Raw genomic sequence first — 57671 nt, forward strand, 5'->3', positions numbered from 1 at the left:
CCCCAAAAACCCAAGCTACTGATTTTATTTCCATTTTTAATGTGTATTCTCGTTATGTAATTTTATTCATTCTCGATTAAGTAAATTCTCGGGTATGGGGTAGTCTAAACAATTGTAATTCCTTGTAGCTATGTGTAAGTTGTTAATAATTAGATTATTAAAAATCGTATTTTGATAATTCTGGCAATTGACATATTGAGTGTTAACAGGAATTCTCGATAATACGCTGTTAGGCGACTATTCAAATATTCACTCAAGGAGTTGTGAAATGAGTTCTGTAGAAAATGCAGTAGCACAAAAAAGAAATACCCTAAAGACAGATAGATTAGACATGTCTTTTGGTGAATTAATGAATATGTTTGAAGATGAAGAGCTATACATTACTCCTGAATATCAAAGGGTTTTTCGATGGTCTGAATTTCAACAATCAAGGTTTATTGAATCAGTTTTATTGGGTATTCCTATCCCACCAATATTTGTTGCTGAAGACGACGATGGTAAATGGGAAGTGGTTGACGGTCTTCAAAGAATTTCGACAATATTCGCATTTTTTGGCTTGCTAGAAAGTATGCCCGACAAAAACAACTCTACATTAACCGAAGGTGAAATGGTAAAAGAGTTAGAAGGGTTAACTATCCAAACCCTTCCTATAAAACTTAAAACAACAATAAAGCGTTCAGTTTGTAGAGTTGAAATTGTGAAATGGGATAGCCAGGAAGATATAAGGTATGAGCTCTTTAATAGATTGAATACAGGTGCAAGTCCATTATCTGATCAAGAAATTCGTAATTGTATCTTCAGAGCTTACTCTGTTGATTTAAACCAAGTATTACGTGATATCGCTGAACTTGAAGTCTTTCAAGAGTTTATTAGTCCAACAGGAAATAAAAAAGAGCAAATGTTCCTTGAAGAGTTAGCTCTTAGATTCTTTGCATTTAAACATTTAAATGCAGAGTTTAGAACTACAGTTCCGCAATTTTTAACTGAATTCATGCGGGATGTATCTAAAGGTGATATTGCGTTTGATCTTGATGGTGAAAAAGAGTCATTTATCGAGCTTGTAACAATACTGCATGGGCAATATGGTAAAAAACTATTTAGACCTAAAGGTAATTTCGCATTACATATCTTTGATTCTATAGCATATGCTCTACCCAAAGTTATAAATGATTATACTGGCGAAGCAGACAAAATGTTTGCGCTAATTGACGCCTTATTAGCAGATCCAGACTATAACAGCATTGGTACTAGTACTTTCTCAAATAAGCGCATAAAAAACCGTATGAATAGAGCGCTGGAGATTTTTACTGGTGCATAAAGTAATAGAAGAAATTGTAGAAAGCAATTCATGGAGAGATGGGGAGTTTGCTAAATTAAAAGTGAACTCCCACGAAATAAGTAGTGAGCTTTGGAATCGCATGTGCGTGCCTATGATTTATGCGCATTGGGAAGGTTACATTGTTAGCTCACTAAAAATAATGATTGAATTTTTAAATACCTTGAATTTAAAACCTGACGATGTACCAACTAAATTAGTTGTAATTGGTCTGGGTGATTCGTATAAATCTCTTAGTGGCAAACAAAATTTTCAACAACGAATTGAATTTACAGATAAATTTTCGTCGCTTTTTGGTAAAGCTATTAAGTTCAAGAAGAAAATTGATACGAAATCAAACCTTAGAGCTGAAGTCTTAGAAGAGCTTTGCATTATGTTTGATTTTGATTTTAATAAATTCAAAGATTGTTCAAGCTCCATTGATAGATTGGTTAATGTGCGTAACAGTATTGCGCATGGCGAGAATTCTTTTGTCATCACAAAAGAAAATATTCAGAATTTTATAGAGCAAGTTAATATTGCTATGGATATATTTTTAAACGAAATTAACGAATTTTTAAATGAAGAAAGATACCTTCTGCCTAAAGTCGCCTAACAAATCGTTTAAAAGGACAAAAAACAGTTGGCTTTTGCTCCTTCGTCGCTAATTTTAGCCAACAATTTTTTGCCTCTTAACGAGGCGTTATATACCTCGAAGAGTAAACTTCTTCGCAAATCTAATAAAAACATAAATAGGGAAATTAAATGAAAGTCATTCAATATATATACTTAGCCTGCATACTAATATTTTCCTTCGATAGCTTGGCGATAGTCGTTCGCCATGATGTTCAAGCTAGCAAGTATGAATTAGAAAAAACACCATCGTTTTTCGTCGATATGCCAGATGGCGGGCATGGTGCTTTGATAGCTCCTAATTGGGTCGTGACGGTAGCACACCTTTTACCACCAAATATTATTGATAAAACACTACAAATCGGCGAATACGAAGTTGAAGTTGAAAAGGTAATCATCCATCCCGGTATAACGGATATTCCTGAGAGCATGCTAAGTGGGGACGCTTCTGATTTAATGGACTTTATGATGACTGCCCACGATATTGCTTTAGTAAAGTTAAGTTCTGACTTACCAGATAGCGCCCCCATTGAAATATATTCTGAAAACAAAGAGCTCAACCAAGTAATAACAGGGTATGGCAGAGGGACAACGGGAAATGGTATAACTGGTTCTATTCAAGGAACTCAGGGGAAATTTAGATTTCTGCAAAATAGAATTGAAGAAACCCATACTAATTGGTTATCAATCACTTTTGACTCCGATGAAAAAGCCCTTGACCTTGAAGGGATTGACGGTTCCGGTGATAGCGGTGGCCCTTTGATTATGGCCGTTGAAGGAAAAAACTATTTAGTTGCCTTGTTTAGCTGGGACTATATTGAGGGAAATTTAGAAGAGTTTGTGGCTGGTCATTACGGAAACAAGTCTTATCAGGTCAGAATTTCTACTTATAGTGATTGGATCAGAAAAACCATGTCCGAAAACTAAATAACGGTATATAACCAACCGCTTAAATTCGTTCCGGCCACAAAAAGAGTGGTCTCCACCGGACTCGCTAACGCTCTCCGTTTAGCGGGGCGTTAGATGACCTACGAAGAATTTTATTACAGCATTGATTGCAAGTTTCCTTATCATCAAGAATGCGAGTGGAAGCGAATCATTGATCAATCAATTGAAATAGGTGAAGACGCGCCTTTCCTCGTACTTCAAATTAAGTGGACACCCACCCTAACTTTAAAGCGTTACTTAACTTTACATTTTTTAAATTGAATTGTGTTTAACCTTTTCGAACAATGACTTACATCAGGTGCTAGCATCCAATGCAGCGTTATAAAGCCAATCAAGCTAATTAAGTGGACACCCACCTTAACTTCAATGTTAGTGTTTATCAACGTCGGATGGCGTGGCTTCGCTACTTATCCGACCCACGGCAATATAACTGTAGGGTGGATAAGCGCAGCGCCATCCAACAATCTGGCAAACCACTCATACATCAATAACAGCAATTAAGTGGCCCCCCTAACTTCAACACTTCCCTCCACTTTACATTTTTTAAATTGAATTGTATTTAATCTTTGCGCACAATAACTTACATCAGGTGCTGGCATCCAATGCGGCGTTATAAAACCAGTGGAGTGAGTCAATTGAAAGTAGATATATTTGTTGTTGATGCGTTTACCAGTCAACAATTTAAAGGCAATTCAGCGGCTGTTGTGCCGGTAAAAAACTGGCTATCTGATGAGTTAATGCAAAATATCGCCGCTGAGAACAACCTCTCAGAAACCGCCTTTATCAAGGAGATTGATGCTAACAAATACGAGATCCGCTGGTTCTCGCCAATGACCGAAATAGATTTTTGCGGCCACGCCACCTTAGCGTCTGCTTTCGTGCTATTCAATGAGTTCGGTGTTGAGGCCCAAATCGAGTTTATCACCAAAGCAGTTGGTAGCTTGACCGTTCTCCTAAACGCAAGCAACGAAATTGAAATGACCTTTCCTAATCAAAAGCCACAGAGCGTTTCATCCATACCGAAACAACTACTTGAAGGGCTATCAAAAAAGCCAACTGAGGTACTCATCAATAGACAAGCTTATTTTGCTGTCTTTGCTAACGAACAAGATGTTTTCGACTTAACTTACTCATCCGAACAATTACGGCAGCTCGCGCCATTAGATGTTGTCGTCACAGCGCCATCCAGTGAATATGACTTTGTTTCTCGTTACTTCTGGCCTGCTAATGGTGGTGATGAAGACCCCGTTACAGGCTCAATTCATGCGGGGCTTGTCCCCTATTGGGCTGAGAAGTTGAACAGATCTGACTTAATTGCTTATCAAGCTTCAAAACGCGGTGGCGTACTCAAATGCAGCGTGTCAGATACGTCTATCGTGGTATCAGGTAATGGGGTGTTATACCTCAAGGGTAAAATCAACGTTTAGATTTATGACGTACTAGTGTTTGGAAGATCAACATACAAAGGAAATGTGATGATGTTTGAAAGTATTGCAGTTTATTGTGGATTCATAGCCACTGTTTGGATTTTCATTGGTGTTTATGTCGCAAGTCGATACTACCCCGGCTACAGTCACACTAAACAATTTTGTAGCGAATTAGGGGCAACTGGTAGCCCTACTGAGAAATTATCTCCCTTAATTAATAATTACCCACTAGGTTTGCTATTTTGCTTCTTTGGCTGGTATTTAACACAGCTTTCCAACGTTTCTGTGCTCGTTAATATTAGCGGCTGGCTTGTCATAGCGCATGGTATTGCTACTTGGGTCACAGGTTATTTCCCGATGGATGCAGACCCTTATACCAAAAAACCAACGCTAAGTTGTCAGCTACACTCTTGGGCGGGCATGATTATGTTGCTTTCGCTGCTTGTCGCGCCAATTTTAATTGCGATTAGCCCAACCACTGAACTTATCCCACTGACTTTTAGAATTTTTTCAGTTTTAGTGGTGATTGGCGCTAGTTATTTTCTATTTACCATGGCTCAAGCCATTAACAATCAAACCAATCCAGGTATTCATCAACGCATGTCTTACGGGTTGCAATTAATTTGGTTAAGTGTGTTGTCATTTATATTGGTGTGAAGGTAAGGCACAAGGATTCTATTCGATGAGTGAGCCACCCGCCCGCTCGGCGATGCTGATGGACATTTCCATCACACAAAATTATTAAGCGAAGGCTTTTGAAGGCCTTCGCTCAATGGATGTTATTGGGCTTGTATTGAGACGTTATCAATAACAATGGCCGTTATCTTTTCCAACGCATCAAACACTGCCCCATTACTTGCGTCATTACACATTAATGTAAATGACAGTTTTAGCTGTGGATAGCGTGAAAAGTAGGTCAGCGTTCCCAGCCAACCACCCGAATGTGCATACTCTGTGTAGCCTTTATGCTGGCTAACAAACTGACCATTGGCATAACGCACATTAGCATTGGGCGTAATATGCGTGTTCTCGGTGTTCATCATGTTGATAAGCGCAGCGGGGTCTTTGCCCACTTTCGGTTGGTCAAATTGGTTGTTCCAAATCAGCATATCATCTAAGTTTGTGTGCAATCCGCCATCCCCCACCCAAAATAGGTTGGTCATATCGATAACATACCTACCGTTGTCATCTTGTTTATAACCTGATGCCCTGTTTTTAACTATCTCAACAGGGTCGTCACTAAAGAAGGTATGCTTCATTCCCAGAGGTTTAAACATGTGTTCATCACTAAATTGACGCAGTGATTTACCAGACACTTCTTCAACCAGCATCGACAGAAGAAAATAAGCTAAATTAGAATATTGGAATTGGGTATTTGGCTGGCGGGCCAAAGGCACCGTTTTTACTACATCATAAATTCACTAATCGTCAGGTAGTCTTCATTACCGAGTCTAAACTCACCACCTGCCGCCGATTTTAAAGTGATTGCATGCTCGCTTTTCTCGCCTTCAAATGAAGAGGAGATAAGGTCGTAATCGCCCATACCCGCAACATGATCTAACATTTGCCGTGTCGTCACCTTTGCCTTGTAATCAGGCAGCGTTGGCAAATAGGTGTGAATATCTTTATCTAAATCAATCTTTCCTTGCTGGGCCAATATCAACACAGCCATTGCAGTAAATTGTTTAGATACTGACGCCATGCGGTGTACTTGATTTCCATCCAAGGGTACATTGAGTTCAAGATTAGCCAGCCCATAACCCGCTTTATGAATAAACTGGCCATCATGGCTTATCCCTAAGTTACAACCTGGCGTGTCATTAGCAATAATCTCATTCATTACTGCGTCAATCTGTGAGCTCAATGACGGTGACGCTGCGTAGGTGTTAAATGCGAGGAGCATACTTACAACAAGCGCGGTGTTTTTCATAATATCCCTTTGCAATTCAGTCGTTATCTTTTAGTAGATTTTTTAGGAACTCTACGCGCTAGGCACAAAAAAAGGAAGCACTATGTGCTTCCTTTTTAGCGACTGAGACAGCGGTTAAATTACAGATTGAGACGTCATGCCCGAGTGGCTGCTTTGCTTGGCTGAGCCCGCACGCCGAATAACCTTTGCAATGGGTCGCTCAAACAGTCGAAATGACAAGTAAGCAACGAGCACACTGAATATCAGCGACAGCGCCAGTTTTAATTCAATTGTGATAGGTAACTGGTTGACTACATGAATAATTGGCATATGTAGCAAATACAATGAATATGAGATTTGCCCCATAAAGTCTCCCACTCTATTAGCTAGTAACACATTGTTGTCTGGTACTAAAAACACCACGCAAAAGAACACCGTTCCCATTAATAGCAATACCTCGTAGCTCAGCCACATTCTATGTTTTGCATCGGATTTAATCGGTGAAAACTCTGGATATAGTAGTGGAATTAAACACAGCGCCAAAATAAACCAATGGCTTTTGAGATAATGGGGGATCACCATTGATTTATAATGCATGCCAAATAGCATCCCAACGAAAAAGAAGGGAAGTGATCTAAGCACATTAAACTCGTTGTATGGCACCCCTTTAATATCGCCGAATATTTTTGGAAAGTTAGTCAAAAATAAGCCAATCAATACCGTGACGACCAACAAATAGATATACCCTGCGCAATGTTTTGCTAGCGACCAAAATACGATAAAGAGAAAATAAAACTGTATTTCGGGGGGAATAGACCAAAGTACGCTTTCACCGTACAAAAACAACAAATGGCCCAGTAAAGTACTTATATCAGGGATGTGATACAAACTATCGTTGCCAAACTGAGTTAACAAATACGACCCCATAACAACCAGCAGATAAAGTGGTAATACTCTGCCCGCTCTAGCAGAAAAGTAACGAGTGATGTTAGCTTTAGTAAAGTCGCGATCGAAATAGAGATGTGACATTAAGAATCCGCTCAACATGAAGAACAGCATAACGCCATATGCTCCAGCTCCACCGCCTAATACTCCCCCGAGCCAATGAGTAATATCGCTAAAATGGGTGAAAAAAACGATGAGCGCAGCAAGCCCGCGAAGCGTATTGAGTTTTCTTATTTGCATGATACTTCTATATATTTATTATTTTTAGCCCATCGGCTTATTGTTTGATGCTGCTTTGCGCGGCATTTAGCGGATTTGTTGGCGCAAAAACCAACGCATAAAAGCGAGTTACTTCATGAGTTCAGATGGATTTTTCCAAGCGTATATAAATTCCTTTGCGTTATTGCCACAAGGTGTATGCCAATGGCCTTCTGTGCGTTTTTCTCCACCTAGAGCTTCATAAAAACCAATCGCTTTTGGATTACATTCCAGCACTTCAAGGTATACGCCAAGATTTTTGTAGTGAGTGTTTAACCACTTAGCCGCCGACGAGAGTAACTGAGTACCAATCCCTTTGCCTTTGGCGTCTGATGTGACATGCAGGTTATCTATGATACTACCAAGCTGTGGATGTTTATCACCAAAAATGCAGATAAAGCCACAAAACTGACCATTTATCTCAGCAACTAATACTAACTGATTATCGCTAGGCGTTGTCAGCCGTTCAGTCCATATTTGGGTACGTTCTTGCACAACACGGTGCGCTAAATAATCGGCGGATAACACCGGCGCATAATTTTCCTGCCAACTTTTAGCATGTAGCTGTGCGATATCGTGAAGATCATTTGGTGTAGCTGTTCTGATAAACATAACTAGGCATCCTTTATTGAATTTTGTCTCAGCCTAGCGCTTTTTTTACAGAAAACCAAAACGTTGCGTTTATCTGCTGATCGCGATGTGACAAATTATGTTAATGCTCACCACAGCATGCGCTGCAAGATTTTTTTCCCTGCACGTTGATGCAATATCACGGCTAAAACATGAAGTATAATCAAAACCGTAAGCGCATAACTCACATAACGGTGTACCCGAGAGAAAAACATTGAAGCCTGAGTATGCTCAATCAATGGCGGGATTGTTATCAGCCCAAACACTTGAAATTCGCTGCGCATCATTAGCAGGCCAGATATAAATAAAAGCATAGCTAACAAATACATAGTCATATGTACATAGCGTACACACAAGATCTGTGCTGCGCTCAGCTTCCCCTGATAACAAGGCCTAACAGTGCGCACTGCATGAACAATCCGTACACAAAATATGGGAATAAACGCCGTTGTAAGGGAGACATTAAACTCACTAATAAGCAATTTCCACTCCCCCTCTCCTTTGACTGCAACAAGGAACAGCCCTGAAAAGGTGGCCCAAAGGATCACAACCGCTGATAACCAATGTAATACCTTGGATAGTGTGTCAAATTTAGTCACTGAAACTTCCATATCTATGCACCATTTATGCACTAAAACTAGCTTTAGATTACAGTCTAAGGGCATCATGGTTAATTTTTAGTTAAATATGTAATAATCTTGAATATTAGCTATTTTAGGAAAATTTCAAGGGGGATATTTCAGTCACTATTGCGCTCTGCTCATACTGCCGTCCATCTACATACACTTATTATGTTCAAATCAATAGCCTCAGTTATGAGCCTTTAGATGCAACGACATTTAAAGGCGTTGCTTGGCAATAATCCGTTCGGTATCTATATTTGAAAAGTTATATTGATAACCCTTTCGAAGGAGTTGAAGATGGTTAAGAAAATAACTGACATGATCATTAAATGGATTGGCGTAAGCGGGCTCATTGCCGCTTTAGTGATAGCTGTTTCTATTTGGACTTTCTACGATATTTCAGATAACCACGCGAGACTTGACGCTTCAGAAACCACAGGCATGATGCTGTTTGTCCTATTGTTAATCAGTGTATTGAGGGCGTTGTACATCTTTATCAAGAAGTCAAAAGTAAGTGGAGACGAAGATGCCTAAGTTATTTAAAGCTCTTTTACTTCTGATAGTGGCAACGGCGCTTTCGTCGTGTAAATTGCCTCAAGATGGTGAAGTGGTCGCACACCAGACATCTAATAACACAGCCCAAACCGGTTCAGTGGATGGAAAAGTACAGCTGATGCTAAGGGGCTTCTTTGAAGCAGACTATGGCGTTGATAGTTCCTATGCGTACTATTCCTACTTAATCATCACCGAGAAAAGCCCTGATAACTTCGATAAAAGGCTGGCTGCTGCAACAGCATTTATGTGTGAATTTAGCGATGTCTCTAAAGCCTCTGACATGGAGCTTCATCCTCACGAGCTTGCCATATTTTTAGCGCCAATTAACTCAGGCACGAACACATCTAAACTGAAACTATCAAGATCTGGAGAGGAGCTTTTGTATGTGTACAATTATGATCATTCAAGAGCAGTAGCCAAAGCAATTAAACGCGTTGAGCCAGATAGTAAGCTGAATATCGCTATCGTATCTTATCCTAAACCGTTGCATTATCCTGACACACCGTTTGATCTCATAAACCGTGAAGCTTTACATGTTGTTGAGTTGTCTGACACGCCTCCAGCACAGATAAGAAAAGTGATTGAAAAGTTCAGAAGATCAGTTACAGGCCCCAAAGCTAAACAGGTCTCAATTGTCACTGAATGGGACGCGAACACAGGCAACGCACTTGCATCAGAAACTGCCAACGTGCCGAATATAGACTCAGTCGTCCATGAAAGCTGGGCTGATAAAATGAGGGTCGTGTTTGCCTCTTTAGGTGCTTTTATGAACTCGGTAGTGCCTACAGCACACGCATCTACTGTAGAGTGTAAGAGTATGAAGGCAAGACAAAACCCTACATACTGAGCAAACTAAAGCGGCCACGCTGATTATATGAATAAACTTTGAACTTGGTCTGTCAGATCGTTAAACAAAACTTTATCAAATTTGATTGTCGTATATGTACCAATAACCGCCATTCGACTACTAATCACCAATGCTTCATACTTTGATAAAGCAGACACTCGACAACGCCGTGTTAAACAGCTTAGTAATGCTTGCTAAAATTGTGAGCGCTGCGAAACGTAGCCAACTGTTACGTGTCCTTGTTTATTTTCTTGTTAGCTACCGATACAACTTGATAGGCAGCTAGCCCGTACCACACAAGAGTAATTGCAACCCAAACTCGCTGCGTAACTCCTTTGTACTCGATAGGCATGAATCCATAACTAAAGAACCAGAAGAACACAATATGAATTAATGTTATTAAAACACAGAAATTTTGGAAGTTCTTTGAGGAATAATAATCATTCATTTCTAAGGCGAATAAAACAGGAACTACTATTAATATCGTTGTTAGACCATACAGATCATGCAATGGACTACCTAAAATAAATATACCAGCAAAAATCCATGTTATGCCAAATGAAAACATGGTTAAAAAAGTAAATTTGGCTCTAGCAATCGAAAGACAAGCTATTGCGAATAGGCACATAGACAAGCCAATTAGCACATCAGCAAGTCTATGAGAGTAAGCAAAAAACTGCGCTTCCAAAGCTAGTTCACTAATATGTTGAGTTACAACACTATAGCCTGATACCAATAGCCCTACGAATATATTATAAAAAGCGAATACAGGAATAAGCATGGCTTGTTTGATTGCTAATAAGTTATTTTTATTCAATGAGTACTCCAAATTTCAAAAGTTAACTAACAATTTAATAGTGCGAAAATCGCGCACTTTCTGAATGATTTAGTTTTAACAAAATTGATAACTAGTTGCCAACGTTATCAAAAATATATGTTGTTAATTTTTCGAGCGAGATAAAAGTGCACGGCAAACACAGCGCGAAACACAATGATAGTACCGAGTATCTGACAAAATGATTTTCCGTTTCCTTGCTAATCCCATTAACTGCCGATAACGCCTCTTTGGTCTTAATGCTTATATTTCTCGTTTCATTCTCAGCAAGCACAACCATAAGCTGCACAGTGACATTGTTAGCGTCCGGAATATCACAACAGACAAATTCGACGCCAGAACGCTGAAAACGAGTTAAGAAATGAACGTTGCGCGACAGCCTATCCAGCTTTGCATCTGGAACCAGTCAACTTGCATTCTCTGATGGCACTTTCAAGTATACAAATGGTGCAGGTCTTACATTCTGTATGCTGATGAAGGTTTTATCAACGACCGTTCCTCGCTCAAAGCCGCCTGTCAGGTGAAGTCAAAACCTGTTCTTTTAAACTGTCAGATCAGATATGAGCGCATTATTTACCGCTATCAATCACCGTAAAGGTTCTTTCAATAAAGCGTTTAAAGGCATTTTCTGGAATAAAGTCCTGTTTATTAGCGATATTGAAATTGTGCAACAGCGTTTTAATGCTGTCTTCGTTCGTGATCTCTTCGACGCTCATACCCTTGCCTTTTAGGACTTTTATTTTATCTACCCAAGCAATGGTGTTTTTTCTAAACTGACGTAATTCAACTTTGCTCGTGGGCTTGCCGTGCCCCGGAATGATCAGGCTATCCTCATCCCCTATACTGAGGATTTTCTCAATGGCTTGATTAAATCCTGATAGACCACCGGCGTAAAATGTTGGGTGCCAACTGGTGTCATAAATATCACCAACAAACACACTATTACTTTCACGGTGGTAGAAAACTTTATCTTTTGAAGTATGTGATTTTAATTCAAACTCTATGATTTCAGGTAAATCACTAACAGTTGCAACAACCTTGCTGCCTCGTTCAACAAAATAGGCGTTTCCACCGATATGATCGCCATGTTGATGGGTGTTTAACACATAGCGTACTGGCGCTTTACTGTGCTGTTGTATAACTTGGTAAAGTTTGTCTAAATTCTTCTCACCTGGCATTGGGTCTATCGCCACAACGCCCGCTTTGGTTTTGATCAGCCCAATGTTGGTGCCGTAATCTTTTTCGGTGATGATAAAAGCGCTGTTCGATACGCTAGTGACTTGAAAGTTTGCTGTACCACACAGCGCACACGCCGAGTAAAACACCGCAACCAAAAGCAATTTGACTCGCATAACATTCCCTTTTTTATAATTCTTCTGTGAGAACAATAAAGTAGCAGTTATTACAGATAAAAATCAAAATTTCGCTATGGACGTATTGGGTAAGCGTTTTAGTTCATTGTCACTAAACATAATGTGCTTTAGGTGTTCAATGGCTTGAGTTTCTGCATCTGGGGACAACTTAAGCGCGAGTATTTGTGCACGCTCCATCTCAAACTGAACCAACTTTTGTTGCCAGTTGGCCTGTTCAACTTGCAACGCAATAATACGCTCAGCGGCTTCATCACCAAAACGCGCACTGAGTTGATTGTAATCTTGCTGTTGCCAAGTGTCGGCGAGTTCGTGTAACTGTGTACTGTTTCTAATCAATCGTTGCTCGCGCTCGGGCAGCTGACTGATGTGTTGCTCAATGAGCTGTTGCTTTTGTGTATGACTGAGTTGTTTATCAGAGAGGATCCGCCAGCGCCGGATTGTTTGTTCATTCCAAGCATTTTCCTCACCAAACCACAGTGCAATGAGGTGCGAGGAAAAAAAGCGTTGCTGTATAGATTGCAAAAGCGCATGGCGCTCAAAAATATTGAGGTTTTCATCGACCTCCATCAACGCTTGCTTGTAGGCCATGTAGTTTTCAACATAATCATGTAAACAGCTATCAAGCAGTTCAAGATGAAGCTGCCATTGCTCATGTTGGTTGTTTTTTTGTAGCGCCAACAACCAATCATCTAGTGTATTTTTGTCGGCTTTCGAGATGGCGTCACATTGTTGATGGCTTTGCTTCTGCGTCTTTATTGAGCTAATAGGTGGAGCCTTACCAGCTTGATTGAGTTCAGCCTCATGCAAAATAATTGTGTGTTTGTGCTCAGATAATAAAGTCTCATTATCGAAAAAACAGACATAACTAAAGATCAAACACAGACCAATCACAACAGTGGCAAGACTCCACTTACTCATAGATTTAACCCTTTAAGACGACGAATATGTTGACGGTAAAGTGTTAGCGGATCGGTTTCAAACAAATGATGCACACCGATTGTTTGGTTGACTTGGTCGAGGTGATTCATTTTATACTGATTGCCAATCACTTGACCTAAGTTGCTTGAGCAAGCAGAGACCAGTCCGTCGTTTGGCTCATCAAACACTTGTGAAAATAGTGCCAACGCGTTGTCAGCTGGGTCAAATACGTTGGTCCACGCTTTACTGCCACTCCATGAAAAGTAATACACGCCATTGCTCGCCAAAGCATCTGTTTGTCCACAATAATTACTTGGCACACCCTCTGGATATTTTTGGTTAAACGCTACCGAGCCTTCGGTTGTCAGCGCTGACAAAGCTTCTAACGCATCTTTAGGAGCGGTTGCTTTACCGGATAACAGATCAATCAAGCCTGCTAATCCGTTAGCAAGTGAGGCCAAGAATTGCTCTGAGAATGAACCTGTATCGACACTGCCTCTTACCACATCAGCAAATCTACTTCCCCAGTTGACCCCGCCAATACTGGTAGCTGAAGCCACCCATTCAGGTCTAACCGAAGCCACATAACGAATGGTTTGTGCGCCTTGGCTGTGACCGATTAGATTTACCTTGTCTTTACCGGTAATCGCTCTGATAAGTGCCACTTGTTCGAGTAATTGCTCGCCACGTAATTCAGAGTTATGAGCCGATGAGACCTCAGCAACGTAAACATCCGCCCCCTCATCTTCAATTACCGAGGGTACTCGGTAGAAATAATCGACTCCCAATAGGTTATCAAAGCCAAACAGGCCATGTACCAGTACCACGGGATATTCAAGTCGCTCACTACTGTGTGCTACCTGAGTAAAAAAAGTGAATAGACCAATCATGGCCGCCCAAACATGTTGTTTCATATACTTGCTCCAATTATTACATTTTAATAACAAATTAAAATTAGAGCACAATGGTCAGAGGTCAAGCCAGAATGTTAAAAAAGTTCATTTTTTGTAAAATTATTTTCAACACGCTCATTTATTACGTTAAGGTCGAAAAACCAGAACAATGTGTGAAACATGGCTTTGACAAAATTAACCAATTGATTTTTATTGATATAAATAAACTAGTGCAAAAATTATGAGGGATGGCAAATGGATTGATACACAACTGCCACAAATTGAGCCGATGGTGATTGAGTTTGAGCAACAACCGACTAAAGGCTGTTATTTGCGCTCGCTATCTATTGAGTGAATTAAAAGCGCACAGATAATCCCATGCGCTATTGTCTGTTAATTAGAAATACTTGGTGTAAAGCGGGCATTTAGAGTCTTTATACTCCTCATTGCCTTTACTTAACTGAGCTAAATCAAGCCAAGGGATCTGTTTTGCCGCGACGAATGCACATTCAACATCAATGGTATGTATGTCCACAGGTCGCTTGCCAGCTTTGTCAGTGTTGAAATCAAGTGGGTTGCTGTCCAGCACTATGAAGTCAGCCAGTTTACCTGCTTCAATAGAGCCTAGCTTATCCGCGATATTATGCTGCTTAGCTGGCACTATCGTCAGGGCTCTAATCGCTTCCATGATCTCTACGGCTTGATCGGCATTGAGCGGTGTACCGTTCCCCTCTAAGTTCGGGTAATACCAAGTATTACGGGTAACTGCCTGTTCAACAAACCATATTGGAAACAAAGGGCTGATACTTAAATCGCTATGAATTGAAAACGGAATACCTGACTTAAATTCTGCGTACATCGGATTGATCATTTGGGCCCTCTGTTCACCCAGCTCATTCTCCATTGAACGTCCCCAATAGGCAATGTGTCCGATCAGGTGGCTCGGCATCAGGTTTGGCAGTATCTTACGTGCTTCTTCATATTCTGTGACTACTTTTGGAATTTTCTCTACCGACACATCATCCGCGCGATTAACCGTTGAATGGATAATGGTATGTGCCAAACAAGCGTAGCTGCTTAAATCATCCGCTTCGCCACACTGTGACTCAGTTGAGCCATTCATATCTAGCAACGCTCCGATTGAATCTGCAATCCCTTTATCTCCATTGGCATGAAGATTAAAATACCAGCCAGAATCGGCAAACTGTTGTAAGTTGTGGGCTATTTGCTCTCGATTAAAGTCAACATGCCCTGAACCAAACATCTCACACAGGCCTTCAACATCATAATCATGGCTTAAATTAGCGCTACACCCCTGAGTTGAACCATCGGACCATAGCTTCACACCTTCTACCGACAACATGCCTTTGTACGTTGCGCTATCGAAAGCGATTTTGTACTTGTCACTGAGGTCTTTATCTTTAAGGTTATCTTTTTCCTCCTTTCTATCTTCCTCTAGCTTCTCACTCAAGTCATGCCAGTCATATAAGGATCGAATACGGGTCGCCGCTTTACCAGACTCTACAATACACTTATAACTTTTAACCATATCTATCGTTGATCCGCCCTCAACAAAGGTGGTCACCCCTTGCTGTGATGAGGTATTCAATATATTTTCCATCACTTTTATCACTGGATCTTGTGATTCTACATTACATACAATTGGGTCGGATGCCACGTTTACATCAGCGTGTTTGAGCATTCCCGCAACATTGAGGCGCTTTGAGTCAAAGCTTTTAGCGATTGCCTCTACAAAAGGCACATAGGAGCTTTGCTCCTTTAACAACCCTGAATATTGCCACATCCCTTTGTTTTCAACGATGCTCCAATCTCCGTCCGGAAAATATTTAGCTTGTACAATGCGTTGATAGGATTTCATAGCGCTTTCGCTGTTCGCTTCACAGCGAAGGGTGACACTTCCATCGCGATTAATCACACTGGGGTCGATATTGTGGTTGAGATCAAGCGCAGCAATCTCAGATTTTGACAGCGTTTTATCACACAACCCCGTTTGCTTGAACGCAACCATATTGGCGTAACCCAAATGCCCAGATTGGTCTAACACCAAAACTGGATGAGTCGCTAACACGTTCCCTTGATTCTTAGTGGCACCTTGGCCAAATGCCTGTGCATCTTCAATAAAGTACATGGGAAAACGTAAGAATGCTTTATTGTCATTAAGTGCTTTTGCGAACGCAGCTTTATTTTTGGCGTCAATGGTTACATCATTGTTTGGATTGGGTAAAAATGGGTAGTTATTGCTTTGCGACAACAACATACGTGATGGGTCAAGTCCATTGCCAACCAGCCATTGCTCAGCCTTGTTAACTTTACTCGCTCTCAGCGCATCTAACGCTTCTTCAATATAAAGATAGCAATTTGCTCGTACACCCCCTTGCTCTGTCGGTATGTCCTTACCTCGATAATATAACCAGCCATAGTCTTGATTGAGCTGTTGTTGGTATTTATCTGGCAAACATGGCATTAGGTTAGGAACAAATGAGGTTTGCGCGGTAAGCTGTAAGTGTGCATGAGGTTCGATAAAACCTGGCATCAAGGTTCTGCCTGCCAAGTCCATATAGCGTACTGGTGATTTAATATGGGCATACTTGCTTTTCAAGTGCTTATCTATTGATTCCAGCGTATCTACCGCCACAATAGTATCATCAACAATCAAAAGGCCTGCGTTATCTCGTTGATGCCTGAATACCCGGTTTGCATTATCTGCCGTGATAATATCGCCACCATACACCACCAATATGCGCGGTAGACTCTCCACACCATCCCGTAGGGCCGTATTGACTGAATTACTGTGGCTCGCATCATCACCGATTAATGAGCAGCCAGCCAAAAGCAACGGTACGCACAAAGATGACGCCCATACTAACTTTTTCATCATTTTCCCTTCCTATTTCAATGTCTTGAATGAAAGACAACCGCCCTATCGAGCGGTGTACTAAGAGTAAGCAAACACTAATGTCTGAGAATCATATACATTAGCTTTGTTAGGAAAAATGTCGATTACGGCGCATTACGCGTTACGTAATGTGCTCTATTCAATACCCGTAACACAACCCACCTGAAAACGGCTAGGTAAAAACACAGAGTCGCGATTCTCAATCAAGTTAGATGGCTAGATATCTGCACATTAATTGCGCCAGACTTTGTCAATTAAACAAAAAATTCATTCAAATATCATAAAATACCAACATATTTACATTCATTTACATTGCTTTTGTAAATAAATCAATACGTATAAGTCACTAATTTAGGTGAATTTATTACTTCAATTGGCTAAAAAACAACTGGTCATACCATGACCAAGTTTTAATCTTGCTATTGATCCAAAACGTATCTCAGATTATTCCTAGATTACTCATTCACGAGTAACAACAAGGATACAACATGAACAACATAAAAATGACAACAATAACATTAGCTGTTTTGGGAACACTTTCTTCACCTTTGTTGATAGCCAAAGAATCAACACAACCAGACGTAAGTATAAATATTGTTGGTGGCGTTGAAACTCAACCACAATCAAGACCTTACCAAGTTGCATTGTTAATGAACGGCCGCCAAGGCTGTGGCGGTACATTGATTAGTCAAGACTGGGTATTAACTGCTGCACACTGTGTAGACAACGCGACCACAAGCGGTTTAACAGTGCGTGTTGGCGCACATTCTATCAGTCGTAATGATGGTCAAACATTACGTGTATCTCAGATTATCAGCCATGAACAATGGCGTGGCGCTAACAGTATTCGTTCAGGTTACGATATTGCGGTACTACGTTTAGCATCGCCAGCTAGCAGCCAGTACACTCCTGCAAAACTTGCAACACGCGAAATTGAACAACAATACGCATCCGTTGGCGATGACGTGACCGTATCAGGCTGGGGGTTAACGTCGAACCGAGGCCGCCCAAGCGATGTGCTTCGTGAAGTAGATTTACCGGTTATCAGCAACTCTACTTGTAGCAGCCAGCTCAACTATAGCATTCCTAGCTCTGTGATCTGTGGTGGCGGTCAAGGTGGTGTTTCAGCATGTAACGGCGACAGTGGTGGCCCATACGCAGTACGCGTTGGCAATGAATTCTACAGCATCGGTACTGTAAGCTGGGGTATCGCGTGTCAGGGCGCATCAGCATTTACCAGAACAACCAGCTATCTAGACTGGATCAAAGCAAAAACAGGTATTGGTAACACAGACCCAGATGATGGCGCACCAGTAGCAGACTTTGACTTCTCTGTTGACCAACTATCTGTCAGCTTTACTGACCGTTCACGCGACGATAATGGCATTCGCAGCCATAGCTGGAAATTCGGTGACAACCGCGGTGGTACGTCGACACAAGCGAACCCTACTTACCAGTTCAGCGAAGCGGGTACTTATAATGTTCAACTGACCGTAACCGATACAAAAGGCCAGACGAACACCACATCTAAACAGGTTCGCGTAACCAATGGTGATGATCCAGGCAGCTGTAGCGGTGTTGAAGCATGGAGTGCGTTAAAATCTTATGCACTTAACGACAAAGTTAGCTTTAACGGCTATGAGTACAAAGCAATCTGGTGGTCACAAGGTGCTCAACCTGATATGTATCCAAGCGTATGGCAAAAAGGTGAAGCTTGTGGTGACGCATCAACACCTGTCGCTGACTTCAGTGCATCAGTGTCAGGCTTGAATGTAAACTTTAGCAACAATAGCAGCGGCAACATTGTTGCAGTACAGTGGAACTTTGGTGATGGAAACCGCAGTTCAGCGTTTGCGCCTAGCCACACTTACGCACAGGCTGGCAGCTATCAAGTAACCTTGTCAGTAACAGACAGCAATAACCAAACAACTTCGGTGACAAAATCAGTTTCAGTAACGGATGGCGGCACTGGTGATTGTAATGGCATCAATGCTTGGTCTTCACAAACAGTGTATCAATCAGGTGAACTAGTTCACGTAAACGACAGTGTGTATCGTGCAAACTGGTGGGTACAGGGTGAACATCCAGAGTCTTCAGGTCCTTGGGGTCCTTGGACACGTGTTGGCTCTTGTAGCAGCATGTAAGTAATTTTTAATTTCTCGACCGGACTTTAAAAAAACCTAAGTCCCATGTAATCTAACTTTTATATAAAAATAACGACTTGATATCATGGGACTTAATCAGCAAACCGCCAGTGAACTTACCAGATTAGGTGAGCGAATTAAAAAAACCCTCAATGCGGTTTTTGCAGAACTCCCCTTACAAGCTCATACAATCAATGGCTTAACTCAGTTTCTAGACTATCACAGGTCAAATAGTCAGCGCGTTTTCAATGCAAAAAAAGCAGCAACGGGCGATTTGGTACTATTGCAATTACCTGGAATTAAGGCGTTAGAAGAGTTTACCAGCAAATTACAAGCCCACATTAGCGTCACGCATTATCAGCAGCTTCAACAAGTATGTCACTTGTTTGCTCAAAGTATAAAAATGTATGCCAGTAGCCACGCAGATCTGAAACGCCAGCTACAGAGCTTACACCAACCTGATGTTGATGAAATTCCTCACCAGCAAGATAAACGTGCGCAACTGTATTACGCAGCTAAGTCACTGCTAGGGTTTAGCGTTGAACATATATTCTGTACCTATATATTAACTCGTCAGAGCCCCTCGGCTGATTTTTTGCAGGAAATCGCTCTGATCAGTAAAACGGGTATTAAACGCCAGCGCGGCGCACCTCCTTTTGTACAGTTTTACACGCATCCACACCCAAGTGATTTCACTCGGCCACAACTATTAACCCAAGCAAGCCGTATCCATTCGAATAAATTTACCATAGGTATTGCTAGTGAGTTTTCCACCACAGGGCTGGATCAGGCTTATAGTAGCTACTCCCCCAGTAATTCCGGGATCGTATTCGATGAGCTCCCCGATGCTCCTCGCTTTGATGCCACTTTCATTTTCAATAATCCAGATGAACTGGTTAACCCGCTGACACATCAAAGTCAGTGCAGCTCAACCAGCATCTCAATCAAAAACCCAACCAAGCGATTAACCTTGCTGGTACTGGTAGACAAAGCCATAGATAGAAGCAGCAACGTAAATGTCGGTTGCTATCATGGCAATCAAAAAATAGAGGAAGGTAAATTAAACGCCAGCGATATGTGGACAGAGCGTCTTCCAGACTTTCCTGAATTACGGGTGGTCAGCCTACAAAACCCACATAACTTATTGAATCAAGACATGAAAATGCAGGCTAAAGTCGAGTACCTGCTAAATTATGCCAACCTTAGCGCCGATCATTTTGTATGCTATCTCATGGATGTTGATTTCCCGATTTGGTCAGCGACCTATCGTATCTATTTCGAACACACTTAAGTTTCTATTCAACATACTGATTATGCTGCTTATTTTTCTAACAAAATGTCACATTTTTAAGCTTGCATTAAGCCATGAAGGTTTATAAGGTACGCACAAAATGAAGGAGCCTAATTAGCCCTTCGGTTTATTTACCTAACCATGTAAGGAACACTATGCGTTACTTGTTACCTCTTTGTACTTTGCTGTTACCACTTGGTACATTGGCAGCAACACAAAACTCTACTGATAAACAATGGTTTAATACCGCTGAATATAATCATGTCGAGCAAAACAGCATCGACTCTATGGTCCTGTCAACAAGTTACTATTTTGCCCCACAGCAAAATACTGGGGTGTGGGATGACTTTGGATATTTAGATACAGACTCAAAAGTCTCCGCGAGTTACACAGACTCCGACTTAGATAACTATTTTGGTCTGTCGGGTGAAGCCTTTTACAACAACTGGTTTGTACATGCAGAGGTTCAAGACCTAGGAGAAGAAGACAATCACGGCTACGGGTTTGGCTATCTTTACAATGATGCACTTAAAGTATCAATCACCCACTATGTGCGTAACGACGACTCTGACTCGATTTGGCTGCAAGCTCAATACAACCATCAAATCAATGAACACGACTATTTGGGTGTTACCGTACGTGCGGAAGATGACTTAGACAATTGGTCAGTTGCAACTCGCTATTTTAAAAAGCTAGAAAACGGCGCGTTTTTTACGCTAGATGCGAGTCATGCTGATGGTAATCACAGTAATTCTGTCACCGCTTTTATGGCGAATTATTACTTCAACACGAATTTTGCAGTGGGTGCGGGCCTCAACGATTCAGACCTACAATTAGAAGCGAAATACTTCTTATCTGATAAATACTTTTACCGAGCATACTATTCAGACAGCGAGCAAGGTGATTTGATTTCAGTGTCATTCAACGCTTATTTCTGATCTGCTCAGTTTATCTATGTGCGGTGCTGCATGCATCGCACATTAATTCCATCATTTCGGACCAAATGTTAACCAATATATCTCATTAGTTGCCAATTCATCACTAAACTCATTCCTAGACTTGCCCCATAACCCTTTAAAAGAAACAGAAAAATTCACATTCATCCGCCGTCAATGTACTGGATATGAAAATATTTAAACACAAATGCAATAAAAATAGAGTAGAATATCCAAATCTAGTGAACACGCTAGATTAGTGCTAAACACGGGAACTATAATAAAATGTTAAAAAAAACAATTCTAGCAACCCTGATCTCAGCGGCTTGCATTCCAGCTCATGCAGAGCTAATAATTTCAGAATATGTCGAAGGTAGCAGCTACAACAAAGCAGTAGAAGTTTACAACACTAGTGAACAAGCTATTGATTTAGCTGACTATGCACTTTCTTTTTACTTCAATGGCAGCGCTGATGCAGGCCGTACCATTGCATTAGAAGGAAGCCTAGCGGGTAAATCAACCTATGTTGTTGCACACTCAAGTGCCAACGAAACACTTACAGCAAAGGCACAGCTGCTATCAGGTGGCAGTTGGTTTAACGGTGACGATGCGGTTGTACTTGCCAAAGCGGGTAATATCATCGATAGCTTAGGTCAAATCGGTGTTGACCCTGGCTCAAGCTGGTCAGATGGCGACGCGAGTACTCAAGATAAAAGCCTTGTTCGTAAACCTGAATTCATGACAGGTGACTCGAATGCCAGCGACGTATTCTTACCTTCTACACAGTGGCTTGCTAACGCAAAAGACGATTTTTCAAATATTGGTGTGCATTCAAATGAATTGCCACCAGAACCTGAAGATCTGATCTGTGATCAAAACAATGTACTGATCAGCCAAGTTCAAGGAACGGCTGATGCAAGCCCATTGGCTGGTGAAGTAGTTGAAATACAAGGTGTAGTTACCTCAGCATTACAGGGTGACGAACAGCTGAAGGGCTTCTTCTTGCAAGAAGAAGTAAGCGACCAAGATAATGACGTATTAACCTCTGAAGGTATTTTCGTTTATTACGCTGGCACTGCTGTGAACAACGGCGACATCGTAAAAGTACTTGGTAAAGTTGAAGAAAAGTACGGCCAAACACAACTTACTGCGGTTACAACTTTGAAAGTATGCGGTTCAGCGGCGTCAGTACCTGCAACACTTATTACCTTACCACTAGAAACAGGCCTTGAATCAGTTGAAGGTATGTTGGTTGAAGTAAGCAATGAGTTAGTTGTAAATGATACTTACGGCTTAAAGCGTTACGGTGAAGTACGTCTGGGTACTGAGCGTTTGTATCAATCTACACAGATAGCTTTGCCTGGTGAAGCGGCAAACGCAGTTGAAGAGTTAAACAAACAAAAAGAAATTTTGTTAGATGATAGCTCATCGGCACAAAACCCTGAGGTTATCCCTTACCCAGCTCCTGAACTAGATGCGTACAATACCTTACGCCTAGGTGATAAAGTAACCAACGTGCAAGGTGTGCTGGGTTATGGTTACGGTCAATATCGTATTCAACCGACGGCACAACCAAACTTCATCTCTGCAAACCCGCGTACTGAGGCACCAGAGGTAACGACTCGTGGTGATTTGCGTATCGCAAGCTTTAACGTACTTAACTACTTCAATGGCGATGGTCAAGGTGCTGGGTTCCCGACTCCACGTGGTGCGGACAATGCAGAAGAGTTTGAACGTCAAAAAGCCAAAACCGTTGCCGCTATGCTACAACTAGATGCTGATGTATTCGGTATTCTAGAAATGGAAAACGATGGCTTTAGCGAGCTAAGCGCACTGGCTGATTTAACGGCTGCGTTAAACGCACAAGATAGCGAAAACAGCTATGCTTACGTCAACCTTGGCACTGAAAAAGTCGGTGGCGATGCTATCATGTCAGCCATTATTTACCGTAGCAACAAAGTGAAAGAAGTTGGTACGGCTGCATTTACAGAAGTTGTACCATTTGACTATGGTAACCGTCCACCGGTGATGCAAACCTTCACTGATTTGCAAAGCAATGAAACATTCAACCTTGTTGTTGCTCACTTACGCTCAAAAGGTAGTTGCTCAAAAGCACAAGGGCTAGATCAAGATCAGAATGATGGTCAAGGTTGTTGGAACCAAACTCGTGTTGATGCAGTTAAAGCGCTTGCTAGTTGGTTAGCAACAGCACCAACTGGTCAAGACGATCCAGATACCATTATTCTTGGCGACATGAACGCATATGGTCAGGAAGACCCTATCCGCACTTATGTTGAGCAAGGCTATCAAGATATCAAAAAGCAGCTACACCAAACCACAACTGATTACTCATACGTGTATCAAGGTCGTATTGGTAGCTTAGACCACGCCTTTGCGAGTGAGTCTATGATGGAAAAAGTGGTAGACATCGCTGATTGGCATATCAATGCCGATGAACCTGTTGCACTTGACTACAACACAGAGTACAAATCTGACAAACACAAAGCGAGCTTGTACGCTGAACACGCTTATCGTGCATCTGATCACGATCCAATCGTGATTGAGCTTAAAACCCAATCTAAGCAAGATATCATTGAAGGTGAATTCAGCGCTTTGTCTGGTTGGTTCTGGTGGCAGCGTTTTTCTATCGAATTACCAGAAGGGTATAAAAACCTTGAAGTAAGTATCAGCGGTGAAGGTGAAGCGGACTTATACGTTCGCCACACTAAGAAAACACACTTCTTCAAGTATGACTGCCGCCCGTATTTGTGGGGAAGCAATGAGAAGTGTAGTTTAGACAACCCACAAGCAGGTGTTTGGCACTTTGGCTTACGTGGAATTCTTCCTTATGCTAACGTCACGCTTAAATATAAAGCGAGCAAGTAATACAGCATAATGCCAAACCGCCAGCCTAAGTGCTGGCGGTTTTATTTATCCACAGGTGATTTCACCTTTCATATAATCTATCGCACTACCAATTAAAGTAACGCGCTCTCCTTTGACTTCACATAAAATGCTGCCACCACGCGTTGAAGCTTGTATCGCACAGAGCTTACTTTTACCTAGCTTTTGCGCCCAAAACGGTGCTAATTCACAATGCGCCGAGCCAGTCACAGGGTCCTCGTCCACACTCAAATTGGGGAAGAAACAGCGGCTAACAAAATCAACCTGATCGCCAGGTGCTGTCACCACAATCCCCCGTAAATCTAAATCACGCCAAGTATTATAATCTGGTTCTAACGCTCTAACTTGTGCCTCATTTTCAAGTAACACAATATAGTCAAATGCGGTAAAAACTTGTTTCGGCTCGACATTTCTCAGGCCACCAACAAGCGACAAAGGCGCCGTGATCTCTTCAAGCGCAGCAGCAGGAAAATCCATGCTGTACCCTTGCGCCGTTTTACACACTTCCAAAGTACCACTTCGCGTATGAAACAATATCGACTCATGCTCATAGCCTAGATGTTCGTATAGCACATGGGCGCTGGCCAAAGTAGCGTGACCACACAAATCGACTTCATCTTTGGGTGTAAACCAGCGTAACTCATAACCCGACTGCGCTTTCACAAAAAATGCGGTTTCTGACAAATTATTTTCTTGCGCGATTTGCTGTAACAATTTGTCTTCTAACCATTCATCCAATGGAATTACCGCCGCAGGGTTGCCCTGAAACAATTGATTAGTAAAAGCATCGACTTGATAAATAGGTAATTTCATTGCACTTCCAAACTGTTAGCTAGTAGCTATAACTTTAGCGGCTAACCATCAATAACATCAACACAATTTGTGAATATAAGTTAAGCAACCTCAGTATTGATAAACGGCAAACTCACCATCTTGTACGATCATTGAAACCTCACAATGGTCAATTTAATATGAAATTTCACATCCATTTTCTGCCAAACAATAGTGTCTCGTTAGGCATTCTATCAATGCACCCTCCGCATAATGTGAATAAAACATCAAAAATATGAATATCATAATGCATTGATTTATATCATTAAAAGTTCACAATCACACATTGTCAGCGCTGTCATTTAGTTCTATGATCATCTCGCTTAAGCAAGGAAGGGCCCAGTTCCGCAGTCGCTAGTCAACTTTTATTAAAAGCAAAAGGATTAATTTGTATGAAAAAGTTAAGTTTATTCGCTGCAGCGTTAGCTGCCTCTACAGGCGTATTGGCATTACCAGAGCAAGCGTTTGATACCGATGGGTTTGAACGAGTCACAGAATATAGTTATGGGCCTATCGCCTCGGCTATCATCACCAGTGAATTTGCACATCAACTGAATGTATATCTGCATCCACGTAATGCGGGTGATTCGTGCCAGTATGGAAACATTTATGCTCAATCAACTGGTGAACATATAGCACACGCCGATGTGTCAAATGTTCCAGCACAAGTACTCATGCAACAAGCCACCGCCGAGATCCCTGATCAATATTTGATGGAAAATAAACGACTGCGCGTCTCTTGCACCAATTCAGAAGGCCAAGACTATGATGTGCTGGTCAATATTCCCGGCGCTCCTGTGGTTGATTGGCAGATCAGCGTAGAACCCAAAGGAGAGTTTATTCACCGCCCAAATACATATGGCTATCACAGCGTCTTTGAAGTAACTAGCAAACTCAATGTAAACAATCAAAATAACGGTAGTCGCTGCACCACTTTATCAAACCGTGGCGTAGAGCTTGGATTGTTTCATGGCGAGGGCCGCGTTGGGCCTTTCCATTCAGATGTATTCACAACCAATATTGAAGTGGACAACTCACAAGCTGGCCAACCTGTCTTATATCAAATCATAGAATGTGAAAATGCAGTAGGAAAAACCATGGCAGTGAAAGTATTTACATTGACTAACCCTGATAGCATTTATTTGCTTGAAGAAGATGTGATTGTTAAATAACTTACTGTTAGACAGGTTTAAGCAACTCTTTGCTGTGTAAACATGTTTGACTAAGGGCCTCATTCGAGGCCTTTTCAACATTTGCCGCACATAGATGCCAGATGAGTAAAAGTTTTAGACAAATTGCCACATTGATTGTCGGTACATCACTGCCGTTCAGCGAATCAAGCAGTTATAATCGAAAACCAATTCTGTATTGGTGGACCCTACCCTAACAAGGTCAAAGCATAAACAAACCGCCTAAATACGCAAACGAGGGGTAAGCAACGGTTATGGGTTTGGCTTGAATTTCTTGGTCATACCCTGGCTAGATGGAGAAACTAGTTTGTACCCTAACTTTTCGTAAAATACGGGTTCATCTGCGATCATCGAAACATAAGAGCCTTCTAAAGCAACAGACGATAGATAACCATCAATGTATTCCATAACTTTTCGGCCAAGTCCTTGACCTTGATAGGCGGGGTCAACAGCAACATCTACCACCTCAAAGTTACATGCACCATCACCAACCACACGTCCCATCGCAATTAATGTATCACCGTCTCGCACTGAAATAGCATATAGACTATTTGGCAAAGCAATTGTGGCAGCCTTTAATGACTTTGGAGATAAGCCTGCTTTCACACGCATATCGCAGAACTCACTTGGGCTAGGCACCTTTGCCTGATAGGTTATTGTCATTGTTTACCACTCCTCTATTGTATTTGGAGCATACATAAAACAACTGTATAAATAAACACGTATTTACTTGGAGTATATGGAAATTAGCATGAATATCTACGGTTCACGCACGCGATTCACGATGCCTCAGCAAAGAAAAGTAATCTCACCAACACAAAGGCTACTTTGCTGGCCGCTCAGTAGTACTTTTACTGGCTTCGCACACTAGCCAATTAAAAATATTGCGGTGGGCTTGCATATAAAACAAATACTCTGGATGCCATTGCACCCCTAAAATCCTATCGCTCTTAGCGCTTTCAGTAACCTGATTGATACCGGATTGCTCTTTGCCTGTCACTTGCATATCCTTGCCCGGCTGCGCCACGGCTTGAGAGTGCAGAGCGTTAACTTTTAGCGGATCATCTCCAGCAATTTTTGAGATCAGCGAGTCATCCTGAGTGTAAATAACCTTTTTACGAGGAAAGAAACTGCGAATTCGCATTTCACGACGCAGTAGTGGCAGCGTCGAGGTGTACATCTTGCCACCTAGTCGCGCGTTCAGAAGTTGGTAGCCCCGACATATCGCTAAAATCGGTTTATCTTGTTGCAAGGCATGATCAATAAACGTAATTTCCATGTCATCTCTGGGTTTATCATACCCGCCCTTAGAAAACCGATGCAAAAACTCCAATGGATAAGCTAACCACTCTTTTAACTTCAGTGACAGTGGCCTTTTTACTTTGGGTAAATTTTGCTTTTGATAGTTGTCGGGATGAATATCTGAGCCGCCACCAATAATGAAACCATCATAATCGGTATTACCATCAAATTGCTTAGGCGTAACTCGATAGGCTTTTCCACCCGATAGCCAGATGTTAAAAGCACTAAATAGCCATGCTGTAGTACCAGCATTATCCGGTCCGGTAACGGCTATTTTAGGTTTATCAATGGATGACATATCGACCTGATAGTTTTGAATTATTGAGAAAAAAGCGAGATAAATAAAGTCTATCTACAAGTGTATACGCTATGTCTAAGGTTACAAACTGAATATTGCTCTGCGATTAGAGCCCGTACTTTGACTCGCTGTGCGACTTCCAGCCAGACGGTAAGTTCGGTTGTGTTGGCAGCCAGTGCTCAGCAAGACCTTTTGTTGATATCTGCGTGTGGATAACGCTAAAAAGCCAAGACAAAATAAACAGCATCTATGCTAAGTAAGGGAATTTAGGAAGTCTGACTTCACCCGCGTTTTATAAGACCACTTTAATTCAAAGATGCCACTGTTTGCGCTGTTTTCCTTAACATTAACTGTTCACGAATGGTATTTCGTATCTGTGTATGTAGTTCAAGAACACGGTTTATATCATTTAAATTCAAGGAGATGTTTTCTAGCATCACGAGGTCAATATTAAATTGCGGATAGTGGAGTGACATAGACATATACCCAGGTAAATAGCCCGTATGGCTATATTCTGAAATGCCCTCTTCTGTATTAATTCTAAGCCCATAGCCATAGCTCATGTTCGGCCAAAAAAACTTCATTTGAGTATGTGCCTTCGTCATCAGGCGATAACTCTTAGCGCTGATTAACTTGCCAGAATGAAGCCGGTGTTGAAAAGACGCAAACGCCCGAGCTGACGCTATCAAACCACCTGCTGGCAGTAACATTTCATCTATTTCTAGATTTGTAGGCTGCAAACTCTCTGACTCTTCTAACCCTCTGATAAGCGACGTCACTTTTTGCTGAATGACTCCAATATTTCCTACCGCACTGTAGAGTTGGCCAAGCTGATTTTCGTGTGCAAATTCCATGACCTGCTCTGAAAATGGTTGTTTATTTACTTTTTCAAGCACCTGCCCCAAAAGAGCGTAGCCTAAATTGGAATATGCAAATTTGCTCCCTGGCTCAAAGTGATTTTCCTGACCTAGAGGCGCAATACCTGATGTATTGCTCAGAAGGTGGTGAAGCGTGATTCGATGGTCAAATCGCTCAGGCTCTAGTATGGATGCTTCTTGCCTGCCAAATAGGTAACTGTTCAGTGGGCGCGCTAAGTCTAGCTTACCCTCATCAACTGCTTGCATGACCAAAGTTGCGGTAATTTGTTTAGACAGAGACGCAACCACAAAGCTGGTTTCATAAGTCACCCCTTCGCCTATTTGAAGTTCAAATTGAGTCGTGCCGTGTTCAAGTAGCAAAATACTGCCACTAAAGGGCTGCAAAGAATTTTTTATCGTTGTCTCAATTATATGCCCAATGTCTTGTGTATTTGATGTAACTTTCTCGGGTTGATGTCTCGGCGTTGTAGCATTGGCACTAAAACTCAACAGAAATAAAAAATAGCCCAATAGATTGGGAAAGTGCCGAGTGAGCATAGGTTATCCTTAAGGTTTTGAGTGAAAATAGCGCGAATGTCAGTCTTGAGATAGTCAATTACTGATGCTTAAATTTTAACTTTACTACATGAATTGTATATATTTTTTAATATATAACTGGACAGCCACTTAAATTTGAGTCGCTGCCCAGAATGAACTTGCCGTCGTTATCGCGTTGTTCTTACACCAGCATACGGCGTGTGAGATCAGTTGCCAATGCTCACTCTTACCACTGCCCATGGTGAAACTTCACCCGCAGGGTTGATCACTCGAAATGGGATCATATCAGAGCGGTTAATACCTTGCGTATCGTCTGCCATATACAGCAATTTGCCTTTGAATTTGAGCCAGCGTCTATCTAACGTGTTATATGCAACTGCCTGACCATAAGCGGTTTCAGCTTTATCATAAAAGCTGATTTGCTCATACGACTTACTTGAGTCCAATTGAATACGCAATTCGCTGTTTGGATATTCTGGGTCGAATACGTAGCCATCTGCGAACAGGTTAAACTCTTCTTGAACATACATTTGTGCATCATACTCAAATGTTGTCTGACTGAGTTGCGGTGCTGCACTTGCCAAAGATGTTACAAATACCGAGCTTGCGAAAATTGCCTTTAACCAATGTGAGTTTAATTTCATTTCAATATTTCCTTATTACTATATGTTAACTACACCCTGTCAAAACTAACAAAATCAATATCTTAATGCAATTTACTTGAACGCTAATTTGGCATTTTTTCATCGTTTAAAATGAAGTGAACAGGCATTCTGACCCAGTTATTTTCTTGAATGACTACTTTATTATTTACCTAATTACATGAATATAAGTGGGCACTCTTAGAGTGAATAAGGCGTAAAACACTGTCATCCGACAACAATTGAAACGACAGTATGTTAGAAGACACTGTATTTCCAACCTACCATTCATTTTGTCATGCTCATGTAAGCAAATTTTTTATTCTAAAAACTTCTTTTTTATCAAAACATAAGCTCATCGCTGTTAGAAAAATACGATTTGTAATCGTCTGTAACATACTTTTATTTACATACCTGCTACATTTATTTAGGTCTACAAGGATGGCTATGTTGACATTGTCGCATGAAGGACCATGCGTGCTGTACATGCTCAGTAGTAATCCATTAACAAGCAAAACGACTTACACCGCCAATCATGCAGGGAAAGCATCTATTGTTACCATGCTTTATCACTGTCCTGCTTGATATGTAACGCGGATACAATATCAAGGAACTATCATGACCCATTACAAGTTTGGCAATGAGATTAAGAACAAAGTAATCCCTAAAAACGTCAAAGTCGCCATAGTTGGTGCTGGTATGTCAGGCCTTTACAGCGCTTGGCGTTTAGAAAATGAAAGTAGTATCGACGATTTTGCTATTTTTGAGCGCTCCGATCGCACAGGTGGTCGCCTAGATTCAGATTTAATCAACTTCAAAAACCAAAAATCAGGTCCAAATCAACCAAGCACCATCACTGTAAAAGAAGAACAAGGTGGCATGCGCTTCTTATTCGATGGTATGGATGATTTAATGGCGCTGTTCTTAAAACTGGATTTACAGGATCAAATCGTTCCTTTCCCGATGAACAGCGGAGGTAACAACCGCCTTTATTTCCGAGGTGCTGGATTCTCAGTTAGTGAGGCCGCAGATGACGACTATTCCATTTGGTCGGCGCTTTACAATCTAGACCCAGCAGAGCGCGGCATGAACCCCACTGAGATTGTGAATGTAGTATTCAATCGTATCCTGCAAGCCAATCCACAATTTAGTGAACGTCCAAAGGTCAAAGGACCTGAGTTTTGGCAAAAGTTCCGCTTAGACTGTCAGTGGAATGGTAAGCCTCTAAATGAATGGACTCTGTGGGATTTATATTCAGACATGGGTTACTCCCAAGAATGTATCACAATGCTGTATCGTGCATTGGGCTTCAATGGCACATTCTTATCAAAGATGAACGCAGGGGTAGCCTATCAACTGCTTGAAGACTTTCCTGCTGACGCAAAATTCCGTACGTTCAAAGATGGCTTTAGTACACTTCCCAACGCATTGGTTGACAAAATAGGAACAGAACGTATTCACCTGCAAACCGAAGTAGAAGCGATTGATTATGACGAAGAATGTAAAGAATACATTTTACGCTATACCCATATTGACGAACACAACCAAGAGCATCGCGGCCATATTCGTGCTGAAAAAGTAATTTTAGGGCTACCAAGACTTGCCTTAGAGCGCTTATTCATTGGTTCGAATGCCTTCCATCGCTTACCTAAACCTGAATCAGAGAAGATTTGGAATACTCTACAAACCGCAACCAATCAGCCTTTGCTCAAAATCAATTTATATTATGATACTGCTTGGTGGGCGACAGGTATTACGGGTAGACCTTCCGTTGAATTTGGCCCTAACTTTGCGGATTTACCGACAGGTTCCGTGTATCCATTTTATGCGGTAAATGATCCGCTCGCTGCCGCATTAATGTATGAAGAACGTCGCACTAATCCAAGCAAAGAAACGCAAGCGAAACTGGATGAAATCAACGCTGAGAAATACGAGCGCCCAGCAGCTCTGACTATTTATTGTGACTACTTGAATATCAACTTCTGGAGCACTTTACAAGATAAAGGTGAGCTGTACCACAACCCACATCAAGAACGTTATGTTGAGAGCGTGCCATCAGACATCTACCCAGCATCAGTGGCTGTGGTTGAACAAGCGACCGCGTTTTTCAAGAAAATTTTCGACACGCATTATGTGCCACAACCTGTACTGACCAGCGCGCGCATTTGGGAAGGCAGTGTAGACTTTGATTTACCTCAGAGTAGACAGTTTGGCTATGGGGTACACCAATGGGCTGTCGGCGCTGATGATAGAGCCGTGATGAAAGAACTAACTGAACCACTGCCAAACCTTTATACCTGTGGTGAAGCCTTCTCTGACTATCAAGGCTGGGTTGAAGGTGCACTACGTTCAACCGATTTAGTGCTTCAACAAGGCTTTGGTTTGGCACCACTTAACGAAGTGTATCAGCAGCAGACTGGCGTTCCTCCTTCGATAGCTATTACGGCAGTCTATGAAGAAAACGCGTCAAAACTTATCAACGAGTACATTGACCCACAACTGAGTTTGAGTGATGCACCAATTGACCATACTTGCGATAGACGCAGCGTATTGGGTGTTAACCTGACTTACTTCGACAAAGTCTAAGACCGTTTGTAGGGGGTGGCTCACACCTCCTACTCAACACACATTCACAGAGAAATATTATGAACAATGTAATCAACGACTACTGTGTTGCTGACTATCTTAAAGCACGTCTAGAAGAAATTGGTGTCGAGCAGATGTTTGGCGTTGCCGGCAACTATACCGCGGCTTTACTCGACACGATACTGGCGGACGATAACTCGCCAATCAAAATATCTGGTAACGCCAATGAGATTTGTGCAGGCTTTGCGGCTGACGCCTATGCACGACTAAAAGGTGTAAGCGCGCTGTATGTAACTTATAGCGTCGGTGCATTTAGCCTACTTAACACCATCGCAGGCTCATTTGTAGAGCAAGTGCCTGTTATTTTGATTAACGGCGCACCTACCAATAAAGAAGACCAAATTTCTAAGCAGGCCGGCCTGCTGTATTCGCACACAACGGGCTATGACTTTGTGGACATTCACATGTTCAAGCCTATTACAGTTGCCGCTGAACGCATCACCAACGCCCAACAAGCGCCATTCCAAATTGATTCCGCCATCACCGCCATGCTGACGCAAAAACGGCCGATTTACTTTGAAGTGGCAGAAGATGTTTGGCGCACACCATGCGTTAAGCCAAGCGGAAAACTGAGCTCAGGGGCTAATGCGACCATCACAGTCAGTGAAGCAAGCAATGCGGCGCAGGCAACTGTTGAATTGATGCTTAGCAAGCCAAACAGCATATTCTGGGCAGGTATCGAATTACAACGCTATGGCTTACAGGACAAGTTTTTATCACTGTTAGATATCCTTAACCGCTCACATACTTTGCCAAATCAGCATATTCACTTTGTTACCACCGCACTGAGTAAATCCGTTATCGAAGAAACTCACCCTTGGTTTGAAGGCTGTGTAACCCTCAAGAATGAAGAAATAACCGAGCTTGTGGGTGAAGACGGCGCATTAATCGGTATTGGTGCTTGGACCACAGGTAAAGACACTGGCAATGAAGATATTCGCAGCAGCAAAACCGTACTCGCCGCACACGGTGGCGTGTTTGTTGGCGCAAACTTCTACCCATCGGTTCAATTGGACCAATACCTTGATGCTCTCATTGAGAAGTTTACCGAACTGGCCGCCATTGAAACTACCAAGTTGTCAGGTTTGAGACTGACCAAGCAATTGATGAAAACAGCAAGCTTAGCGCCAAACAGTGACAGCACTTTAGGCTACGACAACTTCTTTCATGCTATGAGTCAGTGGATCAGTGAAGATGACGTGATGGTGGTCGATGCAGGCTTTCCGTTAATCGGCGCGCAAGGAGTCAAGATCCCCAGCAGAAATGGTTTTGTGGCACAAGCTGCTTGGCTATCTATCGGCTACTCAGTACCTGCGGGTACGGGCGTAAAATGTGCTTTTCCGGATAAGCGTTCTATTGTCGTGGTAGGCGATGGTGCATTTCACGAAACCTGCCAAGCCGTTGCTGACCAACATGCTTACGGACAAAACACCGTAGTCTTTGTTATCGCCAATGGGATTTACGGCATCGAGCAATACTTGGTGAACCCTAACCCATTTAGAACGCCACCAGTTGATTACAACGACAAGTTGTTGGACGATGTTTACGCATATAACGAATTGCCAAGTTGGAATATCTCCAAGCTAACGGATGCGTTTGGTGGAGTCGGTAGAAAAGTCAGTCATATGAGCGAACTCATGGCCGTGATGGAAGAGATCCGCTGCAACCCAGAGAGTAACTTCTTAGTGGAAGTGGTGATCCCAAAAGAGAACGTGCCGCTTTCCATCGCTCAAGAAGCCGGTACTGCCGTCGGTGAAGATGAAATTGAAAACCCGAATTGGCCACCCGCGGGTAAATTCTAGCCAGTTATATTAATTATTTTGCTTGTTAACCCCACACATTATTCGTGGGGTTTCTTTGCCCTGCCCGAGCTGTTTTAAGCCTTTACAGAACCACACCTACTTTCATCTATAACTATAACCACTGTACAAAGCCACAACTTTTCATCACTCTAGATTTGATATACATTAATCACCAACTTTGAAAACACACCGTAAATCAACAATTTCTCAACACATTTAGTTTGAACTCGCATGTATATAAGGAAGCACAATGCAATTCATCATCACAGCCTATGATCACACCGATAGTGACGCGCTTAATCGCCGTTTAGCTTGCCGAGAAGCCCACCTTGAAGGTATTAAACGCATGATCAAACAAGGTATCTTCTTAAGTGGCGGTGCAATGTTGGATGATCAAGGGAAAATGATAGGATCGTCTGTCCACGTGGAATTTCCAAACCGAGAAGCATTAGATAGTTGGCTTACTCAAGACCCCTACGTAAGCGAAAAAGTATGGGATCGAATTGAGATTTGCGAGGCGCGTTTGGTGCCCGTAGAGCAATTTAAATAACTCCTAGTTAGCCTTGTTCGCCATCAAACCTTGTACTCGTTTGCTAAAAGTATTTGTTGTATCCACGCGCAGGACAAAATATGAAAGCCCTCATAACCTTATTAATTTTAATTACCAGCGTTTGCCACGCGAGTGAAGAACGTTTTTCGATCACCTCTAAGCTTATTGATGAAACCACTGCTGTGCGCGTTACGCTGCCAGATACCTATGCCCACTCCGACACATTTAATTATCCACTGTTGATCGTGCTCGACGGTGCAACCCAGTTTCCGCACGTTGCAGCCAGCACCCAGTTTTTGAGTACATACGCCATTTTGCCAGAAATGATCGTGGTAGGTGTAAGCACCCACAAACGTCTACAGTACTTCACCCCTACAGAGCATGAAAAATTTGTAGGTCGTTCTGGTCAAGCCAATGCTTTTAAAGCATATCTACACAAAGAGCTTATTCCAACCTTAAAATCCAAGTATCGAATAGCGCCTTATTATGTGATCTCCGGACACTCAATGGGCGGGTTATTCACCAGTTACTTAGCACTGCAAAGTGACAGTGAGTTTAATGCTCACATCGCCATTAGTCCTAGCTTCTGGTGGGATGACAACATGCTGGTGGATACATACCAAGCTTTACCAAATCAACATCTTTCCACCGCAAAGCGCTGGTTTTTAAGCATGGCCAACGAACCAGGCGAAATGAATGACTCATATGTTGCGATGCTAAGCGCCCTTAATGCAAAAACAATTAAAAACTTACATTGGTTTAGCCAACGCTTTGCCGATGAGACCCACGACAGCACTCCATTAATTGGTAATGCCCAGGCGCTCAAGTCACTCTTTCACAATTGGAATGCCGTCCCCGAAATTACCGTGATGTCGCTTGCTCAGTTACAAGCTTTTTATCAGCGTAAAAGTGAGGAATACGGCTACAATTTCCCGCTATCTGCACATCAATACAATGTATATGGTCTAAAAGCAGCTTATGAAGGAAAAACCACTTGGGGTGTGGAGATTTTGGAGCAAGGTGTTAAACACTTCGCACAATCAGAAATTCTGTGGGATAGCTTAGCGACCGCCTACACTCTAGACAACCAACCGGCTAAAGCGTTAACGGCTTCTAAAAAGGCGCTGCGACTCGCCAAAGCAAATCACTCTATTTATTTACATGAGATCACCAGTCAAAACAAACAACTGATGTCTAAGGTAAAATCTAATGACGACTCGGTCTCTTTATAGTAATTACCGATAAAAACTGTATATGCCAAGTGGTGTCCCTACTTAGAGTAGAGAAATCACTTGGCTTGTTAAGCCACAATTTAATAAAAAATTAATCCAATCTTGCTGTGAGAGCCTGACCTTTGTGGCACATCTCTCTATCTAGGGTAAAAGTGGAGTGCATTCAACTAACTGTCTGTAATGAATGCCGCCACGGGTATTTCAACCTCTGCACAAAACTTCAACACTGAGCTCAAAAATATATAAAAGAGTAAACATAATTGGCCAAATTGCCTGATTACCTCGAACAGTACAGGCCCTCTCCCGCGCCAAGTTAAGCTCGTTTGACCATACTTAGCGCGACGCTTTGTGTACAAGTTCTCTGTACGGACTCAGCTTCGCACAGTGATAAGCACACTGCGCCGAAAAGGACTCCATCTAGGAGATTCATTAACAGGAATTAAGGAGAGAACCGTTATGAAACGCTTATTAGCACTTTGCTTAGCTGCATGTGCCATGTCAAGCACAGCAGCACAAGCACAACTTTACAAGCCAACGTTAACTCAAGAGGGTAATCAGTGGATGATCACATTTCACGATGACCGCTCGTCTATCCATGCCCGCTGGGCCACGCAAGGTATCTGTTTTTACTTTGTTGGTGTCAATGGTACTCATGAAGTCTATCGTTGGGTTTCAAACACTTATCCCAACTGGAATGGCGTAGCCGAAAAGGAGGGTGACCAAGTATTTATGTATGGTGACTTCTGGAGCGAGCGCGGCCATGATGGTATGGAATGGGAGCTAGTGACCCAAGTTAAAGACTCACGCCCTGAAATCGGCGCTGGTCATTGGCATGAATGGGTAGAAAACACCGCGTTTGGTAGCTTCTGGTTCTTTGGCAACGCGCACTTTGAACGAAAAGGCTATTGCAGTATCAATCGTCAAGGCGCGACTGTAAAAAGTATCAGCGGCGAATCTTATGATGACGATGTTGGTTTACAGTTGTCAGAGCAAGCGATGGAGAGATATAACACGCTAGAACCACCAAAAGATGAAAAAGGCAGATTGCTTTCACCTATGGGGACAACTGAGCAGTAATAGCTCGACTAGCGAGACGAAAGTTATACGATAAGCCAATCAGGCAGCCTACCGGCTGCCTTTTTGACTCTGTATTTTAAATTAACACACGCCCGGTGATGTATAACAGACAGGGTAGCTATGCTGACACATCCATGGGGCTGTATAGCCTCCACCAACCTGTTGTGTTTGCTGCTGGTTGAGTTGTTTATGGGTGCTTAAGTCTTTGATTGATTTTTTATTCAGTTTTATTTTCATTATTATGCTCCTTTGTTGACTACTAATTAGCCTAATGAATTAAGAAAACATCATAAAGTGAATAAAATTCAAACAACAAATAATCATTAAGTGAGCGCACTTAAACTTAAAGAATTTTAATATTTGCAAGGCGATTATTGAAATGTTAACTAAAAAAATATTAAATAGACTAGCTTATTATTAATTTTATTTGTGATTGTTAGATAAAAGCATCAATACCAATTAGAACAACTAATAGGACTTTTAAAGCAATTCACATATCAAGCTTAGAAACGGCTGATTATAAAAACAATTATTCAGCAAAGTGCAATTTCCTAATGATTGCCATTATAACCTAGTAAGACCATCCTATTTTTTATGTTTTAGCAACCAGATGCGTACAGCATATTAACTAGCAAGTATTTTGGCAAAATCTTTTTGACCTAAAACCTAGTCAGCATAAAAAGAGTTTATTCACATGTTTACTTAATTGGAAATTGAATAAACTCTCATCAATTTAGGGTTATTTACTAGGTTGCTTTTCTAGAGTGTTAATACTCACATGAGGCCATTTAATAAGGCCAGGCCCCGTTGGGCTTTCAAAGAACTCCAACAACACGGTTTGAGTATATTGCAGCAACATTTTGGGTTCACCATTAGGGTGCTTTTCTTTCAGTTCATAAATCCAAAAAATAGCGCTTACTTCCGCTGCATTTGCTTGTCTGGTAATAAACGGAATATTATTCACACCGCCACTGGCTAAAGCAGAGTCCACTTTCAACTGCGTCACACTGGCTACTTTATCCTGCTGAAAGAAGGGCAGAATGGCCTGATTAAGTAATTCATTTGGTTTTGTAGGATCGAATACCCCCTGAAATAACTGCTCGTGGAAATGTAAATAAGGCTTAAGATACGGGTTGTGCAAGTCCTGATTAACGCCAATGGGTAAACCACTAATGCTTGGAATATCAAAGCCAGTGTGGCTTTTTTGACTTTTCCGAGCGCCATCACGGCATCCCCGTGCGGAATGCTAGAGAGTCGAGCAATATCTAACTCCCCTGTAGTGTGATTTTTCATGTGCAACCACAGGCCAGGTTCATGGTGGATAGCAAGCCCTGCTTCTCCTGCTAATCCCGACTCGGGGAAGTCCGCCGCCGCAATTTGATCAATTGCTTGCACATAATCAACCGTGAATACTTCCTGATCACCATTCATACCTCTGTTCGGCACATTCTTGTCAACTAGTTGAAAAGTCAGTGTTTCATTGTATTGGTTATTGAGTAAACGATAGTCGTGATCTCCCGATGGGAAAGGCAGTGCGATCATATTCCAGCCGTGACCGTGAAACTGTCCTGAGTTCTTCCATACGCCGGGCAACTGACTCAATGGCCCGAGTGCAGGCTCTGTGGTACATGGGGTGGTAAGTGAACGTTTTGATACTTGTTGTTTTTCGTGACCTGAATTAGACATATTCCCTCCTACTTTTTCAGTGCCGTTGCTACGATTAGCCACTTAGGTGTAGTCTAAATATGTCTGAATAGCTATTACGCCCCCTTACAAATAAAGGCGCTTTAACGCGCCTTTATGATATGTAACTGTTTTTGCCTACCATTAAGATAGTGAACCCCATCAACATTAAAAAAAGCATCTTCTTCGAGCATGATGCGAATTTGCTTTTGCCACTGCTGCAAATAAACATCATTGCTCAGCTCTATGGAGTAAGCCGTGTTTAAATGCAGCGGATAATCACCATCTCCGGGTTTGCCTTGTTGCGCATCCCACATACCGATTGTAGTACCTGCAGCATGACCATGCAGACCCAAAGGGTGAGTATAAATTGTTGGCTGTAAACCTCTGGCAATAGCCGCTTCTCTTGCCATTTTAAGCACTTCATTGCCGGTTCTACCCACTTTAAATTGCTCTAACAACGCATCTTGCACCTGATTCCCCGAACGCAGCGCCGCTTGAAGATACTCAGGTGGAGAAGTTTCGTCTTCTTTGAGTACATACGCGTGCTGTTGCGTGTCGGTGTTCAAACGCAAATACACAATACCAAAATCAACATGCAACAGATCTCCGGGCTGGATCACGTTATCACCATCAACATTGGTAAAGCTGGACTCATGATCAAATTGGCGCTTGTCGGCACGCTGAATTGACACACTCGGGTGAAACCATGTTTGTAGCTTTAGCTCTCTCACTCGTTCACGCAACCACCAAACCAAGTCATCAGTGGTGGTTTTACCTGGTGTGATCACTTCGTTGGAAAAGCCCTGCGCGATAATGGCCTGCGCAATTGCAACTGCTTGCTTAAAGTAAGGAATTTCTTCATCGATTCGTTGCTCAAGCCAACCGACCGCCAAACGCTCTGCCGATGTGAGACGCTGCTGGTATTTTGTGGGTAACTTAGCCAACAGTTTTTTCTGATCCGTCACCACCAATCCATCTGCATGGGCCCAATGGTCCGAGGTATTCACACCAATGCGTTTTGGCTGATATTTATCCATCAAATCCACCAGCGCCTGCCATTGATCCGGTTGTGTTTTTTTATCCCATGCACTTTTAAACACATTACCAATTTTATAAGGCGCAACGGCGTATGCGTTTACATCACCTTTTTTATCTAATGCGAAAACTAAAATGGTGGTACGTCGCGCCGAGAGCCAAGTAGCTGGTAGCATGGTTTTTAAAACTGGGTCTTCGTTGTATTCGCGACTGATCAACACCCACATATCCAACCCAGTGTTTTTCATCAGATTTGGGAGTAAAGTCTTAACCCGTTTGGCGGTCAGTTCATCAATCACCGCCGCACGTTCTTTCATGGCAAGAATAGCAGAAAACGGACTCTCACTGGCCATGTTCAGACCACTGAAAGTCAACAAGACCAAAAACTTGATCGGTAATACGCGCCTCAGAATGAACGCGAAAGATATATTGGCAAACATATTCTCACTCCGAAAATGTAACGAGGACAGTCTTCAGCCTATGCAAATTAGCCAATGGTCACAATCGCAATGAGATAAAACCCCTTTATCGACAGTTTATTGTATGCCCGCTTGCTATATCCATACTTTAATATGAGATGTTTGAAAGACATGTAAATGGCGAAAATGTTAGTCAACTAAACTTATCCAAGCACATGATTCAACAACTAATATGCAAACGGCACAACACATTAGACAGCATTGTGCCGACGCGGATTAGGAGGTAAGTTCTGCTCTTAGACTTTTTCTTTATCGAATAGCCAAGCTTTAGCCTGTGCGTATTCGCTAAACTGCTCAACTTTTGCGCCTACAAACCAGCCTGCTATTTTAGCCAAGGCGTCTTGCCACGGTTGTGCACCAATCAACGCCACTTTTTCAAAGTGAGAGCCATATTTTAATCCCAGTTTAAAATCATCCCACGCGGCCTGCAATTCCCAGCCTTCTAGATGAGTCATATCAGCCAGCACTTTGACGTGCGGATGCTCAACCTGTTTAAAGGCTCCTTCCAACATCGGGGTAATGGTTTTATAGTCCTCATGAGTGAGTGTACCAAACGCCTTCATATGAATGACAAATTCGTCATTTATTCGCCCAATGCCAATTGAAAATCCGTGTTGCTGTGACATCTGTGTGCTCCAAGTTGTTCGTTCATTCCTAATAAACTTAGTGCGACTTGTTCGTTGATACAAGTCACAGCCTCACTAGATTTGATTTGACGCAAAAAATTCGCTTGTCTGGCGTGTTATTGCTGTGTCTGTGTTGTTTTTAGTTCAGCTACCCAAATGCCCCATCGGTTTGGTCCTTAGCGCGTACCCCTTTTGACGCAGACGTCGCCAAGCCTAATCCACCTGTTAATACATTGGTAGAACTCCCTCCTGCCATCGTGGTGAATCCTGTGAATACTCCAGCGTGTACTTCAATCCAATGTGCAACTGCTGATGCTTTTTTCATTGTTGAGAGTATCTTAGGATGTCTCGCTTTTCTGGCCGGATCACTGGCCACAAAGTCACCAACTGCGGTGCAAACACTACGTATGGCCTTGGCAATACCAAACAAGTACGCTGCTGGACTGCCGGAAAATACTGCACTCGTAATCGCAGCCGCGGCTTCCAACGTGCGCAGGGCATCCGATAGGATCAGGAAGAACTTACCCCACTTCCCGTCTTTAGTGGCAAACATGCTGATCAGGCCGCGTATGATTTTTGAGCCGCCTACGCAAACAGAGATAATGCCAGGTACTGACAACACGCCATGACTAGCCCCTATCACCAAAAAGCCCGCAGCCATGGTTAACCCACCTTCCAGAATGAGTAACATGCCTTTGGATTTTGCGCTCAGGCCAACCTGCTGTTGTACACCTAACGATTTATCCTGATACTGGGTCACAACAACGTTGTTGCCATCAACACATTTACCATGTAACTGCGCGGTGCCCTGCTTAGATTTTTGCCACAACTGATAACTATCTTGGCTCATGACCGCATAGTTAATACCGTCCATTCCCTCCATAGGTTGGAACTGAGCTGTGTTATTTTTACGCAAAGATTGAGCTTGAACAGTCGCTGATTGCGGGCTTTGACTCGTGCCAATGGAAGCTCGCTGCAATGCTTTATTTCCCATCATGGTCGCTTCATGCTCTAGTGAAGGGCTATCATTCACATTCATGCCATTGACTTGTGTGGTGGGCTTCACCCGCCCTTGCGCCTGTTGTACAACATGTCCCAATTCATGAGGTAAATGATGCGACTGTCCTGGCGCTAGGTGAATTTCACTGCCCTGCGCATAGGCATGAGCTTGTACCATCGCAGGCTTGCTAGAGTTATAATGTACTTTGACATGATCTAGGCTCATACCCGATAACGATTCCATACCCGATTTCAAATTATCAGGTAATCCCGTGCTATTGCGCTTTTGTTGTTGTACTGATGCGGGACGATTATCGGCTAATGCATTTGCCCCTTTTAGCTGCGCAGCTTGTTGTGTGCTTGCTTGTTCTTTTCGTTGATACTGCTGCTTGCTATCGCTCATGTCGCTATCCTTATCTTGGCACCAAACTATCGGTATTTCTTTTTACTGCTACCTTGACCAAACTGGCCTCCTGGGTAGCTACTCTTATTAGATGCCCACCACTTGTTGGCTTCTGCATGGTTTTTAAACGCCCCTACATATTGCCAACTCCCCCCATCAGGCCTTACCCAGTAGTACCTATCACCACCTAGTTGTAGCGTTTGCTGTTGCGCAGTGCGATTGTCTGCTAATGGTTTAGAGTTACGGCGCACCGCGCGTTGTTTGGTGTTTACCGCAAACGTGTTTGTATTGATCTGTTTCATCGCATGTGTTCCATGCCAGTAATGTTGATTGTTTTGTTATCTTTTTGAAATTCTTGGCGAATACTTTCAAGTAAGTCCGCTTGATAGACAACTCGTTCATCACGACGAATGGCCTGCAAAGCACATTGACGTAAGATATTAATGATCTGACCGCCAGCCAGTTCAAAGTCATGGGCAATGCGCTGTAAATTCACATCATCAGCCAAATCACACACCTTATCGAAGGCGTTTTGCCAGAGCTTTAAACGCTCTTGTGGGCCTGGAATGGTAAATTGCACCATGTTTTGAAAGCGTCGGGTAAAAGCCTCATCCATATTGGCACGTAAGTTAGTGGCTAAAATCACCGTGCCCGGAAAATCTTCAATGCGTTGTAATAAGTAACCTGTTAACTGGTTTGCATGACGATCGTTGGAGGAGCTAGTCGCGGTTCGTTTTCCAAATAATGAGTCGGCTTCGTCAAAAAACAAAATCCAGTCTTTGTAGCTGGCTACATCAAATACCCGCGAAAGGTTTTTCTCTGTTTCACCAATATATTTTGACACGACCATTGATAAGTCTACTCGGTAGATTTCTCGTCCGGTGACTTTGGCAAGCAGCGCAGCGGTCATGGTTTTACCCGTCCCCGGAGGACCAAAAAATACCGCTCGATATCCCGGCTTGACCTTTGCGTCAAGCTGCCAGTCGGTCATTAATACCTGTCCATATGACAACCAGGCGCGAATTTCATCAACGCGCTTCATAACCGAATAGTCCAGTACCAAGTCGTGCCATTGGTGGGGAGTTTCTAGCGCATGGGCCGGAAAACTGGTGCTTAACTCAGGTTGTACATGATTGCCCGTGAGCAAATAACTCAGCCAATGCTCGGTGATTTTATACACCCCAGCCCAGTGAGGAAGTGCGGGGTCAGCCTGCATTAACTCTGTCACTTGTTCTGCCATAAAGCGATGACGGGTCGATAGCAGCCTATCAACATACACGCGCCATGGTGGATCGTTGCCAGCAATTAAAAAGTTAAGTGTTTGTCCAGTTGGCAAAAAGCCACCAAACGCTTTATCACTCACGCCACCGAACTCACTAAAGCCACGGTCAATAAGTTGGTTGACCCCAAACAGAATATCCAACGCCTCTGGCCTGATGGCTGGGGCCATTGCCAAAGCTAAAGCCAGACGCTCAAAGCTGTCCAACTCCCATTCGATCACTAAGTCTTCGTAGGCACTTTGGCCTTGTTCAACTGCGGGTGGAGCCAATTCAAACCAATGGTTTTCGTGGCCCTCATGCTTTAAGTAATTACAGATAACTTGATTAACAACCGAATGTAACCAATCCATCTCACGATACAGCGCCGATAAATTCTGCTCCAGAGGATTATCCATCATGCTTCCCCCCTAACGCGGCGCTTGTGTGAGCAACAAAACATCGTCAAGTGTGGCATCCTGCCACTGGAAAAAATCCTGACAGGTATTGATATTCAATTGTTCTGTGGTGGATAGGCTTAACAGGTTAGAGTGCAACCAGTTGTCGATAGGTAATTGCGGTTGGTACGTGCCTCTTTTATATAGCTCGTGTAAATATTCATCAAATTTACGGTCACTGATGGTCAGTTTTTTCGCTTTGAAGAAGTGCATTGCGCGTTCATTGTTGTGCTCAAAAAATGCCAAGCCACTGCTGTTAGTGATGTTACAACGCTGCTGTTCAAACAAGCATAAACTATGCTCACGCTCACCCTCTAACATCAGCTCCGCTCCCTCTGTCGCGGCTACTGCTAACCCCCAGCGGGACATCCTCGCCACAGCGGTGACCACATAAACTTCTCTAAAGGTGTATTTGCTTTGTGTGAGTTTCACGATCAACTCAGGGGCTACCTGCGACCAATTTCGCATATATGTGCCCATCGGGTTATCGCCATAAAACAAATAAGCGCCGGCTTTATCAAAGCGAAAGGTTTGCTGGCGCTTTACTCGCTGCTCTTCAAACTGTTGTTCAACCACGAGACTGTCATCGACTTTTAAACAGTTGCGAGCGTGACGCCAGTCGTCATGTCGCAAAGCAAAAGGTTCGTGGGCATGAATGTGGTTCACTAAATCAAGGTCACACCCGGCATTGAGTAATGTCAGCATGCGCCCTTGATGAATTTGCAATACATCGCCCAGCTCTGCCTGCACACCGAAAGGGTGCACGGGGATCCAGCCACTATCGTTGTAGCTGTCGAAGAAAAAATCTTTGTATATCATTGCTGACTCCTTGCCAAACCTAGGCTTGGGACTTGTTGCTCAAGCACCTCAACAAGCCCCTGCCCAGCGCTCATGTTAAGCGGCAAATGCTGCGGCTTTAGCCGCTTCTAGACCCGCATTAAGTGACGCAAGGTTCGCTTGTGCTTCAGCAAGCTGTGCTTGTGCATCTTCAAGCTGCTGATTCGCCATGTTGCTTGCGACCAGTGCATTTTGATAGCTGGTTTCAGATGTTTTGTAGGAGTCACCCAACGCTTGCGTCAACGTCGCCGTCAGTGCTAATAAGCTCACCATCTGTTTGACTTCTAACTCAGAGATCTCTTCAATTTCTTGCACTGGCGTTATGCTCGCATAACAGCTCTCTAGTGCCGTCAATGTCAACGATACTGCATTGTTTGATTCTGTCACTGCATTGTTCAAATAGGTGATTAAATCGTCAGGGATCACCTGATTCACCGCTTTTCGACGATTAACAAAGTCCAACAGCTTCTCAATAATATCAACAGAGAATATAAGCTTATCAACCACACCCGCCATGTACTGCGCTGTTTCGTTGAGCTTGCCACTTAACGAATCGGTGTTGCTCTCAGTACCAATCTGTTTCTCTACTATCTTGACGTAGTTACTGGTTTCTTTAAGATCCGCCATCAGGGTTTTTGACTGACTAAAGTGTTGTAAAGCTGATGCTTGTTTACTGCTCGCAAGCGTCAGCAAGTTGGCGAAATAAGCCTGCTTGCTGGTTAACGACGTTACGACGTTAGTTAACTCATTCACAGTATATTGCGCATCCGTGACTTGAGTTGTTAATGCCTGAATATCAGCGTTCTTGTTCTGAGCAACGCCTCTTGAATTCGTATATCCTTGACCTGGAGTTTGATTAGTCATAATTTAATCTCCTTATTTCTTCTCTTTAGGGGACTTCTTCGCACTTGCAGCGTCGTCAGCATCGCTTGCAGCATCTGTCGTGTTGTTGTCTGTTTTAGCAGCTACAGGTTCCGCACTGCCTTTTTCTAGCTGTTCAATACTTGAAATCAATGCAGGGCTGTCTGTTGACATTAAACTGCTTTGTGATGTTTTACCGATATTGTTTAAATGCGTGACATTGTGTGGTCTTATAATCAATGGGAAAGTTGACCCCCCAAAAGTAAACGACTCATCTGATATGTATAATGTTGGCAGATACTGTGACAAATACTGAGCCTCTGACGGCTGGCATAGCACCCCGACATAATAGTCAATGTCTTCCACTAATGGACAACCGAAGTTATCGGTTGTATCCGCTTCAATGGTGACCTCAGTGGAATCAGCTACATTGGAGCACTCCAAAGTCCCTTTCATGTAGTTCGCACTAGAGACTTGCTGAGCAATCGACACGTTAAAGTAAAATGGCAACACCGACGATTTTGAACTGGTCATTAGATTCGTTTCGTCAGGCTTGTTCTTTGGTAGCAACATAACGTGCAAATCAACCTTCACGTCCGTATGTTCCGAATTAGGTTCTAAAGTCACTGTAATCGTTTTATTAGTTACTTCTGTACTTGATACACTCGGCAGTGCCAATGTTGGTGTGAAAGCGGCTGAAGCACTGCTGATAATGTTGTCAAAGACACCAATATAACGTTGGTAAGCCAGTGTTAGTTCTACATAGACAAACACGACATACTCTTGACCTGGGCTCAATACATCACCGTCAATGTCTTTTGCAGCATTGTTATCACCAGGTTGGTAGGAACAATGGGTACCTATAAAACCATCTAACGTAACGTGCGGTACTATTTGGGAGCCCATTAAGTAGAATCGGTTAAGGTTATTTGTGTTATTCGCCGTGTAATACTCCCCAAACAGGGTTTCCACTTGCTCTAGCGTAACACTCGATTGACTGCTGGCTTTGGCAAAAAACACATACTGATTTTCAACTGTCTGTACTGGCGTATTCCCAGCACCACTGGTTAAGGAGAAAGGCGCTTCATAGCTTTCACTGATCACATAAACAGCCGCTTGTGAGGGGCTCAGTCCCCAGTTTATATTCAAGTTTAACTGAGAGTTTGCTGCGTCGACTGACTCATTCACACCATTGAGTTGTGAGTCTGCATCTTTGAGAACCCCTTCAGCTTTACGCTCTGATTTTTTATCCGTATTAAACGCCTGAAAGTCGGTGGCTGATTGCGTACTCAAATTAGTCACATCCGTACTCAGCTCCGTCAATAATTGCTCAAGCGCAGTTTTTGAAGCCGTGACATTTGACAACACATCTGCACTCATCAACTCGGAACATTGGCTAGATGCCTCCATTGACAATTGCGTAGCGTACTCCGCCTCGTTAGCCGTCACAGAGATATAATTATTTGCCTGTAATGTCTTTTTATAGATGTCTGTGTCGTAACATGACGCCAGCGCAATATTCAAAGCACTACCAATATTTGCGGCCACGGTAGAAATCGAGTTGGAAGCGGTTTTTATGTTAGCAGCCGCCGCCGACACATTGCTGACTGCGGTGGTGGTGTTAGACTGCAATACTTTGGCTGTATCTAATAGATTGACCGCAGCATTGTCACACAACACACCCTGTTCATTGAGCGTTTGTGCTTCTGCCAGTTGCAGGTTTGTTTGCGCTAAATGATCGCCAGAACTGATCTGTGCGCCCTGTGCATAGTACAAGTTATACTCAGCGCTGCGCTGTCCTGATTCTATTTTTTGTTGGTCTGCATATAAACTACTCAGTGTGGTACTGACCGTTTTTTGCAGGTTTTCACTGTATGAATTCATACCTTCACCTTATCCTTCTTTTGTATCAATCAATGTGAATTACATCCTTGGGTTACATCACCAACTAGGTTGGCCAAGTTACGTAAATCGGTTTTTCCATCCAAGGCAACTTAACTATCGAATACGACAACGGCGAACGGCTGATCAAAATGTCATACACGCGTTTTTCGACTATCAAATCCCAATGATCTGGCGCTTCGGTTAGGGTGCCACTGCGCACTAACCAGTTTCCTCTAAATCCATCTACTGACGTTTTGCCTATCGCTGGCCAGTAGTTACACACCGCTTCAATTAAGCTATGTATGGTGTCTATTTCACTTTGAGAGAGCGTAATGCCTGCTTCAACCGGATGTGTCACACCATGGCCACACAACAGCTTGTTTAAAATTAAATGATGCTCTTCGGTGGTACTTTGCCCTGTTACCAAAAACTGTAAGTAGTGAACCGCAGCTCGCTGTTTTTCCGTGCTTACAAATTGCTCATCACTGACCAAACCCAAGCGTTCAAATAAATGCGGGATAAAACTTTGGATCAGTACTAGCCCTGCGTTGGGTACGCTCATAGGAAATTCGGTTGGCTGTTCAGGCGCTTCGCTGGCCTTTTCACGTAACACACGCTCTAGTGTTTCGTGTTGTAGCGACAGGTTATCCGCTTGCTTTTGGGTGCTTTGACGGTAGCGCCCTAACTGTTTACGTAACTCGTCCACAGCATTCATCAGATGCGCAAAACTAGGCAGGTCATCATGACTTAGTACTCTGAGGAGCTCATCAGTACTGCACACCTGACGCTGTACCAGTAGCCAACATATCGATTGTAATAATGATTCGGCGCTCAGCTGTGCCATGTCATCTTTCGCTAATCTATTGAGCAAACTCAACAACATATATTGCTCACTTTCTTGCTCAGTAAGCGCCACACCAAGGCGAGTAAACATGTTGAGTAAACGCAATACATCATTGAACATACGGCTCTGAGATTGCGGTAACTTATCTGCTCTATTGAGCACATCCAGCAGCACCGTTAAGGTGACGTGGTTGGCAATACGGGCAAGAACAACTTCGTTATTGAGATGAGGGAGTACCAACTCACACCACTGTTTGGGCTTATGCAATTGCATATCATCAAGCAGTCTCGCACCACTGAAGGTGCCTTGTTGAGCAATAAAATTTGGTCGGCTACCGTGCTGTAACCAGTGTGACATGATGGCTTTAATATCGGTGCGATTGAGGTATACCCCGCTAAGGTCTTGTATCCATTTACTGACACTTTCCCTCTCAAAGAGAGACTCAGACATTGCTGCATGAGCGCGCTCTACATGTTCAGCTTGTGCTTGTTTTTGTTGTTTTAGCGTATCCACCGTGTGCTGCGCTTGGTGCTTATTGTGCGACTCAGAAGCCGGCTCATGAGTGGATAAGTTCTGGGCAATAGCTTTAAAACTGCCTTGGTGGGTGACGTGCTTAAGAATACTAAAAACCCGCTCTAGCGATGATTTCGGCAGCATAAAGTGATGTTCATGCGCTATCGAATAACGTTCAAACTGTGTTATCCCTTGAGGTAAATTCAGTGAATGTGCCTGACTCCATCTCAAGATAAGTGCTGCGACCAATTGTGCAACCTGCTCAGCAGATAAGCTCGCGGCTTTAAGTGAGTTACTCGCCCGATTAAGTGCTGTATCAAAATGCTGCGCCATCAACTGCCAAAACAATTGCTTGATATGTTGAATATCGTGTTTTCGCCCTGTGAATTGCCCAACAGGAGACAACTTGCTGTGATCATCCGCTTCTTCAATCGCTTGACACAACCAAGTTTGCAGTTGTTGGCACCATCGGTCGCAAGCGCCAATATCTTGCCACATTGCGGGCAGCAAGGGAGCCAACCATCTTCTTACCAATGCACTTTTCAATAGCGCTGCAAAATGCTCAGCTGTGCTATCCATCGCTGCGGCTTCTTGTACTATCATAGCCCCAAGCGTAGCGTCTTCTTGACTCAATCGCTTAATTACCAACACGGCCATCTCATCGTAGTCGAGTGCTCTAGCTGTTTCCATGGCAACCTCTTTCACTGGAACACTCGCCAAATACAACCGATATAGCCAACGCGCCTTCGTCGCCGTATCAAAGGGATTCAACAACCAATAGAGTAAGCTTTGATGATCCGTGACCATGTTTAAGCCACGGGTAAAAGCGCCATTCCTACCTCGCATCACCAACAAACAGCTAAGTAATTCGAATATTGACTGCGAAGGCTGTCGATGAAAATATCGAATGGCTTGCGCAAGGAACGGTGGCCTTGTTTGCAAAGCCGATTGTTGAACGCTCTGCTGTTTCGTCTGTGGCGTCATAGCTGTCGATGTTGCGGCAGCTACTCCAGCATCAACCAGTTGCCAAGAATGTGCGGGTAGTGCCACGGACTTGACAAGCAAAGAGGTTGAGTATTTCGGCTTCGTAGTCATCACCCCGATAGGCGCTATCTGCTTGGCAGCAAACAACCACACCGAGCGTTCACGTGCGGCTTGCTCCGCCTTAAGTAAACTCTGCTGCAACATTTTTTGCGATAGCACTGACCTTGCACCCGATAGATTTTTGCCCGTAGTTACCCCTACTACGGTTTCATTCGCATTGATGTATTGCAGGTGTTGTAAGCTGTGTGTCAACGCGGTGGCTCGTGCCAACTGTATTGCTAAATAGCGATGCAAGAGCCTTACAGGCAAAGCGAAGTGCGTGGCGATGTAACGGGCAAGCTCACTAATAAATTGTGATTCTCTTTGCCCATGTGCGTCTGCAACACCAGTTATAGTAGGTTGTAAGCCCCCTTTACAAACAAAATCAGCGCTGAGTTTGAGCACCATTTCCACTGATAACTTAAAACGTGCTGCCAGCGCTCTAAGGGCTTTAATTTGGCTGTAACTAAGCGGTGAGTAGATCACCTGCTCTGGCACATTGTCATTACCTGAAAAACTTGTGACACGCCCCGTAAAGTGAGAACTTAAAACCCCTTTAATACATTGTATCAACGTGTTATCTAAGCGCTGATGAGGCCGGTTATCTTGCTGTACGTTTGACCACACTTGCTGTAACAATGCAGTATGAGACAACGTGAAACGCTGCGCGATATCACGGGTCGTTCGTATAAACCACTGTTCAAGGCTCTGTGCTTGTGGTTGATTAATCAAGCTAAACACCACACTTTCCAATAGCAGTATCAGCGACCCGTTACGAGCAGACCAAGGCATCCCCCCTTGCTTTTGCCAATCAAGCAAGGCGTTTATTAGCTGTATCGACGCTATGCTATGGCTAGGTGACAGCGCCCCCAGTAAATGTTTAATGTCACTCAACGTCACAACGCTCGAAGATGTCATCGCTGACACCAGTTTTTGTGCTAGCAAATAACGTTGCGATACACCCAATTTGCTTCGCTGTAACAGCGTATACAATGAACGTGGGCTAGCGAGTGGACGCACCATGACCATCCCACGTACAACTTGTTGCCAGCTAAGCGAAGCAAACTGCCCAAATAAGGCGGAATGTTGCATTGTGCTTTGTTGAGTCTGCACGTCGATAAGCGCCTGATAATGACGCAACCACAGGGCGTCATTATGTTGTGCTTGTTTAGCTTGCTGCTGTTGTAAGTCAGCCAAAATAGTGAACAGTTCATACTGCTGCCCCGCTCTACTAGGCATGCTGCTGGTTTGTTGCAGCATCAGCAGGATTAGATGATAATCTACACCAAAGTGCTGGCTCACCCCCGACAGGGTAGTATGTACAAACTGTCTGCGGTTAAAATAGCTGCCCCGATTGACAAACAAATACGCCAACAATACTCGCCAAATAAGCGCTGGATCTAAATGTTGTTGTTTAAGTAAAGTTTGAGTGTGTGACACATGGGCCAAAATAAACTGCGTATCATGTGGCGCGACCACTTCCACAATATGTGCGAGCTGCTGCTCATCAAACTGCTTAACGATATGCAGCCGCACCGCTTCTGCCTGCCCTTCATGCTTAAGTACCTGCGCCATTTTACTGGGCCCAACCTGTGCAAGTCGGATGAACAACTCGGTTAAATAATAGGTCTGATTATGATGTTGTGTACTACTTTGTTTGGTATGCAATAACCTTGAAAACAGCGACCACAAGTTCGTTTCATCATCTACCTTGCTGGGGGCTGTGAGTTGTCGCTGCTCACTGTGTTGTATATCTACCAGCACTTGTAAAAATTGCGGTGCTACCAGCCCAGTTTCTTGCATGTGTTTGGCCACAGAACTCAACTGTTCTAATAAATCATAAAAAGAGATTTGGTAGTGCTGGGCCATTTGCCAAAGTGTTGCCTTCACAAATTGCGAGGTATTAAACAAAGTCCCTCTGTCCACCAGCAAATGCGTTAAGATCCAATACCATAAATGTGTTTGCAGATGACTGTCTTTAGGGATATGACTCTGTGGTTGACGCTGCGCAAGTATGACATTATCTGCATAGCTACAAATAAACTGTGCGTTCCACGGCTCAAGTAGTTGCACCGTTTTACGGGTTCTGGCCTCTCCCCACTGCCACACAATGCGTCGCCTAACGGTGTCCATGTGGCCTATTTCGCGGATCAGAGATGCCACAGCGTTGGGTTGCTGACTCATTTGTGAGTCTACAACATGTAAGGGGCTATTGTTGCCCATCACCCACCAAGGCGTTACGCCGTAAAGCAAAAACCAACGTAACAATGCTAATTCAGACTCACCCTGTGCAACGATGGTCAGCTTGTTACTTTTACCACTTTTCGAATCAGTGCCATATTGCTGAAGCATATTCAGCAACGCTTGTTCAATAGCGGCCGCGACCTTTACTGGTAACTGCGTATCCAACTCACTTAACGTCAAGGCTCCCAAATCAATATGCAATTGTTCGATACGCCATGTCTGGCCGTTTGGGCAATAGCGGTCAAACACGTTATTAAGCACATTTGGCAATATCTGGTGGCTCCACTGACTTAGTGCATCTTGTAGCTGGGTGACATTCGCTTGATCATCAAAGCTGGTCTGCCACTGGCACTGGCCAATCATATGCTTAGACATCATCATTAGGCACCTCGGTGAGTAACTGAAGTTTCTCTTTTAGCCCATCTGCTAATGCCTGCCGTGCTGTAGGCCCCCCTTGAAGTGGTGTGCGTTCAATCTGACGCTGCTGATTAAACCACTGGCAGTAATTGCTGATCAAATCCTTGAACTGGGTAACATTGGCTGTTAATAATTCAAGCGTGACATGACTTGGCCAATGCAATTGTTGAATCGCTCGAATGAAATAGATAAATTTCGGCTGATTGACCAAAGAGACATAGTCGGGCAATACCAAAGAAGAGGCTAGATAATACCAATCGTCGCTATCTGCGTTATTGGATGAAATTTGCACCACAGCACTTTGCAACAAGGTATGCTCAATGAGCAAAACCCCTTTTCTATATCCACTCAACCAAGCCAGTTGATCAATATATTGCTGTATATCCGTAACCTGCCATGCAGCTTCTGGATTGGGTAAGGTCATAACCTGTTGACCACTGATGCTTATCTGCAACGCATCGGGAGCACGCTCAGCCACAATATCATCAATATTAAATGAGCCGCTCTGCCCTTGTTGCGATTCATCTTCGCTGCCAACGTCCACAGGTTGACCCAGCCAAGTCACAAAGTCAGGGTCATTGATCAACGTCACCAATGCACCAGCCAGCGTGCGCAAGTGCAGGGCAAACCCCAGTAACAAATCTAGTTTTAATTCAAATACACTAAAGTTGGCAAAGTCTTGTGAACTGAGCTTGCCATAGGCATCTAACGCCTGAGCGTCGTATTGACCATCTAGCATCAAACGCTGTTGAGAGTTCTCCAATAGCAGTTTATTACCATCCATCAGTGGTATGGTTGTCGCCAATGCACGACTTTGTTTGAGTACTTTACCCGTATCTATTTTATTGTCTTTGCCCTTCGCCTTAGCGTGCTTCGCAAGTTGCTTCATAAATAGGGTCGCTATCATACGAGCCAATTGGCCCTTATCTGTAAACCCTTGCTGATACACGCCGCTGATGATCTTGCCAAAATCATCACTCTTACTAGCGATTAACTGTTTGTAGTGCGCAAAGCTCAAACGATATCGCCCAGGTGTGGGTAAGGTTTGTGCCAAAGCAAACTGTATTGCTTGTGCTCGGCGGTAGCTTAGCTGCTGCAAATTCTGTAACCAAATCGATTTAATGATGATACGAGTTTGCAGACGACTACCGTACCACTGCGATGCATCAATGATGTCATCATATAAGTCAGCGGGCTCCCCTTGACGCGCAAGTAGATGACTCAACATAACATCTCGGCGCTGCTGTGCCTCTTGCTGGTTTTCTACGATTTGGCTCAGCCCATGGTTATATTGATTGAATGGATCATTTTTGAAACGCTGCCATGCCAGCGCATTTCTTTGTGCGCTATCACTTGGGTCATCGGGGTAAAAAAATTGATACTGCTGCTGGCCTTTTAACAATGCCTGTACATCTGGTACGTCATACAAAGGTTGATAAAAATAGCTACGAATAAAACTCTGACTTGGAATAGCAGGTGGTTGCGGCGCACTTTGAGTTAAGCTTTGCTGATAAAACTGCTGTTGAGAGGTCGGTACAATATCAAAAGCAAACGTAAATAGATTACTTAGATTAGCCACTTGCGAAAACTGATTAGCTAACACCTGATCGAACAGCAACAAATAACCTTTTAACTGCCGAGATTGTGCAATGCGGCACTTCGAGGCATCTGATTCCAAAGAGTTGCTCCCCACCGCATAGATATCCGGAAAGGTATTTTGAATTGAATAATAACTTTCAATATCGCGATAGCGGCCCGTTGGTTTCTTTGGGGTTAAATCAACCTGAGCCGCAATGCTTTGATTTTGACAGTGCACTTCTATTTGCGAAAGTAAGTTGGTTTGCTGCCAAGGCTGCATGTTAAGTGGAGCTTGATGTTGTATCAGCGTGAAATCAGCGCCGGGTTCCAAGTGCGCTATTTCGTCCGCGGCGATAGACACTGACTGTACATCAGCTTGTGCATTCAAATTAAACGACTCAACAGCGGTTACACCGCTTACCTGACTAATTAAGGTGATTAACTCAACCTTTTGGATAACACTGCGTTTGCTACCCAATGGGTTATCACCCAACATCCAACCGTTTTGTAATCTAGGGCCATCAAATATTTGATCTGCCGACTCGCCCTGTGCTCTCGCCTGTTGATAGCCCACCTTTTTTACTTGAGGACTAACATAGTCACGCAGCGCTTGCATAATATCCACGTGCACCTGTTCAGGGTCAGCATCCTGCGTCAGTAAAACTTCACCACTTAGCGTCACCGTATTGGTGCGCAGCACTTGCGGCATCAAAAAGTATTCGCCCAGATTGCGATGTTTGTTTAACAACTGATAAACCGAACGACACAGTGCTTGTTGCGCCTGTACCTGTGTCTGCGCAGTCATTTGAGTAGGTAAATGAGGGGCGTAGAGCCACACCTGATACAACCCCGTGAGCTGGTCGCTCAAACTTATCGGCTGTAAATACACATTGTCAATTTCACTAATATTATCAACTACCAGCTTACGATAATCAGCGGTGCTGATGGGGCCTGTAGTTAAAATCTCATCAATCGCGTAGAACTGTTGTTGATAATCAATGCTTCCGTCAGGCTGTGTCAGTACATCAGCAATGTCAAAAGTATTCACATACCCAAGTTCGGTGAGTGCAAACACAATTTGCTCTAAAATCGTCACTCCGGGGTCACTATCGTTATAGTTACTCCAAGAGGCGCCCGCCAGAGCTTTGAGCGTGGTAATACCCGCGTTTTTTAAAAACGTAAATTGTAGCGCTTTGGGCAGTGGCCCAGCACTGATGCTATTTGGATGCACCAAGCTATCTAACGATGTCGTTGCGGATTCACTCATCATCCCGCCTCCAACAACGTATTCATCGGTAATGTCACTGCTTGTGCGCCACCGCTATCACCGCCAGAAGGCGTCTCGCTGCTAGCCCTTATAAACGTAAAGTCGTGTTTGCTGGCGGGCACAAAAATCGCATTATCAGCGCTTGGCGAAATCGTATCGGTTTGCGATGTTGTTTGTTGACTCGCAGGCTGTTCCTGCGCTGAAACAGTTGGTTCCAGCGAAGCTAATAGCAATGAAACATCCAGTTTTTGAATCGCTTCTATTTGACTAAAGCTGGCAATATATGCCGCTAAACTTGCTTTGCTCAAACCACTGTTTAAGCAGTACTGTGGTTGGCTGGACGCTATCCAAGGTGCCAAATAAATATTCACTCCGGCCGTCAGAGCTAGGTTTAAATCGTTAATGTTGGTGTCTTTGCTGACCACCAGCTCCGCCGTGATAACAATTGTTTCATGCGCCAAGTTACTTACCTTGACCTGCGTCATAGCCGATACTCTGGCCGTTAAATAATCAGTGATCTGTAACTGATACGCCTTAGGCATAACCGGAGTAAAGGCATTCGCTTGCTCGGGTGAGGTATAATGCTGCACCACGCCGAGCGACACGGTCCCCGCTCGTGAAGAGGTCAGCAACTTCACATAAAAAAGCCCACTGTAGGCTTGCCGTGCAAGCATGCAATAGTCCCAATCACTGCTGGCTCGATTTTTAGTTTTCAATCTCAAACTAACACGCTGCTCAAACTGACTGGTATTTTCAGCAGAGCGCCCCACCATAGAGGCAAATGGTTGTGTGACTTTACTAATTGCTGCAATTTTCGACGCAGGGGCGGTGATCTGTTCGGCCTGTATGCTAGGCACAGTTCCAAGCGGTAAAGCAATTGGTGTACAGCGCTGTACTTTGACCGCTTGCGTATTGCAATACACACACTGCACTTTTCTGGGCGTTTGTTGTGTCAACATCAACCAAGTCGTGTTGGTTACCTTGCCCTGAGGTTTTGGCCACAGCGGCGAATCTAACGCCACGTCTTGCATGAGATCCAATTCAATGATGCCAGAGCGAGTCAACGCACGGGTTTCATCCTCCAACACATTCACGGCTTTCCAGCCTGTTTCACTCCAATAAAAAATATCAACCTGATTAGACTGAAGATCACCACTGATATCTTGAGCTAACTCCACAAACAAGCTGACTCTGCATGGCGCTTCAACCTGTGCTAATTGCATATATAAACTCAGCGCTGGTTGGCTTACTCCCTGAAATAATGCCAAACCCTGCGGGTTATCCGACACAGGTTGTTGCGCCAATTGTAAGGTTGGCTCAGCAGGTATTTCAGGCTGCAACTGTAAAGCACGGTCATCAACACTCGGCTTGGCTTGACCAGCTAGTTGGCAAAAATACTGATACGTTTGCCAAGGCCCTATATGTTGCAGTGCAAACCCTTGCTGTAAATTCATCGTAGACGATGTGAAGTCAATGCTCTGCTGGGCTTCATAGGTCATGGCTACGCGCTTAGCCTGTAACTGTAGTGGCGGGTTAGGCATCGGCTCTAGTTTGCCTTTATTCGAGCCTAACAACTGCGCTACCGAGTGAAACACTTTGGTAATAATCGAAAATAGTCCTGATAACGCAATCAGGGTTTGCGCATTTTTCAAGCTAACATTATTGACGACCGCGCCATAGAGTTGATCACCAAAGCCTTGTGCGGGCCCCGTGAGTGTCATTCTTACGCTTGGGTTCTTATTGCTGGCAATATCTGTAGCCTTGATATTTGCGCATTGCAATGCTGTGGGGAGTGTAAATACAAACTCACTCGACTGCGCGTTAATGGTTTGCTCAGATTTCCCGACGGTCTGTGCGAATAGCCCATTGCTAGTTTGTAGCGGCACTGAGTTGCTACCCGCGTCATTAGGTGTAGGT

General features: G+C 43.3%; 47 protein-coding genes (1 of these 47 running past the window's edge). 17 read left to right on the forward strand and 30 right to left on the reverse strand.

Annotated features, from left to right (window positions below; translation table 11 throughout):
* Positions 1-268: 268 nt before the first annotated feature.
* From C2M32_RS19620 to C2M32_RS19640, 5 genes are all read left to right on the forward strand, one after another.
* A complete protein-coding gene (locus tag C2M32_RS19620; RefSeq protein WP_105169988.1) occupies positions 269-1318 on the forward strand; it encodes a DUF262 domain-containing protein in 1050 nt (349 codons plus the stop codon).
* A complete protein-coding gene (locus C2M32_RS19625) occupies positions 1311-1931 on the forward strand; it encodes an MAE_28990/MAE_18760 family HEPN-like nuclease (RefSeq protein WP_105169989.1) in 621 nt (206 codons plus the stop codon). The genes C2M32_RS19620 and C2M32_RS19625 overlap by 8 nt, the downstream gene beginning before the upstream one ends.
* Positions 1932-2080: 149 nt before the next feature.
* Positions 2081-2875 carry a trypsin-like serine protease gene (locus C2M32_RS19630; RefSeq protein ID WP_105169990.1) on the forward strand — a complete coding sequence of 265 codons (795 nt, stop codon included), beginning with the start codon at positions 2081-2083 and terminating at the stop codon, positions 2873-2875.
* A 656-nt stretch (positions 2876-3531) separates the two neighbouring features.
* Complete coding sequence (locus C2M32_RS19635; protein ID WP_105170150.1) at positions 3532-4323, forward strand: PhzF family phenazine biosynthesis protein; 792 nt, start codon at positions 3532-3534, stop codon at positions 4321-4323.
* 51 nt (positions 4324-4374) lie between these two features.
* Complete coding sequence (locus C2M32_RS19640; RefSeq protein WP_105170151.1) at positions 4375-4980, forward strand: DUF998 domain-containing protein; 606 nt, start codon at positions 4375-4377, stop codon at positions 4978-4980.
* A 122-nt stretch (positions 4981-5102) separates the two neighbouring features.
* Here C2M32_RS19640 and C2M32_RS21060 read toward each other — a convergent pair whose 3' ends face one another.
* The 5 genes from C2M32_RS21060 to C2M32_RS19665 all read right to left on the reverse strand — a co-directional run bounded on the left by C2M32_RS21060 (position 5103) and on the right by C2M32_RS19665 (position 8676).
* Entirely contained in the window at positions 5103-5720 is a 618-nt protein-coding gene (locus C2M32_RS21060; protein ID WP_158678286.1) for a serine hydrolase domain-containing protein, read from the reverse strand.
* Positions 5721-5728: 8 nt separating this feature from the next.
* Positions 5729-6253: a serine hydrolase domain-containing protein gene (locus C2M32_RS21065; RefSeq protein ID WP_105169992.1), complete on the reverse strand. Its 525-nt coding sequence runs from the start codon at positions 6251-6253 to the stop codon at positions 5729-5731.
* 114 nt (positions 6254-6367) lie between these two features.
* On the reverse strand, positions 6368-7417 hold the full coding sequence (locus C2M32_RS19655; protein WP_105169993.1) for an acyltransferase family protein: 1050 nt from the start codon (positions 7415-7417) through the stop codon (positions 6368-6370).
* Positions 7418-7525: 108 nt separating this feature from the next.
* Complete coding sequence (locus tag C2M32_RS19660; protein ID WP_105169994.1) at positions 7526-8047, reverse strand: GNAT family N-acetyltransferase; 522 nt, start codon at positions 8045-8047, stop codon at positions 7526-7528.
* 107 nt (positions 8048-8154) lie between these two features.
* Positions 8155-8676 carry a cytochrome b gene (locus tag C2M32_RS19665; RefSeq protein ID WP_158678287.1) on the reverse strand — a complete coding sequence of 174 codons (522 nt, stop codon included), beginning with the start codon at positions 8674-8676 and terminating at the stop codon, positions 8155-8157.
* A 309-nt stretch (positions 8677-8985) separates the two neighbouring features.
* On the opposite strand from C2M32_RS19665, the gene C2M32_RS19670 reads away from it, so the two are divergent.
* Complete coding sequence (locus C2M32_RS19670) at positions 8986-9222, forward strand: hypothetical protein (protein ID WP_105169996.1); 237 nt, start codon at positions 8986-8988, stop codon at positions 9220-9222.
* Complete coding sequence (locus C2M32_RS19675) at positions 9215-10090, forward strand: hypothetical protein (protein ID WP_105169997.1); 876 nt, start codon at positions 9215-9217, stop codon at positions 10088-10090. The genes C2M32_RS19670 and C2M32_RS19675 overlap by 8 nt, the downstream gene beginning before the upstream one ends.
* A 229-nt stretch (positions 10091-10319) precedes the next feature.
* Here C2M32_RS19675 and C2M32_RS19680 read toward each other — a convergent pair whose 3' ends face one another.
* From C2M32_RS19680 to C2M32_RS19705, 6 genes are all read right to left on the reverse strand, one after another.
* Positions 10320-10907 carry a DUF998 domain-containing protein gene (locus tag C2M32_RS19680; protein ID WP_105169998.1) on the reverse strand — a complete coding sequence of 196 codons (588 nt, stop codon included), beginning with the start codon at positions 10905-10907 and terminating at the stop codon, positions 10320-10322.
* A 91-nt stretch (positions 10908-10998) separates the two neighbouring features.
* Positions 10999-11331, reverse strand: coding sequence for a recombinase family protein (locus C2M32_RS21195; protein ID WP_442792731.1), 333 nt, complete (start codon positions 11329-11331; stop codon positions 10999-11001).
* A gap of 163 nt (positions 11332-11494) precedes the next feature.
* Positions 11495-12277 carry an MBL fold metallo-hydrolase gene (locus tag C2M32_RS19690; RefSeq protein WP_105170000.1) on the reverse strand — a complete coding sequence of 261 codons (783 nt, stop codon included), beginning with the start codon at positions 12275-12277 and terminating at the stop codon, positions 11495-11497.
* A gap of 63 nt (positions 12278-12340) precedes the next feature.
* Positions 12341-13216: a lipase chaperone family protein gene (locus tag C2M32_RS19695; RefSeq protein ID WP_105170001.1), complete on the reverse strand. Its 876-nt coding sequence runs from the start codon at positions 13214-13216 to the stop codon at positions 12341-12343.
* The gene (locus tag C2M32_RS19700) at positions 13213-14130 is read right to left on the reverse strand and encodes an esterase/lipase family protein (protein ID WP_105170002.1); all 918 of its coding nucleotides are present in this window, start codon (positions 14128-14130) and stop codon (positions 13213-13215) included. The genes C2M32_RS19695 and C2M32_RS19700 overlap by 4 nt, the downstream gene beginning before the upstream one ends.
* Positions 14131-14506: 376 nt before the next feature.
* On the reverse strand, positions 14507-17008 hold the full coding sequence (locus C2M32_RS19705; RefSeq protein WP_105170003.1) for an amidohydrolase family protein: 2502 nt from the start codon (positions 17006-17008) through the stop codon (positions 14507-14509).
* Positions 17009-17514: 506 nt separating this feature from the next.
* Between C2M32_RS19705 and C2M32_RS19710 the strand changes: the two genes are divergently transcribed.
* The 4 genes from C2M32_RS19710 (at position 17515) to C2M32_RS19725 (ending at position 24282) form a co-directional block, all read left to right on the forward strand.
* Positions 17515-19170 carry a trypsin-like serine protease gene (locus tag C2M32_RS19710; protein ID WP_234401364.1) on the forward strand — a complete coding sequence of 552 codons (1656 nt, stop codon included), beginning with the start codon at positions 17515-17517 and terminating at the stop codon, positions 19168-19170.
* Between the two features lie 85 nt (positions 19171-19255).
* Positions 19256-20461 carry a hypothetical protein gene (locus C2M32_RS19715; RefSeq protein ID WP_105170004.1) on the forward strand — a complete coding sequence of 402 codons (1206 nt, stop codon included), beginning with the start codon at positions 19256-19258 and terminating at the stop codon, positions 20459-20461.
* Positions 20462-20616: 155 nt separating this feature from the next.
* A complete protein-coding gene (locus tag C2M32_RS19720) occupies positions 20617-21399 on the forward strand; it encodes a putative porin (RefSeq protein WP_105170005.1) in 783 nt (260 codons plus the stop codon).
* Positions 21400-21681: 282 nt separating this feature from the next.
* Complete coding sequence (locus tag C2M32_RS19725) at positions 21682-24282, forward strand: ExeM/NucH family extracellular endonuclease (RefSeq protein ID WP_105170006.1); 2601 nt, start codon at positions 21682-21684, stop codon at positions 24280-24282.
* Between the two features lie 45 nt (positions 24283-24327).
* Here the strand turns inward: C2M32_RS19725 and C2M32_RS19730 are convergent, their stop codons facing one another.
* Positions 24328-25113 carry a PhzF family phenazine biosynthesis protein gene (locus C2M32_RS19730; RefSeq protein ID WP_105170007.1) on the reverse strand — a complete coding sequence of 262 codons (786 nt, stop codon included), beginning with the start codon at positions 25111-25113 and terminating at the stop codon, positions 24328-24330.
* Positions 25114-25523: 410 nt separating this feature from the next.
* Here C2M32_RS19730 and C2M32_RS19735 point away from each other — a divergent pair, with 410 nt between their 5' ends.
* A complete protein-coding gene (locus C2M32_RS19735) occupies positions 25524-26303 on the forward strand; it encodes a hypothetical protein (RefSeq protein WP_105170008.1) in 780 nt (259 codons plus the stop codon).
* A gap of 270 nt (positions 26304-26573) precedes the next feature.
* On the opposite strand, the gene C2M32_RS19740 is transcribed toward C2M32_RS19735, so the two are convergent.
* The 4 genes from C2M32_RS19740 to C2M32_RS19755 form a co-directional block, all read right to left on the reverse strand.
* A complete protein-coding gene (locus tag C2M32_RS19740; RefSeq protein WP_105170009.1) occupies positions 26574-26984 on the reverse strand; it encodes a GNAT family N-acetyltransferase in 411 nt (136 codons plus the stop codon).
* Positions 26985-27144: 160 nt separating this feature from the next.
* The gene (locus C2M32_RS19745; protein ID WP_105170010.1) at positions 27145-27921 is read right to left on the reverse strand and encodes a gamma-glutamyl-gamma-aminobutyrate hydrolase family protein; all 777 of its coding nucleotides are present in this window, start codon (positions 27919-27921) and stop codon (positions 27145-27147) included.
* 305 nt (positions 27922-28226) lie between these two features.
* Positions 28227-29336, reverse strand: coding sequence for a serine hydrolase domain-containing protein (locus tag C2M32_RS19750; RefSeq protein WP_105170011.1), 1110 nt, complete (start codon positions 29334-29336; stop codon positions 28227-28229).
* Between the two features lie 206 nt (positions 29337-29542).
* On the reverse strand, positions 29543-29980 hold the full coding sequence (locus C2M32_RS19755) for a hypothetical protein (protein WP_105170012.1): 438 nt from the start codon (positions 29978-29980) through the stop codon (positions 29543-29545).
* 615 nt (positions 29981-30595) lie between these two features.
* Between C2M32_RS19755 and C2M32_RS19760 the strand changes: the two genes are divergently transcribed.
* The 5 genes from C2M32_RS19760 (at position 30596) to C2M32_RS19780 (ending at position 37284) form a co-directional block, all read left to right on the forward strand.
* Positions 30596-32563: an FAD-dependent L-amino acid oxidase gene (locus C2M32_RS19760; RefSeq protein ID WP_105170013.1), complete on the forward strand. Its 1968-nt coding sequence runs from the start codon at positions 30596-30598 to the stop codon at positions 32561-32563.
* Positions 32564-32622: 59 nt separating this feature from the next.
* A complete protein-coding gene (locus C2M32_RS19765) occupies positions 32623-34425 on the forward strand; it encodes an alpha-keto acid decarboxylase family protein (RefSeq protein WP_105170014.1) in 1803 nt (600 codons plus the stop codon).
* Between the two features lie 250 nt (positions 34426-34675).
* Positions 34676-34975, forward strand: coding sequence for a YciI family protein (locus C2M32_RS19770; RefSeq protein ID WP_105170015.1), 300 nt, complete (start codon positions 34676-34678; stop codon positions 34973-34975).
* An 80-nt stretch (positions 34976-35055) separates the two neighbouring features.
* Positions 35056-36207, forward strand: a complete 1152-nt coding sequence (locus C2M32_RS19775; protein WP_105170016.1) for an alpha/beta hydrolase — start codon at positions 35056-35058, stop codon at positions 36205-36207.
* A gap of 456 nt (positions 36208-36663) precedes the next feature.
* Entirely contained in the window at positions 36664-37284 is a 621-nt protein-coding gene (locus tag C2M32_RS19780; protein ID WP_105170017.1) for a hypothetical protein, read from the forward strand.
* Positions 37285-37365: 81 nt separating this feature from the next.
* Here C2M32_RS19780 and C2M32_RS20600 read toward each other — a convergent pair whose 3' ends face one another.
* The 14 genes from C2M32_RS20600 to C2M32_RS19840 form a co-directional block, all read right to left on the reverse strand.
* Positions 37366-37521, reverse strand: coding sequence for a hypothetical protein (locus C2M32_RS20600; protein ID WP_158678288.1), 156 nt, complete (start codon positions 37519-37521; stop codon positions 37366-37368).
* 502 nt (positions 37522-38023) lie between these two features.
* Positions 38024-38290, reverse strand: a complete 267-nt coding sequence (locus C2M32_RS20945; protein WP_234401365.1) for a hypothetical protein — start codon at positions 38288-38290, stop codon at positions 38024-38026.
* Positions 38291-38295: 5 nt separating this feature from the next.
* Positions 38296-38970, reverse strand: a complete 675-nt coding sequence (locus tag C2M32_RS19785) for a heme-binding protein (RefSeq protein ID WP_234401366.1) — start codon at positions 38968-38970, stop codon at positions 38296-38298.
* Between the two features lie 101 nt (positions 38971-39071).
* Positions 39072-40445: a M24 family metallopeptidase gene (locus C2M32_RS19790; RefSeq protein ID WP_199886192.1), complete on the reverse strand. Its 1374-nt coding sequence runs from the start codon at positions 40443-40445 to the stop codon at positions 39072-39074.
* A 275-nt stretch (positions 40446-40720) separates the two neighbouring features.
* On the reverse strand, positions 40721-41110 hold the full coding sequence (locus tag C2M32_RS19795) for an STAS/SEC14 domain-containing protein (protein ID WP_105170018.1): 390 nt from the start codon (positions 41108-41110) through the stop codon (positions 40721-40723).
* A 148-nt stretch (positions 41111-41258) separates the two neighbouring features.
* Complete coding sequence (locus C2M32_RS19800) at positions 41259-42512, reverse strand: eCIS core domain-containing protein (protein WP_105170019.1); 1254 nt, start codon at positions 42510-42512, stop codon at positions 41259-41261.
* A gap of 26 nt (positions 42513-42538) precedes the next feature.
* Positions 42539-42814, reverse strand: coding sequence for a hypothetical protein (locus C2M32_RS19805; RefSeq protein WP_105170020.1), 276 nt, complete (start codon positions 42812-42814; stop codon positions 42539-42541).
* On the reverse strand, positions 42811-44190 hold the full coding sequence (locus C2M32_RS19810) for an ATP-binding protein (protein WP_199886193.1): 1380 nt from the start codon (positions 44188-44190) through the stop codon (positions 42811-42813). Before C2M32_RS19810 ends, C2M32_RS19805 begins: the two co-directional genes overlap by 4 nt.
* A gap of 9 nt (positions 44191-44199) precedes the next feature.
* Entirely contained in the window at positions 44200-45045 is an 846-nt protein-coding gene (locus C2M32_RS19815; RefSeq protein ID WP_105170021.1) for a hypothetical protein, read from the reverse strand.
* A gap of 75 nt (positions 45046-45120) precedes the next feature.
* Complete coding sequence (locus C2M32_RS19820) at positions 45121-45927, reverse strand: hypothetical protein (RefSeq protein ID WP_105170022.1); 807 nt, start codon at positions 45925-45927, stop codon at positions 45121-45123.
* Positions 45928-45939: 12 nt separating this feature from the next.
* Positions 45940-47808, reverse strand: a complete 1869-nt coding sequence (locus C2M32_RS19825; RefSeq protein ID WP_105170023.1) for a hypothetical protein — start codon at positions 47806-47808, stop codon at positions 45940-45942.
* A gap of 64 nt (positions 47809-47872) precedes the next feature.
* On the reverse strand, positions 47873-52873 hold the full coding sequence (locus tag C2M32_RS19830) for a contractile injection system tape measure protein (RefSeq protein ID WP_158678289.1): 5001 nt from the start codon (positions 52871-52873) through the stop codon (positions 47873-47875).
* Entirely contained in the window at positions 52860-55757 is a 2898-nt protein-coding gene (locus C2M32_RS19835) for a hypothetical protein (RefSeq protein ID WP_105170025.1), read from the reverse strand. The genes C2M32_RS19830 and C2M32_RS19835 overlap by 14 nt, the downstream gene beginning before the upstream one ends.
* Positions 55754-57671, reverse strand: the 3' end of a protein-coding gene (locus C2M32_RS19840) for a baseplate J/gp47 family protein (RefSeq protein WP_158678290.1). The gene runs 2105 nt beyond the window's last position; the window shows 1918 of its 4023 coding nt (coding positions 2106-4023); its start codon lies beyond the right edge, outside the window; the stop codon is at positions 55754-55756. Before C2M32_RS19840 ends, C2M32_RS19835 begins: the two co-directional genes overlap by 4 nt.

The organism is Pseudoalteromonas sp. T1lg23B (assembly GCF_002964665.1).
Lineage (GTDB): Bacteria > Pseudomonadota > Gammaproteobacteria > Enterobacterales > Alteromonadaceae > Pseudoalteromonas.

Coding starts and splice junctions, on each gene's coding strand:
- C2M32_RS19620 (WP_105169988.1), top strand. CDS start 269: ATGAGTTCTGTAGAAAATGCAGTAGCACAAAAAAGAAATACCCTAAAG.
- C2M32_RS19705 (WP_105170003.1), bottom strand. CDS start 17,008: ATGATGAAAAAGTTAGTATGGGCGTCATCTTTGTGCGTACCGTTGCTT.
- C2M32_RS19775 (WP_105170016.1), top strand. CDS start 35,056: ATGAAAGCCCTCATAACCTTATTAATTTTAATTACCAGCGTTTGCCAC.
- C2M32_RS19710 (WP_234401364.1), top strand. CDS start 17,515: ATGAACAACATAAAAATGACAACAATAACATTAGCTGTTTTGGGAACA.
- C2M32_RS19725 (WP_105170006.1), top strand. CDS start 21,682: ATGTTAAAAAAAACAATTCTAGCAACCCTGATCTCAGCGGCTTGCATT.
- C2M32_RS19755 (WP_105170012.1), bottom strand. CDS start 29,980: ATGAAATTAAACTCACATTGGTTAAAGGCAATTTTCGCAAGCTCGGTA.
- C2M32_RS19630 (WP_105169990.1), top strand. CDS start 2,081: ATGAAAGTCATTCAATATATATACTTAGCCTGCATACTAATATTTTCC.
- C2M32_RS19780 (WP_105170017.1), top strand. CDS start 36,664: ATGAAACGCTTATTAGCACTTTGCTTAGCTGCATGTGCCATGTCAAGC.
- C2M32_RS19690 (WP_105170000.1), bottom strand. CDS start 12,277: ATGCGAGTCAAATTGCTTTTGGTTGCGGTGTTTTACTCGGCGTGTGCG.
- C2M32_RS19805 (WP_105170020.1), bottom strand. CDS start 42,814: ATGAAACAGATCAATACAAACACGTTTGCGGTAAACACCAAACAACGC.
- C2M32_RS19720 (WP_105170005.1), top strand. CDS start 20,617: ATGCGTTACTTGTTACCTCTTTGTACTTTGCTGTTACCACTTGGTACA.
- C2M32_RS19750 (WP_105170011.1), bottom strand. CDS start 29,336: ATGCTCACTCGGCACTTTCCCAATCTATTGGGCTATTTTTTATTTCTG.
- C2M32_RS21065 (WP_105169992.1), bottom strand. CDS start 6,253: ATGAAAAACACCGCGCTTGTTGTAAGTATGCTCCTCGCATTTAACACC.
- C2M32_RS19655 (WP_105169993.1), bottom strand. CDS start 7,417: ATGCAAATAAGAAAACTCAATACGCTTCGCGGGCTTGCTGCGCTCATC.
- C2M32_RS19800 (WP_105170019.1), bottom strand. CDS start 42,512: ATGAGCGATAGCAAGCAGCAGTATCAACGAAAAGAACAAGCAAGCACA.
- C2M32_RS19835 (WP_105170025.1), bottom strand. CDS start 55,757: ATGATGAGTGAATCCGCAACGACATCGTTAGATAGCTTGGTGCATCCA.
- C2M32_RS19730 (WP_105170007.1), bottom strand. CDS start 25,113: ATGAAATTACCTATTTATCAAGTCGATGCTTTTACTAATCAATTGTTT.
- C2M32_RS19830 (WP_158678289.1), bottom strand. CDS start 52,873: ATGATGATGTCTAAGCATATGATTGGCCAGTGCCAGTGGCAGACCAGC.
- C2M32_RS19785 (WP_234401366.1), bottom strand. CDS start 38,970: ATGTCTAATTCAGGTCACGAAAAACAACAAGTATCAAAACGTTCACTT.
- C2M32_RS19700 (WP_105170002.1), bottom strand. CDS start 14,130: ATGAAACAACATGTTTGGGCGGCCATGATTGGTCTATTCACTTTTTTT.
- C2M32_RS19795 (WP_105170018.1), bottom strand. CDS start 41,110: ATGTCACAGCAACACGGATTTTCAATTGGCATTGGGCGAATAAATGAC.
- C2M32_RS19715 (WP_105170004.1), top strand. CDS start 19,256: ATGGGACTTAATCAGCAAACCGCCAGTGAACTTACCAGATTAGGTGAG.
- C2M32_RS19675 (WP_105169997.1), top strand. CDS start 9,215: ATGCCTAAGTTATTTAAAGCTCTTTTACTTCTGATAGTGGCAACGGCG.
- C2M32_RS20600 (WP_158678288.1), bottom strand. CDS start 37,521: ATGAAAATAAAACTGAATAAAAAATCAATCAAAGACTTAAGCACCCAT.
- C2M32_RS19640 (WP_105170151.1), top strand. CDS start 4,375: ATGTTTGAAAGTATTGCAGTTTATTGTGGATTCATAGCCACTGTTTGG.
- C2M32_RS19770 (WP_105170015.1), top strand. CDS start 34,676: ATGCAATTCATCATCACAGCCTATGATCACACCGATAGTGACGCGCTT.
- C2M32_RS19760 (WP_105170013.1), top strand. CDS start 30,596: ATGACCCATTACAAGTTTGGCAATGAGATTAAGAACAAAGTAATCCCT.
- C2M32_RS19765 (WP_105170014.1), top strand. CDS start 32,623: ATGAACAATGTAATCAACGACTACTGTGTTGCTGACTATCTTAAAGCA.
- C2M32_RS19665 (WP_158678287.1), bottom strand. CDS start 8,676: ATGGAAGTTTCAGTGACTAAATTTGACACACTATCCAAGGTATTACAT.
- C2M32_RS19825 (WP_105170023.1), bottom strand. CDS start 47,808: ATGAATTCATACAGTGAAAACCTGCAAAAAACGGTCAGTACCACACTG.
- C2M32_RS19660 (WP_105169994.1), bottom strand. CDS start 8,047: ATGTTTATCAGAACAGCTACACCAAATGATCTTCACGATATCGCACAG.
- C2M32_RS19790 (WP_199886192.1), bottom strand. CDS start 40,445: ATGTTTGCCAATATATCTTTCGCGTTCATTCTGAGGCGCGTATTACCG.
- C2M32_RS19820 (WP_105170022.1), bottom strand. CDS start 45,927: ATGACTAATCAAACTCCAGGTCAAGGATATACGAATTCAAGAGGCGTT.
- C2M32_RS19815 (WP_105170021.1), bottom strand. CDS start 45,045: ATGATATACAAAGATTTTTTCTTCGACAGCTACAACGATAGTGGCTGG.
- C2M32_RS19735 (WP_105170008.1), top strand. CDS start 25,524: ATGAAAAAGTTAAGTTTATTCGCTGCAGCGTTAGCTGCCTCTACAGGC.
- C2M32_RS19810 (WP_199886193.1), bottom strand. CDS start 44,190: ATGATGGATAATCCTCTGGAGCAGAATTTATCGGCGCTGTATCGTGAG.
- C2M32_RS19670 (WP_105169996.1), top strand. CDS start 8,986: ATGGTTAAGAAAATAACTGACATGATCATTAAATGGATTGGCGTAAGC.
- C2M32_RS19695 (WP_105170001.1), bottom strand. CDS start 13,216: ATGAGTAAGTGGAGTCTTGCCACTGTTGTGATTGGTCTGTGTTTGATC.
- C2M32_RS19745 (WP_105170010.1), bottom strand. CDS start 27,921: ATGTCATCCATTGATAAACCTAAAATAGCCGTTACCGGACCGGATAAT.
- C2M32_RS19740 (WP_105170009.1), bottom strand. CDS start 26,984: ATGACAATAACCTATCAGGCAAAGGTGCCTAGCCCAAGTGAGTTCTGC.